This window comes from Streptomyces sp. NPDC018019 (assembly GCF_044327805.1).
GTDB lineage: Bacteria > Actinomycetota > Actinomycetes > Streptomycetales > Streptomycetaceae > Streptomyces.
In genome coordinates this window covers 57,672-114,067 of record NZ_JBIRGD010000017.1, presented here as the reverse complement: position 1 = coordinate 114,067, position 56,396 = coordinate 57,672, and the positions used below count along the sequence as shown (strand labels likewise).

51 protein-coding genes, 1 tRNA gene and 1 pseudogene (2 of these 53 cut by a window edge) are annotated in these 56,396 nt (G+C 73.9%); 25 read left to right on the top strand and 28 right to left on the bottom strand.

The features are described 5' to 3' along the window. The 5 genes from ACH4FX_RS26555 to ACH4FX_RS26535 all read right to left on the bottom strand — a co-directional run. Nucleotides 1-217, bottom strand: partial view of a hypothetical protein gene (locus ACH4FX_RS26555; RefSeq protein WP_398482975.1) — the start only. 401 nt of this gene lie to the left of the window's left edge; 217 of the gene's 618 nt are visible here — the first part of the coding sequence; its start codon is at nt 215-217; the stop codon falls past the left edge of the window. A 344-nt stretch (nt 218-561) separates the two neighbouring features. Next, nucleotides 562-1,887: a serine-threonine protein kinase gene (locus ACH4FX_RS26550; RefSeq protein WP_398482973.1), complete on the bottom strand. Its 1,326-nt coding sequence runs from the start codon at nt 1,885-1,887 to the stop codon at nt 562-564. Nucleotides 1,888-2,088: 201 nt separating this feature from the next. Beyond that, the gene (locus ACH4FX_RS26545; RefSeq protein WP_398482972.1) at nt 2,089-3,453 is read right to left on the bottom strand and encodes an MFS transporter; all 1,365 of its coding nucleotides are present in this window, start codon (nt 3,451-3,453) and stop codon (nt 2,089-2,091) included. Between the two features lie 92 nt (nt 3,454-3,545). Then, the gene (locus ACH4FX_RS26540) at nt 3,546-4,565 is read right to left on the bottom strand and encodes a methyltransferase (protein WP_398482970.1); all 1,020 of its coding nucleotides are present in this window, start codon (nt 4,563-4,565) and stop codon (nt 3,546-3,548) included. 116 nt (nt 4,566-4,681) lie between these two features. Then, on the bottom strand, nt 4,682-6,004 hold the full coding sequence (locus ACH4FX_RS26535) for an exo-beta-N-acetylmuramidase NamZ domain-containing protein (protein ID WP_398482968.1): 1,323 nt from the start codon (nt 6,002-6,004) through the stop codon (nt 4,682-4,684). Nucleotides 6,005-6,252: 248 nt separating this feature from the next. Here ACH4FX_RS26535 and ACH4FX_RS26530 point away from each other — a divergent pair, with 248 nt between their 5' ends. From ACH4FX_RS26530 to ACH4FX_RS26520, 3 genes are all read left to right on the top strand, one after another. Beyond that, a complete protein-coding gene (locus ACH4FX_RS26530; RefSeq protein WP_398482967.1) occupies nt 6,253-7,059 on the top strand; it encodes an SDR family oxidoreductase in 807 nt (268 codons plus the stop codon). Then, nucleotides 7,056-8,711, top strand: a complete 1,656-nt coding sequence (locus tag ACH4FX_RS26525) for a class I adenylate-forming enzyme family protein (RefSeq protein ID WP_398482965.1) — start codon at nt 7,056-7,058, stop codon at nt 8,709-8,711. The genes ACH4FX_RS26530 and ACH4FX_RS26525 overlap by 4 nt, the downstream gene beginning before the upstream one ends. Nucleotides 8,712-8,802: 91 nt before the next feature. Then, the gene (locus tag ACH4FX_RS26520) at nt 8,803-9,417 is read left to right on the top strand and encodes a TetR/AcrR family transcriptional regulator (protein WP_398482963.1); all 615 of its coding nucleotides are present in this window, start codon (nt 8,803-8,805) and stop codon (nt 9,415-9,417) included. A 27-nt stretch (nt 9,418-9,444) separates the two neighbouring features. Here the strand turns inward: ACH4FX_RS26520 and ACH4FX_RS26515 are convergent, their stop codons facing one another. The 10 genes and pseudogenes from ACH4FX_RS26515 to ACH4FX_RS26470 form a co-directional block, all read right to left on the bottom strand. Beyond that, nucleotides 9,445-10,335 (bottom strand): GNAT family N-acetyltransferase, encoded by an 891-nt coding sequence (locus tag ACH4FX_RS26515; protein WP_398482961.1) that lies wholly within the window; start codon nt 10,333-10,335, stop codon nt 9,445-9,447. A gap of 89 nt (nt 10,336-10,424) precedes the next feature. After that, entirely contained in the window at nt 10,425-11,639 is a 1,215-nt protein-coding gene (locus ACH4FX_RS26510; RefSeq protein ID WP_398482959.1) for an acyl-CoA dehydrogenase family protein, read from the bottom strand. A 9-nt stretch (nt 11,640-11,648) separates the two neighbouring features. After that, entirely contained in the window at nt 11,649-12,707 is a 1,059-nt protein-coding gene (locus ACH4FX_RS26505) for a phosphotransferase family protein (RefSeq protein ID WP_398482957.1), read from the bottom strand. 145 nt (nt 12,708-12,852) lie between these two features. Further along, nucleotides 12,853-13,191 carry a DUF202 domain-containing protein gene (locus ACH4FX_RS26500; RefSeq protein WP_398482956.1) on the bottom strand — a complete coding sequence of 113 codons (339 nt, stop codon included), beginning with the start codon at nt 13,189-13,191 and terminating at the stop codon, nt 12,853-12,855. Nucleotides 13,192-13,194: 3 nt separating this feature from the next. Beyond that, a complete protein-coding gene (locus ACH4FX_RS26495; RefSeq protein ID WP_398482954.1) occupies nt 13,195-13,605 on the bottom strand; it encodes a YidH family protein in 411 nt (136 codons plus the stop codon). A gap of 110 nt (nt 13,606-13,715) precedes the next feature. Continuing rightward, complete coding sequence (locus tag ACH4FX_RS26490; RefSeq protein ID WP_398483134.1) at nt 13,716-14,249, bottom strand: NUDIX hydrolase; 534 nt, start codon at nt 14,247-14,249, stop codon at nt 13,716-13,718. A gap of 64 nt (nt 14,250-14,313) precedes the next feature. Then, complete coding sequence (locus ACH4FX_RS26485) at nt 14,314-15,078, bottom strand: glucose 1-dehydrogenase (RefSeq protein ID WP_398482952.1); 765 nt, start codon at nt 15,076-15,078, stop codon at nt 14,314-14,316. A gap of 54 nt (nt 15,079-15,132) precedes the next feature. Continuing rightward, nucleotides 15,133-15,786, bottom strand: coding sequence for a TetR family transcriptional regulator (locus tag ACH4FX_RS26480; protein ID WP_398482950.1), 654 nt, complete (start codon nt 15,784-15,786; stop codon nt 15,133-15,135). Nucleotides 15,787-15,838: 52 nt separating this feature from the next. Beyond that, the gene (locus tag ACH4FX_RS26475) at nt 15,839-16,750 is read right to left on the bottom strand and encodes an MBL fold metallo-hydrolase (protein ID WP_398482948.1); all 912 of its coding nucleotides are present in this window, start codon (nt 16,748-16,750) and stop codon (nt 15,839-15,841) included. 191 nt (nt 16,751-16,941) lie between these two features. Beyond that, nucleotides 16,942-17,838: pseudogene (locus tag ACH4FX_RS26470) on the bottom strand (DMT family transporter). Nucleotides 17,839-18,058: 220 nt separating this feature from the next. On the opposite strand from ACH4FX_RS26470, the gene ACH4FX_RS26465 reads away from it, so the two are divergent. The 4 genes from ACH4FX_RS26465 (at nt 18,059) to ACH4FX_RS26450 (ending at nt 24,660) form a co-directional block, all read left to right on the top strand. Further along, nucleotides 18,059-19,714, top strand: a complete 1,656-nt coding sequence (locus ACH4FX_RS26465; RefSeq protein ID WP_398482946.1) for an FAD-binding dehydrogenase — start codon at nt 18,059-18,061, stop codon at nt 19,712-19,714. A gap of 236 nt (nt 19,715-19,950) precedes the next feature. Next, on the top strand, nt 19,951-20,910 hold the full coding sequence (locus tag ACH4FX_RS26460) for a hypothetical protein (RefSeq protein WP_398482945.1): 960 nt from the start codon (nt 19,951-19,953) through the stop codon (nt 20,908-20,910). 153 nt (nt 20,911-21,063) lie between these two features. Then, nucleotides 21,064-22,611, top strand: coding sequence for an APC family permease (locus ACH4FX_RS26455; RefSeq protein WP_398483132.1), 1,548 nt, complete (start codon nt 21,064-21,066; stop codon nt 22,609-22,611). A gap of 3 nt (nt 22,612-22,614) precedes the next feature. Beyond that, the gene (locus tag ACH4FX_RS26450) at nt 22,615-24,660 is read left to right on the top strand and encodes a primary-amine oxidase (RefSeq protein ID WP_398482943.1); all 2,046 of its coding nucleotides are present in this window, start codon (nt 22,615-22,617) and stop codon (nt 24,658-24,660) included. 5 nt (nt 24,661-24,665) lie between these two features. On the opposite strand, the gene ACH4FX_RS26445 is transcribed toward ACH4FX_RS26450, so the two are convergent. Both ACH4FX_RS26445 and ACH4FX_RS26440 read right to left on the bottom strand, forming a co-directional pair. Further along, complete coding sequence (locus tag ACH4FX_RS26445) at nt 24,666-25,562, bottom strand: phosphotransferase family protein (protein ID WP_398482941.1); 897 nt, start codon at nt 25,560-25,562, stop codon at nt 24,666-24,668. Nucleotides 25,563-25,837: 275 nt separating this feature from the next. After that, nucleotides 25,838-26,239: a (2Fe-2S) ferredoxin domain-containing protein gene (locus ACH4FX_RS26440; protein WP_398482939.1), complete on the bottom strand. Its 402-nt coding sequence runs from the start codon at nt 26,237-26,239 to the stop codon at nt 25,838-25,840. Between the two features lie 34 nt (nt 26,240-26,273). On the opposite strand from ACH4FX_RS26440, the gene ACH4FX_RS26435 reads away from it, so the two are divergent. Together ACH4FX_RS26435 and ACH4FX_RS26430 are read left to right on the top strand one after the other, a co-directional pair. Further along, a complete protein-coding gene (locus tag ACH4FX_RS26435; protein ID WP_398482937.1) occupies nt 26,274-27,647 on the top strand; it encodes a cytochrome P450 in 1,374 nt (457 codons plus the stop codon). Between the two features lie 398 nt (nt 27,648-28,045). Next, entirely contained in the window at nt 28,046-29,662 is a 1,617-nt protein-coding gene (locus tag ACH4FX_RS26430; protein WP_398482936.1) for an ABC-F family ATP-binding cassette domain-containing protein, read from the top strand. Between the two features lie 169 nt (nt 29,663-29,831). Here ACH4FX_RS26430 and ACH4FX_RS26425 read toward each other — a convergent pair whose 3' ends face one another. Continuing rightward, nucleotides 29,832-30,551, bottom strand: a complete 720-nt coding sequence (locus ACH4FX_RS26425) for an HAD family hydrolase (RefSeq protein WP_398482934.1) — start codon at nt 30,549-30,551, stop codon at nt 29,832-29,834. A gap of 144 nt (nt 30,552-30,695) precedes the next feature. Here ACH4FX_RS26425 and ACH4FX_RS26420 point away from each other — a divergent pair, with 144 nt between their 5' ends. Further along, complete coding sequence (locus tag ACH4FX_RS26420; protein WP_398482932.1) at nt 30,696-31,187, top strand: DUF6314 family protein; 492 nt, start codon at nt 30,696-30,698, stop codon at nt 31,185-31,187. Here ACH4FX_RS26420 and ACH4FX_RS26415 read toward each other — a convergent pair. Then, nucleotides 31,089-31,295, bottom strand: a complete 207-nt coding sequence (locus tag ACH4FX_RS26415; RefSeq protein ID WP_398482930.1) for a hypothetical protein — start codon at nt 31,293-31,295, stop codon at nt 31,089-31,091. The genes ACH4FX_RS26420 and ACH4FX_RS26415 overlap by 99 nt on opposite strands. A gap of 333 nt (nt 31,296-31,628) precedes the next feature. Beyond that, nucleotides 31,629-32,894 (bottom strand): DegT/DnrJ/EryC1/StrS family aminotransferase, encoded by a 1,266-nt coding sequence (locus ACH4FX_RS26410; protein ID WP_398482928.1) that lies wholly within the window; start codon nt 32,892-32,894, stop codon nt 31,629-31,631. 160 nt (nt 32,895-33,054) lie between these two features. On the opposite strand from ACH4FX_RS26410, the gene ACH4FX_RS26405 reads away from it, so the two are divergent. The 5 genes from ACH4FX_RS26405 (at nt 33,055) to ACH4FX_RS26385 (ending at nt 38,988) form a co-directional block, all read left to right on the top strand. Further along, entirely contained in the window at nt 33,055-33,879 is an 825-nt protein-coding gene (locus tag ACH4FX_RS26405; RefSeq protein WP_398483130.1) for a class I SAM-dependent methyltransferase, read from the top strand. Between the two features lie 342 nt (nt 33,880-34,221). Then, nucleotides 34,222-35,319, top strand: a complete 1,098-nt coding sequence (locus ACH4FX_RS26400) for a phenazine biosynthesis protein (RefSeq protein WP_398482926.1) — start codon at nt 34,222-34,224, stop codon at nt 35,317-35,319. 1 nt (nt 35,320) lies between these two features. Further along, nucleotides 35,321-36,802, top strand: a complete 1,482-nt coding sequence (locus tag ACH4FX_RS26395; RefSeq protein ID WP_398482924.1) for an aldehyde dehydrogenase family protein — start codon at nt 35,321-35,323, stop codon at nt 36,800-36,802. A gap of 233 nt (nt 36,803-37,035) precedes the next feature. Continuing rightward, nucleotides 37,036-38,070, top strand: a complete 1,035-nt coding sequence (locus ACH4FX_RS26390; protein WP_398482922.1) for a DUF1611 domain-containing protein — start codon at nt 37,036-37,038, stop codon at nt 38,068-38,070. Between the two features lie 66 nt (nt 38,071-38,136). Beyond that, on the top strand, nt 38,137-38,988 hold the full coding sequence (locus ACH4FX_RS26385) for an SMP-30/gluconolactonase/LRE family protein (protein WP_398482921.1): 852 nt from the start codon (nt 38,137-38,139) through the stop codon (nt 38,986-38,988). Between the two features lie 26 nt (nt 38,989-39,014). Here the strand turns inward: ACH4FX_RS26385 and ACH4FX_RS26380 are convergent, their stop codons facing one another. From ACH4FX_RS26380 to ACH4FX_RS26365, 4 genes are all read right to left on the bottom strand, one after another. After that, complete coding sequence (locus ACH4FX_RS26380) at nt 39,015-40,226, bottom strand: MAB_1171c family putative transporter (RefSeq protein WP_398482919.1); 1,212 nt, start codon at nt 40,224-40,226, stop codon at nt 39,015-39,017. After that, entirely contained in the window at nt 40,223-40,741 is a 519-nt protein-coding gene (locus ACH4FX_RS26375) for a toxin (RefSeq protein ID WP_398482917.1), read from the bottom strand. Before ACH4FX_RS26375 ends, ACH4FX_RS26380 begins: the two co-directional genes overlap by 4 nt. Before the next feature lie 53 nt (nt 40,742-40,794). Continuing rightward, nucleotides 40,795-41,235 (bottom strand): XRE family transcriptional regulator, encoded by a 441-nt coding sequence (locus ACH4FX_RS26370; RefSeq protein WP_398482915.1) that lies wholly within the window; start codon nt 41,233-41,235, stop codon nt 40,795-40,797. A gap of 462 nt (nt 41,236-41,697) precedes the next feature. Beyond that, nucleotides 41,698-41,785: transfer RNA gene (locus ACH4FX_RS26365), tRNA-Leu, on the bottom strand. 231 nt (nt 41,786-42,016) lie between these two features. Between ACH4FX_RS26365 and ACH4FX_RS26360 the strand changes: the two genes are divergently transcribed. The 3 genes from ACH4FX_RS26360 (at nt 42,017) to ACH4FX_RS26350 (ending at nt 44,788) form a co-directional block, all read left to right on the top strand. Beyond that, nucleotides 42,017-43,342 (top strand): M20/M25/M40 family metallo-hydrolase, encoded by a 1,326-nt coding sequence (locus ACH4FX_RS26360; RefSeq protein WP_398482913.1) that lies wholly within the window; start codon nt 42,017-42,019, stop codon nt 43,340-43,342. 189 nt (nt 43,343-43,531) lie between these two features. After that, nucleotides 43,532-43,765, top strand: coding sequence for a chaplin (locus ACH4FX_RS26355; protein WP_150240554.1), 234 nt, complete (start codon nt 43,532-43,534; stop codon nt 43,763-43,765). A gap of 144 nt (nt 43,766-43,909) precedes the next feature. Next, on the top strand, nt 43,910-44,788 hold the full coding sequence (locus ACH4FX_RS26350) for a chaplin (RefSeq protein ID WP_398482911.1): 879 nt from the start codon (nt 43,910-43,912) through the stop codon (nt 44,786-44,788). 212 nt (nt 44,789-45,000) lie between these two features. Here the strand turns inward: ACH4FX_RS26350 and ACH4FX_RS26345 are convergent, their stop codons facing one another. Further along, nucleotides 45,001-45,189, bottom strand: a complete 189-nt coding sequence (locus tag ACH4FX_RS26345) for a DUF5703 family protein (RefSeq protein ID WP_018537156.1) — start codon at nt 45,187-45,189, stop codon at nt 45,001-45,003. 47 nt (nt 45,190-45,236) lie between these two features. Here ACH4FX_RS26345 and ACH4FX_RS26340 point away from each other — a divergent pair, with 47 nt between their 5' ends. Then, nucleotides 45,237-45,944, top strand: a complete 708-nt coding sequence (locus ACH4FX_RS26340) for a hypothetical protein (RefSeq protein WP_398482909.1) — start codon at nt 45,237-45,239, stop codon at nt 45,942-45,944. A 202-nt stretch (nt 45,945-46,146) separates the two neighbouring features. Here ACH4FX_RS26340 and ACH4FX_RS26335 read toward each other — a convergent pair whose 3' ends face one another. Together ACH4FX_RS26335 and ACH4FX_RS26330 are read right to left on the bottom strand one after the other, a co-directional pair. Continuing rightward, a complete protein-coding gene (locus ACH4FX_RS26335) occupies nt 46,147-49,086 on the bottom strand; it encodes a helix-hairpin-helix domain-containing protein (protein WP_398482907.1) in 2,940 nt (979 codons plus the stop codon). Further along, nucleotides 49,083-50,066, bottom strand: a complete 984-nt coding sequence (locus ACH4FX_RS26330; protein WP_398482906.1) for an aldo/keto reductase — start codon at nt 50,064-50,066, stop codon at nt 49,083-49,085. Before ACH4FX_RS26330 ends, ACH4FX_RS26335 begins: the two co-directional genes overlap by 4 nt. A gap of 197 nt (nt 50,067-50,263) precedes the next feature. Here ACH4FX_RS26330 and ACH4FX_RS26325 point away from each other — a divergent pair, with 197 nt between their 5' ends. Together ACH4FX_RS26325 and ACH4FX_RS26320 are read left to right on the top strand one after the other, a co-directional pair. Beyond that, the gene (locus tag ACH4FX_RS26325) at nt 50,264-51,319 is read left to right on the top strand and encodes an LLM class F420-dependent oxidoreductase (RefSeq protein ID WP_398482904.1); all 1,056 of its coding nucleotides are present in this window, start codon (nt 50,264-50,266) and stop codon (nt 51,317-51,319) included. 295 nt (nt 51,320-51,614) lie between these two features. Continuing rightward, nucleotides 51,615-52,403 carry a ferritin-like domain-containing protein gene (locus ACH4FX_RS26320; RefSeq protein ID WP_398482903.1) on the top strand — a complete coding sequence of 263 codons (789 nt, stop codon included), beginning with the start codon at nt 51,615-51,617 and terminating at the stop codon, nt 52,401-52,403. Nucleotides 52,404-52,502: 99 nt separating this feature from the next. Here ACH4FX_RS26320 and corA read toward each other — a convergent pair whose 3' ends face one another. Next, nucleotides 52,503-53,495, bottom strand: a complete 993-nt coding sequence (corA, locus tag ACH4FX_RS26315) for a magnesium/cobalt transporter CorA (protein ID WP_398483128.1) — start codon at nt 53,493-53,495, stop codon at nt 52,503-52,505. 160 nt (nt 53,496-53,655) lie between these two features. Here corA and ACH4FX_RS26310 point away from each other — a divergent pair, with 160 nt between their 5' ends. The 4 genes from ACH4FX_RS26310 to mshC form a co-directional block, all read left to right on the top strand. Continuing rightward, nucleotides 53,656-54,354, top strand: coding sequence for a histidine phosphatase family protein (locus ACH4FX_RS26310; RefSeq protein WP_398482901.1), 699 nt, complete (start codon nt 53,656-53,658; stop codon nt 54,352-54,354). 126 nt (nt 54,355-54,480) lie between these two features. Next, nucleotides 54,481-55,071 (top strand): DUF3090 domain-containing protein, encoded by a 591-nt coding sequence (locus ACH4FX_RS26305; protein WP_398482899.1) that lies wholly within the window; start codon nt 54,481-54,483, stop codon nt 55,069-55,071. After that, nucleotides 55,071-56,027 carry an SCO1664 family protein gene (locus ACH4FX_RS26300; protein WP_398482898.1) on the top strand — a complete coding sequence of 319 codons (957 nt, stop codon included), beginning with the start codon at nt 55,071-55,073 and terminating at the stop codon, nt 56,025-56,027. The genes ACH4FX_RS26305 and ACH4FX_RS26300 overlap by 1 nt, the downstream gene beginning before the upstream one ends. Before the next feature lie 180 nt (nt 56,028-56,207). Further along, nucleotides 56,208-56,396, top strand: partial view of a cysteine--1-D-myo-inosityl 2-amino-2-deoxy-alpha-D-glucopyranoside ligase gene (gene mshC / locus ACH4FX_RS26295; RefSeq protein WP_398482896.1) — the 5' portion only. Its footprint extends 1,041 nt past the window's final position; the window shows 189 of its 1,230 coding nt (coding positions 1-189); the start codon lies at nt 56,208-56,210; the stop codon falls past the right edge of the window.

Here is a 56,396-nt window from a genome sequence, read left to right as displayed (position 1 = left end):
GGGCCTCCTCCAGTTCCTCCAGTGCGGCCACCAGCCGCGCCGGGTCGGGTTCGCGGTCCTGCGTCGCGATGCCCGCCCGGGTGCACAGATGATGCCAGGTCGCGCGATGCCCGTACGGGGCGAAGCGTTCGAGGCACTTGCGCAGTGCCGTACGCCGCTGGGTGGCGACGAGACGGGGATTGCGCACCTGTTCTGCGAGAGCTCTGAAACCGGCCAATTCATCCCACCTCCGTGGGGAGGACCCGACTGGACAGAGAATGGACGTAGCGGACCGCCCACCGGATCCATCGAACTGTCTTGCGGGTGTGTGGTGGCGGCACGTGCGCCGCACCGGTCGCGCCCCTCGCTCCCGGTGTCCCCCGCGGCGCCCGGCGCGCCTCGTGTGCATCACCCACCGTACATCTGTGGGGATTTGAGAAAGTTAAGGTTGCCCACCTTCCGACGGGGACGCGGTACCGGCGGCCTCCACGGAAGAGGCACCGGTGACTCCTGGTACCCACACCCCGGGCGGTCGATCCGCGCCGCCGCCGAACTTGGCGTCATCCGGTCCGGTACGGGGACCTACTTCCCGGTGATCCGGCCGGCCGCCAGCACCACCCGCGCCAGTTCCCGGTGGCAGACGTCGCTGTGCGCGCCGGCGGGCGGCGGCCCGTTGCGGACCACCGGGGACGCGTCGATGCTCACACAGCCCGTGCCGGGGACCGCGGCGCCCAGCTTCAGGCGCTGGGCGCCGTCCACGGCCTGGATGCCGTCGTGGCCGATCGCCCCCCAGCGGTCGAAGAGGTCCCGGAAGCCCGCCGAGTCGCCGGCGAGCTTGGAGGCCAGCGGGTAGAACATGCCCAGTGCCGTGTCGTGCCGCGAGAAGCAGGCGACCGTCGGGCCGTCCACCCGCTGCTGCACCCCCCTCAGCGCCCCGCCGCGGCCCGGGTCGTGCGGCAGCCGGGCGGCGAACGCGTAGTGCGAGAACGCCCCTTGCAGCAGGGTCACGGACTTCACCCCGGTGACGCCGGCGGGCATGCCGCGCAGTGCGTACGCCACCAGCCGGGCGCCGAAGCTGTGTCCGATCAGGTGGATCCGTACGCCCGGCGCGCTCTTCACCAGGGTGCCGAGCACCGGGCCCAGCCCCAGCTGGCCCACCACGCCCGCCCGCCGCTTCATCCCGTAGTAACCCGCCTGCCGCAGCAGCTCCTTCGCGCCGTTCCACAGCCGCTTCAGCCCGTCGCCGAACAGCTCCTGCTGCCCGCACTTCTCCAGCGCCGCCGTCAGGACCTCGCACACCCCGAGCGGGTCGTCGGTGAGCATCGCGGGCACACCGGCGCCCGCGTCCTCGGCCAGCCGCTCCGCCGGGCTGCCCGCGCGCACCGACACCAGCTCGCGCACGAGCCGGGCGTACTCGTCGAAGGCGGACCGGGCCCCGGGCCGTTCGGCGAGCAGCTCCTGGAGACGCCGCAGCGTCAGCTCGCGGCCGGGGTAGCACCGGGCCAGGGCGCCCAGCGTCGCGTCGTCCAGCAGCGGCGGGCCGCCCGGCGCGGCGGACGCGTCGGCCGCCGCCGGGTCGAAGTCCGGGATCGGCTCGTCCGTGAACCGCATCGCCGGCCAGATCACCCCGGCGTACCCGAGGCGCACCCCGGCCCCCACCAGGGCGGGGAACGGGGCGAAGAACCGTGCGTACAGCCGCGTGGCGATCGACCGGTCGTTGTTCCAGCCGTGCGCGAAGACCAGCAGGTCGGTGACGCGCTGCTGTGCCGCCCCGGCCGCCAGCCGGTCCCGCCGGGCGGGGTCCGGGTCGCCGTCGGCGTCGAACATCAGCTCCCAGTACGGCTGGACGCCGATGTCCCCGGCCGCCGCTGCGCCGGAGCTGCCCGAGGTGTCCGAGGTATCCGTCATGACGACCCCCTGAGCGGCGCGCCGGGCCCTTCACCGGGCCGGGATTCCGGGCCGCGCCGCGTTGTGCAGGGCATCGTCCTGCGGACGGGCGGATCCGGCCATACGCCGCGCACGGCCGATTCCCGCCGGGCAGGGGCCGGGCTTTCGGACCGCAAGCGGGGCTCCGGCCCGTACCCGGCTCGCGGCGCCGTGCCCGGGTTCTCAGCCCACCAGTTCCCGCTCCCGGGTCTCCGGCAGTGCCAGTACGCACGCCAGCGACACCACCGCCATCGCCGTCACGTACCACCCCACGGACACCGACCCGAAGGCCGCCTGCAACCGGGTCGCCACCAGCGGCGACACCGCCCCGCCCAGCACCCCGCCCAGGTTGTACGCCAGCGAGGCGCCCGAATACCGCACGGTGGTGCCGAACAGCTCCGGCAGGTACGCGCCCATCGGGCCGTACACGATCCCCATGCAGAACAGCGCGCCGCCGATCGCCACCGCGATCAGCACCGGCTGCCGGGTGTCCAGCAGCGGGAAGAGGATGACGCCCCAGACCAGCGAGGCCACCGTCCCGGCCAGCACCAGCCTGCGCCGCCCCATGCCGTCCGAGCGGGTGGCGGCGAGCCAGGTGCCGGCCGCCAGGAAGAGGCAGGCGACGAGCGAGAGGGCGAGCATCGTGTTGCGGGAGATGCCGAGCGTGCCGGTGGCGTAGGCCAGGCAGTACGTCGTGGCGGTGTAGAAGAGCCCGTACGCGATGATCATGCCGCCCGCGCCGAGCAGCAGCTCGCGCGGGTGCCGGCGCAGCACGTCCAACGCCGGTACCCTGCTCGCCTCCCGCGCGTCCATCACCTTCGCGAACACCGGCGTCTCGCTGATCTTCAGACGTACGAACAGCCCCACCGCCACCAGCAGGAACGACAGCAGGAACGGCACCCGCCACCCCCACGACCGGAAGGCGCCGTCGTCCAGCGCCGCCGACAGCAGCCAGAACACCCCGGTCGCCGCGAAGAACCCGACGGGCGGGCCGAGTTGGGGAAACGCCGCATACAGGCCACGCCGCTTCTTCGGTGCGTGCTCCACCGCCAGCAGCGCGGCGCCGCCCCACTCGCCGCCCAGCCCGATCCCCTGGAGGAACCGCAGCAGGATCAGCAGCAGCGGCGCCCAGACCCCGATGGTCCCGTACCCGGGGAGCAGGCCCACCAGCGCCGTCGACAGCCCCATCAACAGCAACGAGGCCACCAGCACGGACTTCCGCCCTACCCGGTCCCCGAAATGCCCGAACACCACCGACCCGATGGGCCGCGCCGCGAATGCCACCGCGTAGGTGGAGAACGAGGCGAGCGTGGCGTTGACCGGGTCGAGGGTCGGGAAGAACGCCTGGTTGAGCACCAGGGCGGCAGCCGTCCCGTAGATGTAGAAGTCGTAGAACTCGATGGCCGTCCCGATGAAGGAGGCCACGGCCACCCGGCGGAGGCTCTCCGGGGAGGCGGGCGGAGCGGTGGCCTCCCGGCCCCGGACCGGGGCCTCCGCGGCCGGGGGGCGCTCCGCCGGGGTGGCTGCTGATGTCGCGTCACTGTGCACGAGCGGCACTGTCACGCGGGACGCCGGGCCAGTCAATAGATGGGACGGAGCGTCTTGTTGAATGAGACGGCGAGGCGCGGGCGGCGCCGCTCTCACCCCGCCACCGCCTCCACGATCGACAGCGTCGAGTCCGTCGGAATCGTGCGGGCCGGTTTCAGGCCCGCTTCGGCGAGGAGACGGTGGAAGGCCGACTCGTCGCGTTCGCGGCCGTTGAGGGAGGTCATCATCAGGACGTCCATGGTCTTGCCGGGATGGGGGGCGTTGCCCGGGGGCAGGACCGCGTCGATGGCCAGGAGGCGGCTGCCGGGGCGGGTCATGGCGGCGCGGCAGGCACGCAGGATGCGCACGCAGTCGCTGTCGTTCCAGTCGTGCAGGATGCGCTTGAGGAGGTAGACGTCGGCGCCGGCCGGTACGGCGGTGAAGAAGTCGCCGGGGGCCGACCGCCAGCGGCCGGTGAGGTCGGGGACGTCCAGGGTGTGGTGGCGGAGGACGGGTTCCTGGTCGTGGAGGATGCCGGTCAGGCCCGGGTTGCGCAGCAGGACCTGGCGCAGCAGACCGCCGCGTCCGCCGCCGACGTCCACGACCGTGCCCTCCGGGGGGAAGGCGTACGCGGCGGCGACGGGGGCGTTCTCGCTCTCGGCCAGGCCGGCCATGCCGGTGTCGAAGACGGCGCCCGCTTCCGGTACGCGTTCCAGGTGGCCGAAGTAGGGCGCGCCGAAGATCTCGTCGAAGACGGTGTGACCGGCGCGGACGGTGTCCGCGAGTCGTCCGGCCGGGCGCCAGAACGGGTCGTCGGTGAGCATGACGACGGCGTCGCGCATGGAGGACGGGGCGTCGGAGCGCAGGGAGTCGGCTGCGGGGGTGAGGTGGAAGGCGCCCGCGTCGTCCTCGCGGAAGACGTCGCGCGTCGCCAGGAGGCGCAGGGCGCGGCGCAGGTGTGCGGGGTCGGCGCCGGTGGCGGCGGCGAGTTCCTCGGCGGTGCGCGGGCCGTCGGCCAGGTGGTCGGCGACGCCGAGGAGCGCCGCCGCCCGCAGCGCGGCGGAGTGGAGGTAGGCGAGGGCGTGTTCGGTGAGCTGGACGGCGGGGGAGGGTGAATGCGGCGTGGTGGTCACGGGGGCGTGGTCCTTCCGGCCGGGAGGGGCGGGGTGTCTCCGGCTCCACCATGGCCGTACGTCCCGGGCGCCACCAGGGCACATTGCGCACATCGCGTTGCGTGCCCTGCGGGGAGCTATCGGTACCGCAGGTATTCCCGGCGCATGCGGCGGAACTCCGTCAGACCGTCCTGCCACGCCTCGGCCACCTCGTCCGCACCGGCGCCCGCGTCGATCATCGTGCGGACGTGTGGCGTGCCGGTCAGCTTGTCGATCCAGTGGTCCGGGCGCCAGGCGAAACCGGGCCAGGTCCGTTTCGCGGTGATCAGAAGGGCGATGCCGGTGCGGACCGGGTCGAAGGCTCCGCGGTCGTGGACGTGGAGCTGGACGCCGCCGATGGTCTTGCCCTGGAACTTGGAGAAGGCGGGGGTGAAGTACGCCTCGCGGAAGCGGACGCCGGGGAGACCGAGGCCGGTGGCCAGTTCGGTGGCGGCAGCGGCCCAGCGGCGGTCGATGCCGTCGGCGCCCAGCAGTTCGAAGGGGCGGGTGGTGCCGCGGCCCTCGGAGAGGTTGGTGCCTTCGAAGAGGCAGGTGCCCGGGTAGACCAGGGCGGTGTCCGGGGTGGGCATGTTGGGGCTGGGCGGGACCCACGGGAGGCCGGTCGCGTCGAAGAACGCGGACCGCCGCCAGCCTTTCATCAGGACGGTCTCCAGCTCGGCCGCCCGGCCCGCCGCGCGTGGCACGAACTCGGCGTTGAAGAGGAGGGCCAGTTCGGCCACGGTCATGCCGTGCGCGAGCGCGATCGGTTCGCGGCCCACGCCGGACGCCTGCGCGCGGTCCAGTACGGGGCCGGTCGCGGCGCGGCCCGTCACCGGGTTGGGGCGGTCGAGGACGACGAAGCGCTTGCCCGCGAGGACGGACGCGACCATGCAGTCGTACAGCGTCCAGATGTAGGTGTAGAAGCGCGCCCCGACATCCTGGATGTCGAAGACGACGGTGTCCACGCCGGACCGGGTGAAGATGTCGGCCAGCGCGCGCCCGCTCTTGCCGTATGTGTCGTGGACCGGCAGGCCGGTGGCCGGGTCCTCGTAGCTGCCCTCCGAGCCGCCCGCCTGCGCCGTGCCCCGGAAGCCGTGCTCGGGGCCGAAGACGGCGGCCAGGTCCACCCGTCCGTCGGCGTGCATGACGTCCACGATGTGGCGTACGTCCGGGGTGACGCCGGTGGGGTTGGTGACGATGCCGATCCGGCGGCCGGACAGGAGCGCGTAGCCGTCGGCGGCGAGGCGGTCGAAGCCGGTGCGGGTCCGCAGGGGGCGGGCACCCGCTCCGGGGCCCGCCGCACCGGTCGTCGGGGACCCGTCCGCCGGTCCCGCCGCAGCCGCCTCGCCCGTCATCGCCGTCGCACCCAGCACGCTCGTGACCGCCGTCGCGGCCAGCAGATTCCGTCTGGACAGGGTCATGCCTCCACCTCCGCCGTCAGGCCCGTGTCGTGCGCACGCTAACGCCCGGCGGGCCCCTGGGGAACGCGGCGGACGGCGGTCGGCGCGCCGCACGCCGGACCCGGCAGGCGCTCGGTCCCGTACCCGGCCGACGGCGCTCCGGCCCCGCCCGGACGGCGGTGCCGTGCCCTTTCGTTCCGGCATACCGACTGGTTAGTCTGCCTGGCAGCCGGGTCAGGACGAGCCAGGGGCGACCGAGGGAGACCGCAGTGGAAGCCGTACGGGACAAGACAGTCGTGGTGACCGGCGCGGGCGGCGGCATCGGTGCCGCACTGGCCCGCCGCTTCGCCGCCGAAGGGGCGCGCGTGGCGGTCAACGACCTGGACGCGGCCAAGGCCGAGGCGACCGCGCGGGAGACCGGCGCCGTGGCCGTCCCCGGGGACGCCTCCACCGTCGTGCCGGCGGCCCGCGACGCCCTCGGCGGCACGGTGGACATCTTCTGCGCCAACGCCGGGGTCGGCACCGGCGGCGGTCCCGAGGCACCGGACGCCGACTGGGAACTGGCCTGGGACGTCAACGTGATGGCGCACGTACGGGCCGCCCGGGCGCTGCTGCCCGGGTGGCTGGAGCGCGGCGCGGGCCGGTTCGTGTCCACGGTGTCCGCGGCGGGCCTGCTCACCATGGTCGGCGCGGCCCCGTACAGCGTCACCAAGCACGGCGCTTACGCCTTCGCGGAGTGGCTGGCGCTGACGTACCGGCACCGGGGCATAGCCGTGCACGCCATCTGTCCGCAGGGGGTGCGTACGGACATGCTCGCGCGCACCGGGGCCGCCGGGGAACTGGTGCTGACGCCGACGGCGATCGAGCCCGCGGCCGTGGCCGACGCGCTCTTCGCGGCCATCGAGGAGGAACGTTTTCTGGTGCTGCCGCATCCGGAGGTCGGCGAGTACTACACCGCGCGGGCGGCCGACACCGAGCGCTGGCTGGGCGGGATGAACCGCCTCCAGCGCAAGCTGGAAGACGCCGGGCGGCCGGATGCCACCGCCACCCCGGCCGGCGAGGGGGCGGTCCGATGACCTCCTACGCCGACAAGCCGTGGCTGGCCCAGCTCACCGAGGCCCAGCGTGCCCCCGTGCACCCGCACCCCTCGGCCCTGCACGCCTTCCGGGAAGCGGCCCGCCGGGTCCCGGACCGCACCGCCCTCGCCTACTTCGACGGCCGCCTGTCGTACGCCGAGGCCGACGCGCTGAGCGACGGCGTGGCCGGGCACCTGGCGGCGCGCGGCTTCCGGCCCGGCGACCGCGCGGTGGTCATGCTCCAGAACACCCCGCACTTCGTCCTCGCGCTGCTCGGCGTCTGGAAAGCGGGCGGCATCGCCGTCCCCGTCAATCCCATGTACAAGTCCGCCGAGATGACGCACGTCCTCACCGACGCCGAGGTCACCGCGGTCGTCTGCGCGGACCACACCTGGGACGCCTTCCTGCGCGTCACGGCCGCCGCCGTGCCGTCCGTACGGATCGCCCTGACCGCCTGCGAGCGGGACTTCCAGACGCGCGACGACGCGCGGGTGCTGCGCGGCGAACGGCTCGGTCCGCGTGCGGGCGCCGACGACCTGCTGGCCGCGGCCCGCGCGTACGAGGGCGAGCCGCCCGGTGCGGCGCCGCCGTCCGCCGCCGGCATCGCCCTCATCAGCTACACCTCCGGCACCAGCGGCACCCCCAAGGGCGCCACCAACACCCACGGCAACATCGCGTACAACGCCGAGCGGCAGCGCACCGGTCTCGGGCTGCCCGACGGCGCGACGTACTTCGCGCTGGCGCCGCTGTTCCACATCACCGGCATGGTCTGCGAACTGGCCGCCTGCCTCACCAACGCCGGCACCCTCGCACTGGCCCACCGCTTCGAGCCGGACGTGGTCCTGGACGCCTTCCTGGAGCACCGGCCCGCCTACACGGTCGGCCCGTCCACCGCCTACCTCGCGCTGACGGCCCGGCCCGGTGCCACCCGCGACCACTTCGCGTCCTTCTCCTCGCTCTCGTCCGGCGGCGCGCCGCTGCCGCCCGCGCTGGTCGAGACGTTCCGGGCGGACTTCGGCCCGTACCTGCACAACGGCTACGGGCTGACCGAGTGCACCGCCCCCTGCGCCAGCGTCCCGCCCGGCCGCGAGGCGCCCGTCGACCCGGCCTCCGGCACGCTTGCGGTCGGTGTGCCGGGTCCGGACACGGTCGTACGGATCATCGACGGCCAGGGGCGGGACGTGCCGTTCGGGGAACAGGGCGAGATCGCGGTGCGCGGCCCGCAGGTGGTGCCCGGCTACTGGCGCCGCCCGGACGCCACCGCCGAGGCCCTGCCGGACGGTGAACTGCGCACTGGCGACATCGGCTTCATGGACCGGGACGGCTGGCTGTACGTCGTCGACCGCAAGAAGGACATGATCAACGCGTCCGGCTTCAAGGTGTGGCCGCGGGAGGTCGAGGACGTGCTCTACGGCCATCCCGCGGTGCGCGAGGCGGCCGTGGTCGGCGTACCGGACGCCTACCGGGGCGAGTCGGTGAAGGCGTACGTGAGCCTGCGGCCCGGCCGGCACGCGGAACCGGCCGAACTGGCCGGATACTGCAAGGAACGGCTGGCCGCGTACAAGTATCCGCGGCAGGTGGAGATCCTGCCCGAACTGCCGAAGACGACCAGTGGCAAGATCCTCAGGCGGGAACTGCGCGGGCGCGGCTGACCGCACCCGCCGCGGCGCGCCCGGCGGCGGCACGAGGCACCCGCACGACGCACACGCACGACGCACGACGCACGAGGGACAGGTGAGGGCGATGGCCGGCACGACGGACGGCGGGGGTACCGGAAGTACCGGGAACACCAAACCCGTGGCACAGCGGCTGCTGGCCACCGCCACCCGGCTCTTCGCGGAGCGGGGCTACGACCGCACCTCCGTGCAGGAGATCGTCGAGGCCGCGGGCGTCACCAAGGGCGCCCTGTACCACTACTTCGGCTCCAAGGACGACCTGCTGCACGAGGTGTACGGGCGGGTGCTGCGGCTCCAGCAGGAGCGGCTGGACCATTTCGCGGACGCCGACGCGCCGGTGGCGCAGCGGCTGCGCGACGCTGCGGCGGACGTCGTGGTCACCACCATCGAGAACCTCGACGACACGAAGATCTTCTTCCGCTCGATGCACCACCTGTCGCCCGAGAAGGACAAGCAGGTACGGGCCGAGCGGCGGCGCTACCACGAACGGTTCCGCGCGCTGGTCGAAGAGGGCCAGCGCACCGGGGTGTTCAGCAGCGCCACCCCGGCCGACCTGGTCGTGGACTACCACTTCGGCTCGGTCCACCACCTGGGCACCTGGTACCGGGAGGACGGGCCGCTGACGCCGCAACAGGTCGCCGGCCACCTCGCCGACCTGCTGCTGCGGGCGCTGCGGCCGTAAGGGCCCCCGGCACGGCTCCGAGGCCCTTCAGGCCCCGCCGATCCGCTTCTCGAACCAGTGGTGGGCGTACGGCTCGTCGTTGAAGGCCGGGACTTCCTCGAAGCCGCAGGAGCGGTACAGGCCGATCGCGTCGCCGAGCGCCTTGTTGGTGTCCAGGCGGAGTACGGCACGACCGTGCGCCGCGGCCCGTTCCTCCAGCTCGGCCAGCAGCCGGCGGCCGAGGCCGAGCCGGCGGGCCCGGGGAGCCACCCACATGCGCTTGACCTCGGCCGCGGCGCCGGGCGGCAGCTTCAGGCCGGCACAGCCGACGGGGGCGCCGTGCAGCCGGGCCACCAGGAACAGGCCCGTGGGCGCCCGGAGTTCGCCCGCGTCGGGCAGCAGGCTCCGGGCGGGGTCGAAACCGGCCTCGAACCGCTCCTGCATCTCGGTGGAGTAGGCCCGCAGGCAGTGCCGGGCGTCGGAGTGGTCCGGGTCGACCACGTCGAGCGTGACCGTCGTGGCGGTCAGCAGCCGCTCGACCTCGGCCATGGCGGCGACCAGCCGGGCGCGCTGGGCGGAGTTGAGGGGCGCCAGCAGGGAGCCGGCCAGCTCGTCGCTGCGGCCGTCGAGCACGGCGTGTTCCGCGCGGCCGGCCTCGGTGAGCCGGACGGTGCGCACCCGCCGGTCCCGGGGCTGCGGCCGCACCGTCACCAGGCCGTCGGCCTCCAGGGCCCGGAGCAGCCGGCTCAGGTAACCGGAGTCGAGCCCGAGGCGCTCGCGCAGCCGCCGTACGTCCTGGCCGCGCTCGCCGATCTCCCAGAGCAGCCGCGCCTCGCCGATGGGCCGGTCGAGGCCGAGGTAGTGGTCGTGGAGTACGCCCACGCGTGCGGTGACGGTGCGGTTGAACCGCCGCACCTGGTCGATCTGTGCCGCGTCCATTCTCTGACCCTAGTCAGGGAAATGGGGCGGGTCCAGTGGGCCGCCGGCCTGCGTCCGGCGGCCCGTACCGCGCCGCACAAGGCGCCGGGTCACCTGTGGCGCTTCAGTTCCCGGCGGGCCAGGGACCGCTGGTGCACCTCGTCCGGCCCGTCCGCCAGCCGCAGCGTGCGGGCCGCCGCCCACAGCTCAGCCAGCGGGAAATCCTGGCTGACGCCGCCCGCGCCGTGCAGCTGCACCGCCCGGTCGAGGATGTCCACGACCGTGCGCGGTGTAGCGATCTTGATGGCCTGGATCTCCGTGTGCGCACCCTTGTTGCCGACCGTGTCCATCAGCCACGCGGTCTTGAGCACCAGCAGCCGCAGCTGCTCCACGGCCACCCGCGCGTCCGCGATCCACTCCTGCACCACCCCCTGGCGCGCCAGCGGCTCGCCGAAGGCCGTACGGGACAGGGCCCGCCGGCACATCAGCTCGATGGCCCGCTCGGCCATCCCGATCAGCCGCATGCAGTGGTGGATACGGCCGGGACCGAGCCGGGCCTGCGCGATGCCGAAGCCGCCGCCCTCCTCGCCGATCAGGTTCGCGGCGGGCACCCGGACGTCGTGGAAGACCACCTCGGCATGGCCGCCGTGGTAGTGGTCCTCGTAGCCGTACACCCGCATGGCGCGCCGGACTTCGAGGCCGGGGGTGTCGCGCGGGACCAGCACCATCGACTGCTGGCGGCGCACGTCCGCGCCGTGCGGGTCGGTCTTGCCCATCACGATGAAGATCTCGCACCGCGGGTGCATCGCGCCGGAGATGTACCACTTGCGGCCGTTGATGACGTACGCGTCGCCGTCCCGCTCGATACGGGTCTCGATGTTCGTCGCGTCCGAGGAGGCCACCTCGGGCTCGGTCATCGCGAACGCCGACCGGATCTCGCCCGCCAGCAGCGGCCGCAGCCACCGCTCCTTCTGCTCCCCGGAGCCGAACTGCGCCAGCACCTCCATGTTCCCGGTGTCCGGCGCCGCGCAGTTCAGCGCGGTGGGCGCCAGCTGCGGACTGCGGCCGGTGATCTCGGCCAGCGGCGCGTACTGGAGGTTGGTCAGCCCGGCCCCGTACTCCTCGTCCGGCAGGAACAGGTTCCACAGCCCCCGCTTGCGCGCCTCGGCCTTCAGGTCCTCCACGACCTGCGGGGTGTCCCACGGCGAGGCGAGCGCGGCCCGCTGCTCGTCGGCGACCGCCTCGGCCGGGTACACGTGCTCGTCCATGAAGGCCAGCAGGCCGGCCCGCAGCTCTTCGGTACGGGCGTCGAATGCGAAGTCCATCGGTCCGCCTCAGCCTTCCTCGGTGGTCGTCAGGGTGGCGAGACCGGCCCGGCCGCGCTCGATGAAGACCGGCACCAGCTCGCCGATCCGGTCGAAGCCCGCGCCGACGGTCTGCCCGAGCGTGAAGCGGTAGTGGATGCCCTCCAGGATCACCGCGAGCTTGAAGTAGGCGAACGCCGTGTACCAGGCGACGCCGGACACGTCCCGGCCGGACCCGGCCGCGTACCGCTCGATCAGTTCGGCCGGCTCCGGATGGCCGGGCGCGCCGCGGGTGGTGGCGATCGGGGAGCCGGGCAGGTCCTCCTGCTCGCTGTACATCACCAGCAGGCCGAGGTCGGTCAGCGGGTCGCCGAGCGTGGACATCTCCCAGTCCAGCACCGCGGTGATCCGGTCGTCGGCGCCCACCAGCACGTTGTCCAGCCGGTAGTCGCCGTGCACGACGGCGGGCGCGGGCGAGGCGGGCAGCGTGGCGGCCAGCGCCTCGTGCAGCGCGTCGATGCCCGGCAGGTCGCGGTTCCTCGACGCCGCCAGCTGCTTGCCCCAGCGGCGCAGCTGCCGCTCCAGGAAGCCGTCCGGCCGGCCGAAATCGCCGAGGCCGACCGCCGCGGGGTCCACGGCGTGCAGTGCCACCAGCGTGTCCACGAGGGACAGCACCACACCGCGGGTCCGCTCCGGGCCCAGCGCGGCGAGCTGCTCCGCCGTACGGTACGGCGTGCCCGCCACCAGCTCCATCACGTAGAACGGGGCGCCGAGAACCGTCTCGTCCTCGCACAGCAGCAGCGTCCCGGGCACCGGCACCGCCGTCCCGTGCAACGCGCTGATCACCCGGTACTCGCGCGCCATGTCGTGCGCGGTGGCCAGCACGTGGCCGAGCGGCGGGCGGCGGACGACCCATCGGCCGGTGCCGTCGGTGATCCGGTAGGTGAGGTTGGACCGGCCGCCCTCGATCAGCTCGGCATCCAGGGGGCCCCGCACCGTGCCGGGGCGCTCCCGGTCCAAGTGGTCCCGCAGCCGCGCCAGATCGAGGCCCGGGGGCGCGGACCGCGGGGGAGGGGTGCCGTTGCTCATCGTGCTCCTCCGTACGGAAGGGACGGCCGCCCCGGTCGGGCGGCCGGTACGATCATGCCGACTAGTCGGTATGGCGTCCAGAGGGTGGGTGTGGGGTGTGGGTCACCCGGCCCCGAACGGGCCGGGCCGTCCCGGACACCGGCACTCAGAGGAGGAGCGCCGCGCCGAACACCGCCAGCGCGCAGGTGCAGGCCGCCAGGGCCAGTGCCGTACGGGCGGACAGGGCCGGCGGCCGGCGGTCGCACATCGCCCGCATCCGGACATGCGCCGCCGCCACGAACGCGATCCACACCACCAGCACCAGCGCGCCCGCCACGACCGCCACCGGCTCCGGGCCGTGCTGCCGCACCACCTGACGGCCCGCGAGGACGGCGACCAGCGTGCAGGACAGGGTGGTGCGCCGCCAGGCGAGCCGGGTGCGTTCCGGTTGCAGCCCCGGGTCCCGGGCCGGGCGCGGCCGCTCCCGCGGCGGGGTACCTGCCATCGGTCAGCGCGTCCAGCCGAGGACGACGAGCACCACCATCGCCGCCGCGAGCAGGCCCACGGCAACCGCCAGTACGGCCGGGAAGCGGGACGCGGGCAGGTCCTCGCCGCGCCGCATCGCCCGCTCGCAGCGCACCCAGTGGTTGACCGCCCGTACCGCGCACAGCGCGCCGCCCACCAGCAGGACCACCGTGCACGTCACCCGCAGCACCTCGTGCAGCCGGGGCAGGAACTGGTCCACCGCGAACCCGCCGCCCACCAGCGCCAGCCCGGTCCGCAGCCAGGCCAGGAAGGTGCGTTCGTTGGCGAGCGAGAAGCGGTAGTCGGGGGTCGGGCCCTCCTCGCGGACGCGCGCGGGCGTGAACCACAGCCGTACGCCCGCGCCGATCGACCGCAGCCTGTCGGTGAGGATCATGGCCAGAACCCTACGCGGTGCCGTCCCGCGGCCCGCCGTCCCGTGTCGCCGGCGGAAGCATGCCGTCCGGCTGCTCGCCTTCCCCTGTCGCGCGCGGGAGCTCGCCGCCGCTACCGCTCCCGCGCGGCCCGCCACTCCAGCAGCCGCTGCCAGGCGGCCATGCCGTCCGGCGTCCACTCCCACTGCGGGATGCGCCGCGCGAGTTCCTCCTCGGTGAGGAAGGCGTGCCAGGCCACCTCCGACTCCTGCGGCCGTACGGGCAGCGTGCAGCGCACCTCGTAGACCGCCGACCACCAGGTGTGCTCCGGCGTCTCGTACAGGAACCTGAACAGCGGGACCGGCTGCGGCAGGCCCGTCACGCCCAGCTCCTCCTCCGCCTCGCGCAGCGCCGTCGCGTCGTACGTCTCGCCCGCGCCGACCACGCCGCCGACGAACATGTCGTAGTGCGAGGGGAAGACCAGCTTCTGCGCGGTGCGCCGGTGCACGAAGATCCGGTCCTGGGCGTCCCGGGCGAGGACGAACGCGCACCGGGTGCGCAGCCGGTGGGCGTAGGCGTCGCCGCGCCGGGCCTGCCCCACGACCTCGTCGCTCTCGTCGACGACGTCGACGATCTCGTCCGCGTTCAGCGGTTGCTGTGGCTCCATGGCTTCCATGGCCCCATGCAACCAGCCCGCCGGTACCGCGGCGCGGCGGGCCCGGCGGCGCGCGTCACCGCCCCATCACGTAACGGACCGTCGGCCCTGCGGTCCAGCCGCCGTCCACCGCCAGCTCGGCCCCGGTGACGTAGGACGCCGCGTCGGACAGCAGGAAGACCACCGCCCCCGCGACCTCCTCGGCCTCGCCGACCCGCCCCATCGGCGTGTTCGGGTACTTGCCCGCGCCCTTCTCGATGCCCGCCTGCGCGGTCATCGGGGTGTGGGTCATACCGGGGTGTACCGAGTTCACCCGGATCCGGTCCGTGCCCAGCTCCACCGAGCCGATCTTCGTCAGGCCCCGCACGCCCCACTTCGAGGCACCGTAACCGCCGGTCAGGGCCAGGCCCATGAGGCCCGCCGCCGAGGAGATGTTCACGATCGAGCCCGCGCCGCGCTCGCGCATCGCCGGGATCACGGTCTTCATGCCGATGAAGACACCGGTCAGGTTCACGTCGAGGACCTTGCGGAAGAAGTCCACCGAGATCGAGTCCAGCGGCTGCCCGGTGGCTATGCCCGCGTTGTTCACCAGCCCGTCGATGCCGCCGAAGGTGGCCGTCGTGAAGTCGGCGGCCCGCTGCCAGCCGTCCTCCGAGGTTACGTCGTGCACGAGGAACCGGGCGCGCTCGCCGAGCCGTTCCGCCGTCGCCCGGCCCTCCTCCTCCAGCACGTCGGTGAGCACGACGTGCGCGCCGGCCGCGACCGCCTGCTCGGCGGCAGCGGCTCCCAGGCCGCGGGCCCCGCCGGTGATGATGATGGTCTTGCCGTGCAGGTCGGGCATGGTCGGCTCCTCGCCTGGGGGAAGGGGGTGGTGCGGCGTGCGGGTCCGGTCCGGCTACGGGTACGGGGCGGCGGCGGGGGCCAGCAGGAACGCCACCGTGCTGCCGGTGAGATCGGCGAGGAAGAACTCCTCGCAGGTCAGCGGCCGGACGCCGGCCAGGTGCTGCCGGGCGCGGTCGGCCAGCGCCGCGCCGATCAGCGTCAGCGCCAGCTCGATCCGCTCCAGCCGCAGTGCCTCGGGCAGGCCCGCCGCGGCGAGCGCGTCCTCCACCAGGCCGATCAGCCGCCAGGTCGCGGTGCCCGCCAGCGTCGGATGCGGGGTGCGGGTGCGGACGCCGCTCTCGTGGGTCAACTGGGCGGAGATGCGCAGGCAGCGGCGGCCCCGGTCGTCGCGCAGCTGGGTCGCCTCGGCGGTGACCAGCGCGCCGACCAGGGCCCGCGGATCGGGCCCGGCCGCGCCGGACCGGGCCTCCACCGCCGCCAGCGCGGGCGCGAGCACCGCTTCCGTACGGGCCAGCCGCCCGGCCATCACGGCGGCCAGCAGCCCGGCCCGCGAACCGAAGTGGTACTGCACGGCCGACGGGTTGCCCTGCCCGGCCAGCCGCACGATGTCCCGCGTCTGCGCCCCGTCGACGCCGTGCGCCGCGAAAAGCTCCTCCGCGGCGCGCAGCAGCTTCTCCCGGGTCGCGGCTCCCGACGCTCTCGCCATGCGCGCACTCTAATGCTGGACATTATTAGCCGTCGAGGGACGGCCACGGCCCTCACCAGCGCACGGCCGTGAAGTCGACCGGCCGCGGGCGCAGTTCCCGGGTGCGCGCGGCGAGCCGCCGTACGCGGTCGGCCATGTCGGCGGCGGGCAGGTGCATCCGGTCGCCGTGGCCGGGCAGCAGCCACTCGAAGCGCAGGCCGACGGCGGTGCGGGCCAGGGAGGCGGCCAACTCCTCGATCGAGTACCAGGTGACGCTGTCCGCCACCTCGACGTCGCCGGTCGTGCGCGACCAGTAGAAGCTGTCCCCGCTGAAGCAGTACCGCTCGTCGGCGACGTAGAGCACGCTGCCCGGGGTGTGGCCGGGCAGCGGATGGGCGAGCACGCCGTCGCCGATCTCCACGCTCCGCGTGCCGCGCAGTACGCGGTCGGCGTCCGGCGCGGCGTCCAGGTCGCCTTCGTGGATCCACAGCCGGGCCCCGAGGCGGTCGGCGTACCGGCGGCCGTGTGCCGCGTGGTCCCGGTGGGTGAGCAGGACGTCGGTGACCGGGCCGAGGGCCTCGTACCGGGCGGCCAGCGGTTCGCTCCAGCGTGGTGTGTCCACCATCATCAGCGTCCCGCCGGGGCGCCGCAGGAGGTAGGCGTTGGCCCCGGCGGTGTGCTGCGAGTTGTGCCCGCACAGCAGTACGTCGCCGTCGCCGAGCGGCATCGGGAACGGGTCCAGCTCCGGGGCCAGGCGGTGGCCGGGCCGCCGGATGGAGCGGGTCGGGCAGGCGAACGCGGCGGCGTGCAGCAGCCGTTCCTCCGTCGCGTCCCGTGGCTGCCGGACCACTTCGGAGCGTCCGTGGGTCTCGATGATCAGCCCCGGGGCGAGCTGCCGGGCGACATCGCAGTTGGTGCAGCGGTCGTCGACGTACCAGGCGTCCGCGTCCTGGGCGCTTTCGGGGGCAGGTCGGGCGTCGTTCATGGCATGCCTCACTCTTCAGGTGGCTTGTGTGGGGTTCGTAGGAAGAGGTATCGCGCCGCGTCCGTGAAGTGGAAGGGGTCCCGGGGCTTGTTTCTGCTGGTCAAGGGGTCTCTCACAACGGGCTCTTCATGTCGAGTACATGACAACCGGACCCGCGCCGGGCGCCCGCCCGACACCCCGTCCACCGCCCGTCACCTCTCACCCCACCCGCGCACCATCGGCACCCGCTCCAGCCGCCCGGTCACCCCCGCCGGCATCGCCGGACGACGGCCGATCAGCACGATGCCACCCACCACCGCGGCCAGTCCGGCCGCCTCCCAGGCGAGCGCCCCGGCGGTCAGGTTCAGCCGGTCGCCCAGGAAACCGACCCCGCACACGATGCCCGCCAGCGGCTGGGCCGCCGTCAGGGCGGGCAGCGACATGCGCGGGGGCGCCGTCTCGAAGGCGCTCTGGACCAGCACCAGCGCGAGCACGCCCAGCGCGAGCACCGCGTACGGTTCCCAGCCGGTGAGCAGCGCCGGCCAGCCGCCGCGCCCGAACCGCTCGCCGCTGATCCGGGTCAGGGCGTCCTGGAGGCCGTACAGCAGTCCGGCCGCGACGCCCAGCAGCGCCGCCTCCCGGCTCATCCGCACCCGCTTGGCGCAGGCCGCCAGCAGCAGCGCGAGGCCCAGCACCGCGCCCATGACCAGCCAGTGCCGCAGCGGACCGGGTGAGGCTCCGGCCGCCGTGCGGCTCGCCGGCCACGATGAACACTGTCACGCCGCCCGCCAGCAGCCACAGACCGCCCCCGCCCCGCCGGCCCAGCCGCTGCCGGGTGAGGCGCCGGGACAGGGCCATCGCGAACAGCAGGTTCGTGGCCAGCAGCGGTTCGACGAGGGTGACCTCGCCCAGGCCCAGCGCCGCCGCGCCCAGCGCCATGCCGGCGACCATGAAGCCGAGGCCGGCCGGCGCGGCATCCGCGCCAGGTCGAGCAGCAGCCGCAGGGAGAGGAAGTCCTGCATCGGGGCCCGCTGGGCCGCGTTCTGCTGGAGCACGAATCCGCAGCCCAGACAGCCGGCCGCGCTCACGGCCAGCAGGAACACCGTCACGTCACGCACCTCAAGTCGGGCGGGGAGACGGGGACTTGGCCGAGGATGGCGAGCCGTGCCGCCGCCCGCCGCCCGCCCGCCGACACCGGGCACGCCCGGGTACCCCGTCGGTGTGCCACCCGAACCCGCGGTTGACGCGCTGCGTGCCCGCACTGAGGATCGGTACCCACGACGGCGGCCGGGGCCTCCGGTGCCGCGGCGAGGAGGGAAACGGGCGGGCATGGCCTACGACGCTGACGTGATCGTGATCGGAGCGGGCCTGGCGGGCCTCGCGGCCACCGCGGAGCTGGCCGAGGCCGGCCGCAAGGTGATCCTCCTGGACCAGGAACCGGCCGGCGGCCTCGGCGGCCAGGCGCACTGGTCCTTCGGCGGCCTCTTCCTCGTCGACTCGCCCGAGCAGCGCCGGCTGCGCATCCGCGACAGCCACGAGCTGGCCTGGCAGGACTGGCTCGGCGCGGCCGGCTTCGACCGCCCGGAGGACCACTGGCCGCGCAAGTGGGCCGAGGCGTACGTGGACTTCGCGGCGGGGGAGAAGCGCGCCTGGCTGCACCGGCAGGGCGTACGGTTCTTCCCGGTCGTCGGCTGGGCCGAGCGCGGCGGCTACCAGGCGACCGGGCACGGCAACTCCGTACCCCGCTTCCACATCACCTGGGGCACCGGCCCTGGCCTGGTCGAGCCGTTCGCGCGGCGGGTGCGGGCCGGGGTGGCGCGCGGCCTGGTGGAGCTGCGCTTCCGGCACCGCGTCACCGGCCTGGCGCGCAGCGCGGGCACCGTCGACACCGTCACCGGCGACATCCTGGAGCCGTCGGACGCCGGGCGCGGCATGCCCAGCAGCCGGGAGACCGTCGGTGCCTTCGAACTGCGCGCCCAGGCCGTGGTCGTCACCTCGGGCGGCATCGGCGGCAACCACGACCTGGTGCGCGCCAACTGGCCCGAACGGCTGGGCCGGCCGCCGGAGCGGATGCTGTCCGGGGTGCCCGCCCACGTGGACGGTCTGATGCTTGGCGTCACCGAGGCCGCCGGCGGCCGGATCATCAACCGGGACCGGATGTGGCACTATACCGAGGGCATCGACAACTGGAACCCGGTCTGGCCCCGGCACGGCATCCGCATCCTGTCCGGGCCGTCCCCGCTGTGGCTGGACGCGCGCGGCAACCGGCTGCCGGTACCGCTCTTCCCCGGCTTCGACACCCTCGGCACCCTCGAACACATCATGCGCACCGGCCACGACCACACCTGGTTCGTGCTCACCCGGAAGATCATCGAGAAGGAGTTCACCCTTTCCGGGTCCGAGCAGAACCCGGACCTGACCGGGCGCAGCGTCCGCGACGTGCTGGGGCGGGCGCTGCCCGGCGCCCCGGCACCGGTCCAGGCGTTCATGGACCGGGGCGCGGACTTCATCGTCGAGCGCTCGCTCGGCGACCTGGTACGGCGGATGAACCAGCTGACCAAGGAACCGCTGATCGACGAGGCCGCGCTGCGCCGCGAAATCGTCGCCCGGGACCGCGAGATCAGCAACTCCTTCACCAAGGACCTCCAGGTCACCGCCGTGCGCGGCGCCCGCAAGTACCTGGGCGACCGGCTGATCCGCACCGCGCCCCCGCACCGGCTGCTGGACCCGAAGGCCGGTCCGCTGATCGCCGTACGGCTGAGCATCCTCACCCGCAAGACGCTCGGCGGTCTGGAGACGGACCTGTCCTCCCGGGTGCTGACCGAGGGCGGCGAGCCCCTGTCCGGCGTGTACGCGGCGGGTGAGGCGGCGGGCTTCGGCGGTGGCGGGGTGCACGGCTACCGGTCGCTGGAGGGCACCTTCCTGGGCGGCTGCATCTTCTCGGGCCGTACGGCGGGGCGGACGGCGGCCAAGGCGGTGGGGTGACGGCGGCGATGTGACCGGGGCGCCCGGGCGCGGCCGCCGCCGGCTTGTTGACAAGTGCGTTGACAGGCAAGGCAGTTGGTATTCCGGCCATTCTCGGTACAGCCTTGACGCGAAGCTGTGCCTGCCGGTTTGCTGTGCGTGACCGTTCGGTGTCGATCAGTCCACCGATTCTGCACACACGCGCCCGGACGCGGCGCGCGTCCGGAGGTGAAGCGCGTCGTGGAGTGTTCCTGCCTGTGACCCCGCCCCCGCCCCCACCCCCACCGCTGGGCCGGTCCCGCCGCAAGGACGCGCTGGTCCTCGACCCGGCCCTGGACGACGCCGACCTCGCCGCCTCCGTGGACGCCCTGGCGCACGGCCGCTGGGCCCGGGTACGGACCCTGCTGGCCGACACCGGAACCGACTGGGACCTGCGCGGCCACCGGCTGGTGGTGCTCGCCGAGGGCCCGGCCAGCGCCGCCTGGGCCGGGGACTGGCGGCTCGCCGAACCCGACAGCGCCGACGCCGCCGCCCTGCTCGGCTGCGCCCTCGTCTTCCAGGCGCTGCGCGGCAGGAGCAGTGCGGACGCGGCCCGCGAAGCCTGCCGCCTCGCCGCCGACATGGCGCCCCGCGACCCGACGCCGTGGCTGGGCATGCTGCTCCTCGCCCGCCGCACCGGCACCCCCGACGAACGCGAGCACGCCTTCGACCAGGTACGGGCCCGGCACCCGGACCACCACCACGCCCACCACCTGATGGCCGCCTGCCTGGCCGAGCAGCAGCAGGGCGGCGCCGCCGACCCGCTGCACCAGGTCTACGACTTCGCGTACTGGGCCGCCGAACAGGCCCCCGCCGACTCGCCGCTGGCGATCCTGCCTGTCGTCGCGCACGCGGAGCGCTACCGCGCGCTGGCCGCCGCCGGACTCGAACCCGCGGACCCGGCCGCCTCCGGCCACTGGTCCACCCGCCGCGCGCGCCAGGTCATGAAGGCGGCCTTCGACTGGTGGCTGGAATGGGAGGGCGAGGACCACCCGCGGCGCAAGGTGGACCTCAACTTCCTCGCCCACGCCAAGTACCACGAGGGAAGGATGGCCGAGGCCGCCGCGCTCTTCCACCGCATCGGCCCGCACGTCACCGCCGCACCGTGGTCCTACCCGGACCGGGACGCCCGGAAGGCGTTCAAGGCCGCCCGGGACACCGCCTTCAGCACCGCTTGACCCCGGCGCCCGGCCCGTCCGGCCCCCGGCCGCGCCCGGCGCCCGCACGACGTACGCAGCACCACGCGCCACCCCCGTCTCCGCGCTCCACGGAAAGGACACCTCCGCGCCATGCTGACGAGCAGTACGGGAAACAAGGGCAATCCGGGACGCATGGGCAGACCGGACGGCCCCGGCGAGATCAGTACGTTCAAGGGCCAGGAGCGGGCCCTGCGCGCCGGGCGCATCGGCACGCCGGGCCTGCTGCTGTCCGTGCTGGCCGCCAGCGCGCCCCTGATGGTGGTCGCCGGCGTCATGGTCACCACGTACCAGGTCATGGGCATCGTCGGGCAGCCGCTGCTCTTCGTCATCCTGGGTGTGGTGATGGCGCTGTTCAGCGTCGGCTACGCGGAGATGAGCCGGCACGTCCACAACGCCGGCGCCTTCTACGCGTACATCGCGCGCGGCCTCGGCGGCACGGCCGGCGCCGGCGCCTCCTTCGTCGCGCTCGCCGCCTACAGCGCCCTCCAGTTCGGCATCTACGGCATCTTCGGCTTCGAGGTCTCCGGGCTGCTCGGCAAGCACCTGGGCGTCACCGTCGCCTGGTGGGTGCCCGCCCTGCTCGGCGTCCTGGTCATCGGTGTGCTCGGCGCGCTGAAGATCGACCTGAACGCCAAGGTGCTGGGCGTCCTGCTCGCCATCGAGGTCGTGCTGATCGTCGTCTTCGACCTCGCCTTCGCGGCCCGGCCGGGCCCGCAGGGCCTGACGCTGCACGCCTTCGACCCGGCCACCCTCGGCGGCGCGGGCCTGGGCACCGCGCTGTGCTTCGCCGTCGCCGCGTTCGTCGGCTTCGAACAGGCCCCCGTCTACGCCGAGGAGACCAGCCGGCCGCAGACCGTGGTGGCCCGGGTGATGTTCCTCGCCGTCGGCTTCGTCGCGGTCTTCTTCGCGCTCAGCTCCTGGCTGATCGGCGTCGCCACCGGGCCGGACCACGTCGTGGCCACCGCGGGCCGGGAAGGCCCCAACCTGGTCTTCGCGCTCACCGCGCCGCGGCTCGGCGGCACCTTCACCGACCTTTTGCACGTGTTCTTCGTGACCGGCATCTTCGCCTCGATGCTCAGCTTCCACAACGTGGTGGCCCGCTACGCCTTCGCCATGGGCCGCGAGGGCCTGCTGCCCGCGGCGCTCGGCCGCACCGCCAGGTCCAGCGGCGCGCCCGCGCTCGGCTCGCTGCTCCAGTCCGTCATCTCGCTCGTCGTCGTGGCCGCCTTCGCGCTCACCGACCGGACGCCCGCCGGGGACCCCACCACCCCCGTACTGAAGCTGTTCACCTGGGGCGGCAACGTGGGCGCGCTCGGCGTGATCGTGCTGATGGCGACCGCGTCGGTGGCCGTCATCGCCTTCTTCGTACGGCGCGGCGCGGCCCGGGCGCAGGCGGGGCGGCTGCTGGCCGCCGGGCTGGCCGCGCTCGGCCTGCTGACCGTTCTGGTGTACGCGGTCAAGGACTTCGGCGTGCTGGTCAGCGCCGCGGCGGGCTCGGTGCTGAACTGGGTGCTGCCCGGCGTCATCGGCCTGGCGGCCGTGGTCGGGCTGGTCCACGGGCGCGTGCTGCGGGCCCGGCGCCCGCGGACGCACGCCCGCATCGGTCTGGGCAACGAGGCGTTCCAATTGGAGAAGGCGGCGAGCGCGCCGTCCCCGTCGACCCCGCGTGAGGAGAGCTGACCGATGGCAGACAGCGCGAGGGGCCCCCGGCCGTCCGGACCGGCGGACACGACGGCCACCACCCCGCGGCCGCCCGGACGGGAAGACGCCCCCGTACCGCGGCCGTCCGGACGGCAGAGCGCCACCGCCCCGCACCCGCTGGACCCGCTCACCGCCGCGGAGATCACCGCCGCCCGCGTGGTCCTGGACGACGCGGGGCTGGTGGGGGACACCACCCGCTTCCCGCTGATCCTGCCGGACGAACCGGACCGGCACACCGTGGCCGCCCACCGCCCCGGGGACCCGGTCGTCCGGCGGCTGCGCGTCACCCTCCTGGACACCGCGACCGGAGCCGGCTCCGAGGCGGTGGTCGACGTGACCGCCCGGGTGCTGCTCGCACACCGCGACCTGGACCCGGCGGCGGACGGCCGGCCGCCCATCCTCTTCGAGGAGTACGAGCGCTGCGACGAGATCGTCAAGGCCGACCCGGGCTGGCGCACGGCCATGGCCGAGCGCGGCATCACCGACACCACGCTCGCCGTCTGCGCCCCGCTGGCCGCCGGCAACTTCGGCCGCGCCGAGGAGACCGGGCGCCGGATGCTGCGCTCGCTGACGTTCTTGCGCTGCGACACCGCCGACAACCCGTTCGCGCACCCCGTGGGCGGCCTGGTCGCCGACGTGGACCTCACCGAACGGCGGGTCATCCGGCTCATCGACACCGGAGCGGTGCCGGTCCCGGCGGAATGCGGACGCTACGAGGCCGAGTTCAACGGGCCCGCGCGCACCGACCTCAGGCCCCTGGAGATCAGCCAGCCCGCCGGCCCCTCCTTCACCCTGGACGGACACCGCCTGACCTGGCAGAACTGGTCGCTGCGGCTGGACTTCAATGCCCGCGAGGGCCTGGTTCTGCACGAGCTGTCCGTCCGCGACGGCGACCGCGTACGCCCCGTGCTGCACCGCGCCTCGCTGGCCGAGATGGCCGTCCCGTACGCCGACCCCGGCGCGGACCGCAACTGGATCTGCTACCTGGACGTCGGCGAGTACACCCTCGGCCGCAACGCCAACGCGCTGCGGCTGGGCTGCGACTGCCTCGGCGAGATCGTGTACGTGGACGCCGTCGTCCCCGACGACCACGGTGTCCCGCAGACGCTGCCCAACGCCATCTGCATCCACGAGGAGGACCACGGCCTCCTGTGGAAACACAGCAACATGTTCGACGACTTCACCGCGGAGAGCCGCCGCTCCCGCCGCCTGGTCGTCTCCTGGATCGCCACGCTGGGCAACTACGACTACGGCTTCTACTGGTACCTCTACCAGGACGGCGGCATCGAGTTCGAGGTCAAGTCCACCGGCCTGGTGCAGACCTCGGCGTCCGCACCGGGCACCGTGTCCCCGTACGCCACCGAGGTGGCCCCCGGCCTCCAGGCTCCGTACCACCAGCATCTGTTCTGCGCCCGGCTGGACCCGGCGGTGGACGGCCACGCGAACACGGTGGAGGAGGTCGATGTCGTCCCGCTCCCCATGGGCCCGGACAACCCCAACGGCAACGCCTTCACCGTCCGCGCCACCCCCGTCACCGACTCCGGCGAGGCGGGACGGCTGGCCGACCCGGCCGCCGGGCGCCGCTGGCGGATCACCAACCCCGCCGCCCGCAACCGGACCGGACAGCCGGTCGCCTACACCCTGACCCCGCAGCCGGCCGGCCCCACGCTGCTCGCCCGGCCCGGCTCACCGGTCGCCGCCCGGGTCGCCTACGCCACCAAACACCTGTGGGTCACCCGGAGCGCCCCCGACCGCCGCTTCCCGGACGGCGACCACCCCAACCAGCACCCCGGCGGCGCGGGTGTCACCGAGTGGTCGCGCCCCGGCGAGTCCCTGGAGAACACCGCCCTGACGCTCTGGCACTGCTTCGGGCCGACGCACCTGCCGCGGCCGGAGGACTGGCCGGTCATGCCGGTCGACCGCTGCGGCTTCACGCTGCGGCCGACCGGGTTCTTCGACCGGAACCCGACGCTCGACCTGCCGCGCGAGAGCGGCGGGGGCGGGCACTGCCACGGCCAGGGGACGTAAGCGGATCAGGCGCCTTCCGGCCCGTCCAGGGCCGTCGGCTCCCACGCCCTCCGCAACTGCGTGCGCAGCAGCGGCAAGGGGCTGTCGTCCAGGCCGCGGAGCCGGTCGGAGAGGAGCGTCAGCGTGTCGCAGCGGGCCAGTTGCAGCGCGCGGGCGTACGCGCCGGGGCCGAACCCGGCGGCCGTCGCGATCCGTACGGCGGCCACGGCGCCGACCGAGATCGCGAGCCCGGCGACGTCCTCGGCGGAGTCGCCGGTCACCGCGTCCGTCCAGTCCAGCACGCCGCCGATCCGCCCGTCCTCGGTCACGAGCAGGTGCTCGCCCTTGAGGTCGTTGTGCACCAGGGTGCCGGGAGCCGTCGCGGCTTCCGCCCCTGGCACGCGCAGCCGTGGCAGCCACGCCCCGTCGAACTCGCCGCGCGCCGCCACGGCTTCCGCCGCCGCCGAGGCCCGGCGCAGCAGACCGGGCATGTTGCGCGGGGCCTCCGGCGGTACGCCCAGCGCCTCGGCGTCCGCCACGGGCACCTGCGCGAGCTGGACGAGCAGCCGTACGAGATCGGCTTCGCCCGCCGCCGGGACCGGGCGCCGCTCGGCGGAAACCCCGTCCAGCCGGGTGTCGAGGGTGAACGCGCGCCCCCGGGCCCAGTCCCCGCTCGCCACGCTCACCGGCACCGGAACGCCGGTCCGCCCGCCGATCAGCTCGCGCAGCGCGACCTCCCGGCGCAGCCGCTCCGACCCACCAAAGCCGAGCGCGCACCGCGCCACATGATCCGGTCCCACCCACCAGGACGCGTGGTCGCCGCCTTCACCGATGGGCCGGACGTCGGCGGCGCCCACGCCGGGCACGGCCTCCTGGGCCAGCCGGGCCACCTCTGCCGCCTCGGGCAGGCGTTCCTCCGTCATGATCACCATCATGCCGCAGGACGCCGGCCGGGCGCCGCCGTGTTCCACCGTGTTCCGCGATGTTCCACCGCGTCCAGGCGGTCGCTCCGGCAACGGCCGTATCCGGGGCGGAGGGAACCCCGGTCCGCGTTGCCGAGGCGGGCGGAGGTGAGCCGAGGCGGGCTGCGTGCCTACTGGGCGAATCGAACGTGATCGTCCCCCCGGCGGGGGCTTACCCAAGGGTGGCGGGGACGAAGCCCCCGGGCCAAGTCCGGCCCCGGGCCAGATGCCCGTGCTCAGCCCTCCAGCGCCTCCCGCACCCGCCGTGACACGGTGAACGTGTACAGATCCAGCACCCCCGGCGGCTCCGCCAGGCCGGGGCCGCCGGCGCGGATCCAGGCGGCCACGTCGTCCAGCGCCGCGTCGTCGTTGACCAGGCCCAGCCACACCGGGCGCCCGCCCGCCGCCCGGCCCGCGCGGGACGGCTGGACCACGACGACGTTGGCCTGGTCGCAGACGTCCAGGCACTCCGAGGCGCGGACCTCCGCCGCGCCCGCCAGCGCGGCCCGCAGCCGCGGGATCTGCGCCGCGTGGTCCACGCCCGGGACCTTGCGCGGATCACCGCAGCAGCAGCCGCGGCAGACCGTGACGCGGCAGGGGGTTTCGGCGGGCTGGCGGCCGGCACGCTTGTTGATCATTCGGCCCATGCTACGTGGGGTAGGTATCGGCCTCATGACCCTCACCATACGAACCGGCCCGGCGATACCGGGACCCAAAGGAGTCCCGTTCCTGGGCTCGATGTTCGACCTGCGGCGCAGCACGCTCGACACCTTCGCGCGCGCCCGGCGCGACCACGGCGACCTGGTGCGCTTCACGGCGGGTCCGCCCGGCCTGCGCAGCGTCTTCTACGGGGTGTTCTCGCCCGAGGGAAGCCAGCGCATCCTGGCCGCCGAGGCCGCCAACTTCCGCAAGGACCACCCGTTCTACGAAGAGGTCCGGCAGTCCTTCGGCAACGGCCTGCTCACCAGCCAGGACGCCGACTACCTGCGCCAGCGGCGGATCGTGCAGCCGCTGTTCACCAAGCGCCGGGTGGACGACTACGCGGCGGCCGTCTCGGCGGAGGCGCAGGCCGTCGCGGAGCGCTGGCGGACGCCGCCCGGCGGCACGGTGGACCTGGTGGGCGAGATGAACCGGCTCGCGCTGCGCACGGTCTCCCGCATCCTGTTCGGCACGGACGTGGAGGCCGCGGTCGCCACCGTGCACCGCTGCTTCCCGGTGATCAACACGTACGTGGTGCGGCGCGGCTTCTCGCCCCGCAACCCGCCGCGCCACTGGCCCACCCCGGCCAACCGCCGGGCCGCCGCCGCGACCGCCGAACTGCACGCGGTCTGCGACCGGATCGTGGCCGAGCGGCGGGCCGCCGGGGAGTCCGGCGACGGCACCGACCTGCTCACGCTGCTGACCCGCGCGGGCAACGCGGCGGACGGCAGCCTGGACGCCACCGAACTGCGCGACCAGGTGCTGGTCTTCCTGCTGGCCGGACACGAGACGACCGCGACGTCCCTGGCCTTCACCCTCCACCTGCTCGCCCGGCACCCGGAGGAACAGGCGCTGGTACGGGCGGAGATCGACGCCGTCCTGGGGGACCGCGCACCGGACGCCGCCGACCTGGAGCGGCTGCCGCGGCTGACGATGGCCCTCAAGGAGGCCATGCGGCTGTACCCGGCGGCGCCCGTGGTCAGCCGGCGCGGCGTCGCGGCCACCGAGATCGGCGGGCACCGGATCCCGGCCGGGGCCGACGTGATCGTCTCGCCGTGGGTGACCCACCGGCACCCCGGCCTGTGGGAGGACCCGGAGCGCTTCGACCCGCGGCGGTTCACCCCGGAGCGCGAGGCGGCGCGCCACCGCTACGCGTGGTTCCCGTTCGGCGGCGGCCCGCGGGCGTGCATCGGGCAGCATTTCTCGATGTTGGAGTCGGTCCTGGCGGCGGCCGTGCTGCTGCGCTCGTACGAGCTGACGGCGGTCGACCGGGACGTGCCGCTCACCGCCGGGATCACCCTCCAGGCGACCGGCCCGGCCCGGGTACGGCTTCACGCGCGAGACTGACGGCGGGGCAGGGCGCGGGGCGGTGGTGCTGCCCCGACCGGCTCCGGGGCCGGGCGCGGGGCGGGCTCTTGGGGGGCGACAGCAAACGCAACAGAAATAGCGTTTGCCTTTTCGCGGCGCCCGCCGTACCGTTCTTCTCGGCCCCATTGCCGTCGATTGGAGAAGGCCGTTGCTCGTCTGAGGTCATGAGACACCGCGCCCACGGCGCGAGGTGCGACAGCGCGCGAAGAGCGCGCCCGGCACCCGTCGTGCGGCCTGTCCGCGACCTCGGCGATCCGCAAACACGGCCCGCCCGCCCCCGGCCCACCGCTCCCGGTGCCGCCGCCCGGCTCTCGTGGACCTTCCCGTGGTGTCTCCCGCGCTGTCCCTGTTCTGCCACGCGCATCGAGGAGACCCGTATGACCACCTCTTCCACCACCGCCGCCGCCATCGTCTGTGCCGGCCTCGGCTTCGCCTGGCCCGACGGCACGCCCGTCCTGGAGGACTTCGACCTGACCGTCGGCCCCGGACGTACCGGCCTCATCGGTCTCAACGGCGCAGGAAAGTCGACCCTGTTGAAGCTCTTCGCCGGAGAGCTGGAGCCCGCCGAAGGGACCGTGAAGGTCGCCGGCGAGGTCGGCTACCTGCCGCAGAACGCCGCCCTGGACACCGCGCTGCGGGTGGACGCGGCCCTCGGCATCGCCGGGACCCGCGCCGCCCTGCACGCCATCGAGGACGGCGACGTCAGCGAGGCCAACTTCACCGCCGTCGGCGACGACTGGGACGTCGAGGAGCGCGCCCGCGCCACCCTCGACCAGCTCGGCCTGCACGCCATCGACCTCGACCGCACCATCGGCGAGGTCTCCGGCGGCGAGTCCGTCCTGCTGCGGCTGGCCGCGCTGCTGCTGCGCCGCCCGGACGTGCTCCTGCTGGACGAGCCGACCAACAACCTGGACCTGGCCGCCCGCCGCAGGCTCTACGCCGCGGTGGAGGGCTGGTCCGGCGTCCTGGTCGTGGTCAGCCACGACCGCGAACTGCTCGACCGGGTCGACCGCATCGCCGACCTGCGCGGCGGCGAGGTCCACTGGTACGGCGGCAACTTCACCGCCTACGAACAGGCGCTCGCCGTCGAGCAGGAGGCGGCCGAGCGCATGCTGCGGGTCGCCGAGGCCGACGTGGCGCGGCAGAAGCGTGAACTGGCCGATGCGCACGTGAAGCTGGCGCGCCGGGTCCGGTACGGCAACAAGATGTACGCCCAGAAGCGCGAGCCGAAGATCGTCATGAACGCGCGCAAGGCCGCCGCCGAGGTCTCGGCCGGCAAGCACCGCAGCCTGCACGCCGAGAAGCTCAAGGAGGCCAGGGAGCGGCTGGGCGAGGCCGCCGAGGCGGTGCGGGACGACGACGAGATCCGCGTCGACCTGCCGCTCACCGATGTGCCGCCGGGCCGCGGCGTGCTGACCGTACGGGGCCTGCGGGCCCGCTACGGCGCGTACGCCGACATCGAGCTGCGCGGCCCGGAGCGGGTCGCGCTCACCGGACGCAACGGCTCCGGCAAGACCACGCTGCTGCGGACGCTCGCGGGCGAGATCCCGCCCGAGGAGGGCGAGGCGGAGATCCACGTACCGCACCGCTTCCTGCCGCAGCGGCTGGACGTCCTCGACGACGGGCTGACCGTCGCCGAGAACGTCGCGCGGTTCGCCCCGGACGCCACCAACAACGTGGTGCGGGCCCGGCTGGCGCGGTTCCTGTTCAAGGGCGCCCGCGCCGACCAGCGGGCGGGCACGCTCTCCGGCGGCGAACGCTTCCGGGCCACCCTCGCGGCCCTGATGCTGGCCGAGCCCGCGCCCCGGCTCCTGATGCTGGACGAGCCCACGAACAACCTCGACATGGCCTCGGTACGCCAGCTCGTCACGGCCCTCGACTCCTACCGGGGCGCGCTGATCGTGGTCAGCCACGACGTGGCGTTCCTCCGCGAGATCGGCATCACCCGCTGGCTCGCGCTGGACGGTGAACTGACCGACACCGAACCGATGTGATGCCGAACGGGCCCGAAACCGAACGGATTTGATACCTAGCCGATCTGATACCGAACCGAAGTGACACCGAACCGAAGTGACACCGAACCGAAGTGACACCGAACCGAAGTGACACCGGGCGGCGCACGGCACCCGCCATGCGCCGCCCCGCAGCGGCGAGCAACCTCCGCTAGAAGTGCCGCAGCAACTCGCCGAACTTCTCCAGGTGGAGCACCTTCTCGTCGGCCGGGTCCAGCACACCGTGCTCCAGCACCCACGTGTTGTCGTTCGGGATGAACACCGCGTTCAGGCCCGCTTCCCGGGCCGGCAGGATGTCCGACTTGGGGGAGTTCCCGATCATCCAGGTGACCGACGCGGTCAGCCCGTGCGACCGCACCAGCTCCCGGTAGGTGCCGACGTTCTTCTCCGGCACGATGCGCACATCCCGGAAGTGGTGGGCCAGCCGCGAGACCTCCACCTTCCGGCGCTGCTCCGCCGCCTCGCCCTTGGTCAGCAGCAGCAACTCGTGCCGCCCGGCCAGCTCCGCCAGCGTCTCGGCGACCCCGGGGATCAGTTCCACCTCGTCCGCCTCGAAGGCCCGCGCCCAGCCGGCGATCCGGGCCAGCTCCGCCTCGCTCGCCGACCGCCGCCGAACCTGCCGTACGCACTCGCCGAGGCTGCGCAGGAACACCTTGCTGCCGTAGCCGTGCACCGCGGCGTTGGCGGCCTCGATCTCGTCCAGCAGGGCCCGTACGCCGTCCCGGCCCAGCTCCGGATGGTCCAGCCAGGTCAGGAACTCCTCGATGACCCGCTCGAAGATCACGTTGTTCTCCCACAACGTGTCGTCGGCATCGAAGACCAGCACCTGTCGCGCCCGGCGTGTCCCGGACCCGCCGCCCACTGCGCCCACACCGTCTCCTCGTGCTCCTCGTCGTCCGGACCGGCCCCGCACCCCGGCCCCGCGGCACCCTACTGACCCGGCGGACGCGCCCGCACCGCAATTGTCCGGCGGCCCGCCCACCGCTCCGGAGCCGCCACCGGGGACAATGACGCCATGTCGACAGAGCACGACGGCACGCCCGCACCCGGCGGCCGGCACCCGGTCCCGGACACCGCCGCGTACCTGGCCGGACGGTGGTCCGTCGACCGCACCGTGCTCGACGTCCGCACCGGTACGCAGGGCACCTTCCACGGCACCGCGCACTTCCGCCCCGAGGACCCCGACGAGGGCACCGCCCTCCTCCATGCCGAAGAGGGCGAACTGACCTGGAACGGCACCACCGCCCCGGCGACCCGCACCCTGCGCCTGCACCCCCACCCCGACGGCACCGCCACCGTCACCTTCGCCGACGGCCGTCCCTTCCACGACCTCGACCTCCGCACCGGCCACTGGACCACCCACCACCCCTGCGCCGCCGACCGCTACGAGGGCGACTTCACCGTCGCCTCACCGACGGAGTGGCACCTGTGCTGGAAGGTGACCGGCCCGGCCAAGGACCAACTGCTGCGCTCGGTGTACCGGAGAATGGGTGGCCTGGGGGAGTGACGGGCCCCTGGCACCGGCGACGCGGAACAGCAGGACGGGCTGTTCGTCGAGCGGCACGAGTTCCCGGGCCCGCCGGACCTGCACCTCACTCAGGTCCACACCGGTCACGGCATGCCCGGCGGCACTCAGGGCCCGCGCGACGGGGCCCGCACCCGCACCCCAGGTCGAGTACGTCGTCGGCCCGGTGGCTCCGGCCAGGCGGCAGTCTGCTCGCGATCACCGGTCACGGCGCCTGGACCGGGACCGAGGAGAACTGGCTCGGTGCCGGTGCTCCCATGTGGTGGAGCCATTCCGGCAGGCAGGCGTACCGGGAGTGGATCACGGCCGGCGGGCTCGTCGTGGAGGCGGAGGAGTTCGTGCCGGAGGGGGACGGTGGCCATGCGTCGTTCTGGGCGCGGCGGCCTGGGGGGGCGGGGCCGGTGGGGCGACGGTCTGGCGGGGTCACGGTTTCGGGCCCCAGTCCTCCGGGTCGAGGACGGCCGCCATCCGGGCCAGCGCCCGTTCCGGCATACCGGGGCGTAGCGGCAGGCAGACGGCGTGCCGTACGAGGTGGGCGGCGGTCCGCGCGCCCTGCCGGCGGCCGGGTGGTGCCGGTACGGCGCCCAGGGAGGCCGGGCGCGCGGCGTCGAAGCCCACGGAGCGCAGGCGGGCGATGGTCGCGTCGGGGTCCCGGGTGGGGACGGCGCACAGCCAGTACGTGTGCACCGGTGCGCTCGCGCCGTACACCAGCGACGGGTCCGGCAGGCGGGCCGCGAGCCGCCGGGCCACCGCCGCCCGCCCGGCCACCGTCCGCGTCGTGTCCGGAGCGCGCAGCCGCCGGTCCAGCAGGTCGAGCAGCGCGGGGCCGGGGCGCTGCCGGATCGCGGGCAGGAGCTCCGTACCGGCGAAGGCACCCACCGTGCTCTGCAAGCCGCTCGCGTGGTCGCGCCCCAGCAGCCCGGCGGCGGCCACCAGGCCGGTGTAGACCGGCCGTGCGGTGAGCAGTGCCAGCAGCGCGTACTTGGCGACCCGGCGGGCCTGCGCGTCCTGCCCCTGTACCGGCCACTCCCTGTGCAGCGCGCGCATCGCCGCCAGCAGACCCGGATTCCGTACGACGGCCACCGCGCCGCCCAGCGCCGTCGCCGTCTTGATCGGGCCGAAGCTGAACAGCGACACGTCCGCGCCCGGGCTGCCCCGGAAGTCCGGGCCGCTGTATGCCTGGGCGCAGTCCTCGACCAGCAGCCAGCCGCGCCGTGCGGCCAGCTCCGCCAGCGGCCCCAGCGGGGCCTGGGTGCCGAAGAGGTGGGCGACGACGACGGCCCGCGTCCGCTCGGTGGCGGCTGCCGCCCACTGCTCGGCGGTCGGCAGCAGCGTGCCCGCGTCGAGGTCCACCGGGACCGGCACCAGACCGTGTTCCATGACGATGCGCCACATGTCGGGGATCGTGACGGCGGACATCAGCACCTCGCTGCCGCGCGGCAGCGAGGCGGCGGCCAGCGCCAGATCCAGCGCGCTGCGCACCGACAGCGCTGCCAGACAGCGCTCGTCTCCGGCACCCCCGCCCGCGGCCCGCGCGCCGCCGTCCGCCGCCCCCCTTTCCATGCACCCGTCAGCGAACCGCCGTTCCACGGCAGCCGCCCACCGGTCGGCATCCCCGCCGCGGGCGCAGGCCGCCATCCCGTACGCGAGATCCGGCCACCCGATGTCGAAGTTCTTCGGTGGATACACCGCACACACCTCCTCGCCGGGACAGACGCACGGCAACGCCGCGTACCTGACGCGCGGCGCTCTGTATCGGGCATCCGTTCGCGGGCCGCCGGGTAGGGAGACCGGTGTGACTACTGAGGACAGCACACTTCCCGGGGGCGGCGTCCCGACGACCGAGGCCATGCTGCGCGCCAACCAGGCGAACTGGGATGCCCGTACGCCGGTGCACGTGGCCAGCGACTTCTACGGCCTGGACGGCTCGCGCACCGCCGACGACTGGTTCGCCCCCTTCGAGTGGGACGACCTCGGGCCCCTGGAAGGGCGGGATGTCCTGCACCTCCAGTGCCACCTGGGCACCGAGACGCAGGCGTTCGCCGAGCGGGGCGCCGCGCACACCGTGGGCCTGGACTTCTCCGGCGCGGCCGTGGCGCAGGCGCGCCGGCTGGCGGCGGACGCCGGACGGGACATCGAGTTCGTGCAGGCCGATGTGCACCGGGCCGCCGAGGCGCTGGACGGCCGCCGCTTCGACGTGGTCTACACGGGCAAGGGCGCGCTCTGCTACCTGCCCGACCTGTCCCGCTGGGCGCAGGTGATCGCCGGGCTGCTGCGGCCGGGCGGCACGCTGTACGTGGTCGAGTTCCACCCGCTGCTCAACTCCCTGGGCGCCGTACCGGACCCGGACCGCGCTCCGGGGGACGAACAACTGCTGCTCGCCCACGACTACTTGGCGGGCCGGGGCGCCATCCGCAGCGACACGCCGTACACGTACACCGACGGGCCGCCCGTGGAGGGCGCGACGACCAGTTACGAGTGGCGGCACGGGCTGGGGGAGACGGTCGGCGCGGTGATCGGCGCGGGGCTGACGGTGGACCTGCTGCGGGAGACGGACCTGCTGCCCTGGAAGCGCTTCGCGGCGATGGAGCAGGCGGACAACGGCTGGTGGCGGCTGCCTCCGCGGCAGCCGCATGTCCCGCTGATGTTCGCGTTGCGCGCGACCAGGCGCTGAGGCGTACGGGGCCCGGCCGTACCTGCCGCGCCCCGGAAGACGCGGAAGCGGAATCCGCGGGGCGGGTCCGGCGGGAGCCGGTCTCCACGCGGTCATCAGCGGGGACCCGGTTCAAGCCAGCCCCCGTGCGCTTCAAGCCGGAATGACCCGGGCCGCATTGCACCGACAAACATCCCATGATCGGGTGGATCTCACCGGACGGGCCCGACGGGCCGGAGACACCGGGGGCCGGACGCCGCCGCGCACCCGGACCGGGAGCCGGTGTCCCGTGGCCGTCGCCGCCCGGGCCGCCGGGACCGCCCGGCGCCCGACCGCACGCAGCCAGCAGAGAGGTGAACCAGCATGCGCGACGTGGATGCCGTACTCGGCACGCCCTGGCACGAACTGCCGTCCCCCGACGCCGTCGTGGCCGCGGCCATGGAGTGGCACTTCGACCCGGCCACCGGCTCCCGGTTCTGGGTGGAGCGCGCCGCCTCGCTGCCCTTCGACCCGCGCAAGGACATCACCACCGTCGCCGACCTGAACCGCTTCCCCAACGTCAGCGCCGAGTGGCGGGACCTGCCGGTCGAGGACCTGATGCCCGCCGGGCTGCGCGGCCTCGGCAGGCTGCCGTCCGTCTGGGAGAGCGGCGGCACCACCGGCGCCCCCAAGCGGATCGTCGACCTCGGCCAGTGGGACCGCAACACCCGCTGGTGGTCCGAGGTCCTCGACGAGCACGGCTTCCCCTCGCACGACGGCAACCTGCTCTTCCTCGGCCCCACCGGCCCGCACGTCGTCGCCGAGGCGGTGCGCGGCCTCGCCCGGCTGCGCGGCGCGGTCTTCTTCCCGGTCGACCTCGACCCGCGCTGGGTGCGCCGGTGCCTGAAGGACGGCCACACCGACATCGCCCGGCACTACGTCGACCACATCCTCGACCAGGCCGAACGGGTCCTCGCCTCGCAGCGCGTCTCCCTGCTGTACGCGACCCCGCCCCTCCTGGAGGCGATCGCCGAACGCCCGCGGCTCGCCGGCCTCGTCCGCGACCAGGTGCGCGGCATCCTGTGGGGCAGCACCTCGATCGACCCCGAGACGCTCCGGCTGCTGTCCGCCGAGGTCTTCCCCGACGCGGCCGTCAGCGGTCTGTACGGCAACACGATGATGGGCGCGGCGCCTCAGCGGCCCGCGGCGCCCGGCGACCCCCACCCGTGCGTCTTCCAGAGCTTCCAGCCGTACGTGCACCTGTCCCTGCTCGACCCGGACGACCTCTCGCGCGAGGTGGCGTACGGCGAGCGCGGCCGGGTGTGCATGCGCCAGCTCAGCCCGGAGGTGCTGCTGCCGCACGTCCTCGAACGGGACACCGCGATCCGCGTCGCGCCGGTGCCGGGCTACGCGGGCGACGGCGTGGCCGACGTGCAGCCCTTCACCGACGGCCACACGAAGATCATCGAGGGGGTGTACTGAGGTGGCCGGCGACCTGGCGGACACCCCGGACGGCACCGGCTGCGACATCGACGTCGAGCGGCCCACCGGACCGTACCGCTCCGCCCACCGCACCACCCTGACCGACGTCACCGGCCGCCCGGCCGGCGAACTCTCCCTCGCGCCGCCCCTGCTGATCCGCCAGGTGATCAACGAGATGCGCGCCGCCCCCGAACAGCCCACGGAAGACCGCCTCGCGGCCCTGGCGCGGGCCGGGGAGCTGTTCGCCACGGCGACCCTCGACGGCGAGACCCCGGACGCCTACTGCCGCCGCCAGGCGCTGGTCTCCGGGCTGCCCGCCGCCGTCGCCCGCCGCACCCTCGACGCGGTGGCACGCACCGGGCGCGCCGCGGCGGACACCCTGGCCGCGCAGCGCCCCACCGGAGCCGTACCCCTTGCCGACCTGCCCCTCGGCGGCCCGCCCGCCGCGGGCCGGACGCGTGCCGGTGCGACGGCGGTGTGGGCACGCAGGGGAGACGTGCTCGGTGTCCTGGCGCCCGGCAACCACCCGGCCACCCACCTGGAGTGGCTCGGCGCCCTCGCCCTCGGCCACCGGGTGGCCGTACGCCCCTCCCAGCGCGACCCGTTCACCCCGCGACGGCTGGTCCGGGCCCTGCGGGAGGCCGGTCTCACCCCCGGGTACACGGCGCTGCTGCCGACCACCCATGAGCACGCGGACGCCCTCGTCGAGCAGGCCGACCTCGGGCTGGTCTACGGCGGTGACGGCGTCGTCGCCCGCCACGCCGACAGCCGGCGGGTGCTCGCGCAGGGCCCCGGCCGCTCCAAGGTCCTGATCACCCGGGACGTGCCCTGGCGCGCCCATCTGGACACCGTCGCCGACTCGGTCGCCGCCGACGCCGGGGTGCAGTGCCTCAACGCCAGCGCCGTCCTGTGCGAGGACGACGCTCCGGCACTCGCGCACGCCCTGGCCGAACGGCTCGCCCGCCTGCCGCTGCTGCCGCCGGACCACGCCGACGCGGCCCTGCCCGTCCGGCCACTGGACGAGGCCCGCCGCCTCGCGCGGCAGCTGCACGATACAGCCGGGCCGCACCTGGTGTCCGGGGCGCACCCGGAGTCCGGGCCGGGCACGGATCCCGCCGAACGGTTCCTCGCCGACCTGGGGGACGGCAGCGCCGTCCTGCGGCCGGTCGTCGTCCCCCTCGACAGCGCGCGGGACCCGCGGTTCGGCGTCGAACTGCCCTTCCCGTACGCGGCCGTGGCGCCCTGGGGTCCCGAGCTGCGCCCCGCCGCGTTCGGCCGCACGCTGGCCCTCACGGTGCTGAGCGAGGACGCGGACCTCGTACGGGAATGCCTCGCGAGCCCACTGATCCGCAACGTCCACTGGGGCGCCGTCCCCACCCACTGGTCCCGCCCCGGCCTGCCGCACGACGGCGCCCTGGCCGAGTTCCTGATGGAGAGCAGGACCTTCGCCGGGGAAGCGGCGGTCAGCGGGCCGGGTATGTGACGCGCCGTCACCGAAACGCGGTGGTGGTACGGGCGGACGGCGGCGCGTGCGGGCCACCGCCGTGCCCCCGCCGTCCCGCCGCCGCCGAAGCCGCGCGGAATGCGGCCGGGAGTCTTTCCCCGGCCACCGGCCGGCTTTCGGCAAGGTCATCACCGGCATTCCGCGCGCGAGTTCCGGTGGGTAGGGTTCCGGGTATGGTCCTTTCCGGGTTTCCGCGGCTTCCACTCCGTTCCGTGCTCTTCGCCGACGGGGTTTTCGGCCTTCTCGAAGGCAAGACGGCGCAAGGGGTGCTGCGGCACAGCACCGTCCTCGAAACGGTGGCGGTCGTCGACCGCCTGCACACGTCCGGCAGTACGGCGTCCGTGGTGCCCGGCACCGACGTCCCGGTCGTCTCCTCGCTGGAGGAGGCCCTGCGTCACCAGCCGGAAGCGCTGGTGGTGGCGATGACCGAGTCCGACCACGTCGAGGTCGTGGACGGCGAGGTGCGGCACGCGCCGCGGCAGCCCGGGGACCTGCCGGATTTCTGGTGGGACCAGATCGCCACCGCCGTCCGCAACGGCCTGCACGTCATTTCCTGCCTCCACCTCCAGCTGCGGCACACGGAATTCGCCGAAAAGACGGCGGACGGCCAGCAGCTGGTCGATGTCCGCCGCCCGTACGACGAGTTGCCGAAGTATTCCGGGCGGCAGCGGCGCAATCGCGCCAAACTCGTGCACGTGGCGGGCAGCGACTGTGTCGTGGGAAAGCGGACCGTCGCCCTCCAATTGCACCGGGAGGCCCAGGCGCGCGGTATCGACTCCGGATACATCGGCACCGGCCAGACCTGCCTGCTGGCCGGCTGCACGGAAGGCGCGATCATCGACCGCACCCCCGTCTTCCAGGCGGCCGGGCTCGTCGAGCACCTGGTGCAGCGCGCCGATCCCCGGCACGACCTGCTGATCATCAAGGGCCAGGCGTCCGTGCTGCACCCCGCCTTCGGCGGCCTGGCCACCGCCATCCTCCAGGGCTCCCAGCCCGACGCGGTGGTCTTCGTGCACGACCCGCGCCGCGCGCAGCGCTACCACTGGGAGCACCTGCCCGTGCACGACCCGCGCAGCGAGATACGCATCGTCGAGGAGCTGGGCGGCGCCCCGGTCGTCGCCGTCGCCACCCGCGGCCGGGAGAACGTGGCCAGCCTGCGCTCCCTGGGCCTGCCGGTCGTCGACGTCCTCGACGGGGACGGCACGACGGTGCTGATGGACGCGCTCGGCCCCGTACTGACCGGATGAACCGGCGCCGCTCCCGGCCCGGTTCCGGGAGCGGCGCCCCGGCCCGCGAACCCCGTTCCGAGGAGAATGTGCACTGTGAGTGTTGAAGTGGCCCTGGCCGTACGGGCGCACTTTGCGGAATGCCCGACCTGGGACGCCCGGGACGGCACGCTGCTGTGGGTGGACATGAACAACGGCGGGATCCACCGCTACCGCCCCGCCGACGGCGCCGACACGGTCACCGAGGTCGACCAGCCGGTGGCGGCGGCGCTGCCCCGGGCCGACGGCGGTCTCGTCCTGAGCCTGCGCGACGGCGTCGCGGTGACCGGCCCGGACGGGACCCGGCGGTGGCTGACCGAGTGGTCGGAGCAGGGCGTGCGCGGCAACGACGCGAACACCGACGGCCGGGGCCGCCTGTGGGTGGGCACCATCGCCGGGGAGACCGCGCCCGGCTGGCTGGCGCGGATCGACGCCGACGGCACCGCGCACACCGCGGCCACCGGCATCCGGCTGAGCAACGGCATCACCTGGAGCCCGGACGGCACCCGCATGTACTACGTGGACACCCCGACCCGCCGCATCGACGTCTTCGACTACGACCCGGACACCGGCAAGGCGGCCAACCGCCGTGTGCTGACCGACGTCACCGGCACCGACGGCCTGCCGGACGGCATGTGCACCGACACCGACGGCGGTGTCTGGGTGGCGCTCTTCCGCGGCGGCGCGGTCCGCCGCTACGCCCCGGACGGCCGGCTGGACCGCGAGATCACCTTCCCCGCCTCGCTGACCAGCGCCTGCGCCTTCGGCGGACCGGACCTGACCGACCTCTACGTCACCTCGGCCCGCCGGGACCTGGGCGACGTAGAGCCGGAGGCCGGCAACCTGTTCGTGGTGCCCGGGATCGCCCAGGGGCTGCCCGTCGTGCCGTTCGCCGGATAGCGCACCCGCGGGCCCGGGCCGTACGGTCAGCGTCCGGCCCGGGCCACCGCTGGCCGCACCCGCGCGAACGCACGGGACACCTCGACCAGCCACGCCACATCGGCGGAGAAGTCCGGACCGCCCGCCGCGGCGGGGGCCGGCACCCCGTCCGGGCCCGCCGGTCCCTCCGCGGCGGCGGCATCGTCCGCCCCGGGCCCCGGCGGCCGGGGCCCGGCCGCCAGCGCCGCCGCGATGTGCGCCGCCTCCACCTCCGCGTGCCGCTCCGCGGCGGCCCCCTGACCCGGCATCAGCAACGCGCCCGGATCACCGTGGTGCGCGCGCAGCGCCAGACAGCCGTCCCGGATCTCGATCACCCGGCGGTGCAGATGGAAGCGCAGGTCGTACAGGGCGGACAGATCGCTGCCGGTGCTGGACGGCAGGGAGATCTCCGGATGAGCCTGGTGCAGCGCCTGCCACAGCGGGCGCAGCAGCCGGTAACTGCGGTAGTCGGCCAGCCAGCTGCGGGCGGCGGAGACCCGCGGCCCCCACAGCGGGGCGGTCCAGCCGACGATGTTGAGGACCATGCCGATGGTCAGCGTCGTACGGGACACATCGGACCAGCGCAGCGGGTTCCAGCCGTACTGCGTGAGGAAGACGTCGGCGTAGCGCCCGGCCGGATAGACCAGCTCGATGACCGCGCCGGCCGCCGCGATGCGCAGCCCGCGGCGCACCCAGGCGTGGTCGGTCAGCTTGGCGAAGTGCCAGCAGGCGCGGGCCACCAGGACCTTGCCGACCACGAACGCGGTCAGGTACGCGGCCTGGTAGGCGACGAAGAACGGCTGGTCGCCGGGGTGGGTGAAGACGTTGCGCGGCGGCCCCTGGAGGGTCGCCAGGAAGAACAGCACCACCATCGTCACCGGCACCGCGGCCAGGAGCAGCAGCCGCCGCCGGGCCCGGACCCGCGCCTCGGCCGCCGGGTGTATCCAGTGGATGAGCAGGACCTGCTGGCAGGCCAGTACGGCGATGATCCACAGCTGGACCGAGACGTTGTACCAGGTGATGGTGCCGAACAGGGTGCCCGTCCAGCGCGCCGGGGTGGACATGGACAGGTACATCCCCTGGCACCCGAACGAGGCGCACAGCGCGATCAGCCCCGCGTTGCGGCGGTGCCCGCGCAGCAGCGGTACGAGGGTGTAGGCGAACGCGATCCAGCAGGCGAGCGCGGCGATCGGGTACCGGATGTGGGTGATGCCCGTCATGAACCGTCCTCACGGCGCCAGTTCAGCGAACCGTGGATGCGGCCGAGCACGCTGTTGGGGTCGGGCGCGGCCGCGCCCCCGCGTGTGCCGGCCCGCAGCGCCTCCCCGAGGAGAAATGCCATGACCTCGGCTTCCTGTTCCTGGGCGTCCGAGTAGTTCTCGCGGTACAGCAGGTCCTGCACGAGGGACGGGTCGAGGTCCGGGAAGAGGTGGGTCCCGGAGTCGTCGCCGGGGAACCCGACGCCGTGGTGGCCGCAGATCATGTGGGCCAGTTCGTGGGCGATGATGTGTTCCTGGTGGTGCCGGCTGGTCTGCGCCTCGTAGACGACGTAGTCCGTGCCCGGGAAGGACAGCCACAGCCCGCACGGCCCCGAGGTGCCCATCGGCATGGCCACCAGCTGGATCTCCCGGCCCCGTACCCGGGCCAGGTGGTCGCAGAGCAGCGGGAGGTCGTAGGCGGGCGGGAGTCCGAACGACGCCAGCTTTTCCCGGCACTGCCGGCGCAGGGCCTTCATCCCGGAAGACCCTCTGCCGTGGCGGTCACGCCAGGGGAAAGGCATCCGGAGCACTACTCCTCGCTGTCGGCCGGCTGGTTCGGCTGCCGGCCGCGCGACGCGGCCGTGGTGGCGTGCAGCATGCTGACCTCGCGGATGATGCGGGCCAGCGACTTGCGGCCGGAGTCGTCCATGCTCATGGCGCGCAGCGCGATGTCACGGACCTCCGCGTTGCCCATCGCCGAGGCGAGGGCGAGCTGGGAGTCGACGCGGTCGGCGGTGTCGTCGTCGAAGAAGTAGGCCACCGGCACCCGGAAGAACGCCGCGAGGGCCTCCAGGTGGCGCTTGGTGGGGTTGGTGCGCTGGCCGGTGCGCAGCTGCCAGACGTACGTCTTGGAGAACGTACCGCCGCTCAGTTCACTGCACCCGCGCGCGACTTCCTCGTAGGTGTACTCGCGGCCGTTCGCGCGGATCGTGGTGAACAGCTTGTCGACCTTCCCGGCCAGTGACGACATCGGGGCTCCTTCTCATGCGCCGGGGTGAGCTGCCTCGGAGTGCCAACTCATCCTAGTTGACAGGACTCTGGCTTGCACTTAACGTCGGGATCGCGTTAGCAGAGATGAACAGGGTAGTTTCCATGTCCACTCACGCGGACGACGGGGGTGTCCGCATGAGGGGGAGCTCGTCGCGGCGGCGGCCGGTCGCCACGGTCGCACGCCGCCGGCGCGATGAGCCGCGGACCGCACGGATGCCCGTGTGGACGCAGTCCTTGAGCCATTTCTTCCCGCCCTCCCGCCGAATGCGGTTCACTGCCGGTCGTGCCACCGAGTCAGGGGTACGGGGTCCGCGCCGAACGCCGCGCGGGAGGCGGACGGGTCCACCACGAACAGGCCGGTCTGGTGGCGGGCCTCAGGGAGTCCGCGCGGCAGCGGCGCCCCGCCAACGCAGAAAGCCCCAGCTGAGCTGGGGCTTCTTACTGGTGTCCGAGGGGGGACTTGAACCCCCACGCCCGATAAAGGGCACTAGCACCTCAAGCTAGCGCGTCTGCCATTCCGCCACCCGGACCAGGTGTCTGCCGGTCCGGCCCTCGGCCGTTCCGACAGGGAAAACAATAGCAAACGTTCAGGGGTGGTCGATCACGGCCGGGCTCCGTCAGGTCCGCGCCTGTGACCAGCGGATGTCGGGAGTATTGCGGCCTTGGGCGCAGCGCCGCCGAGGGGGAGGATGGCGGTGGACCCCGCCGCGGCCCGGACCCCTTCGGGAGGACGGCGCGGCCGTGAACCATGAGGAGGCAGTGTGAGCGAGTCGCAGCCGGCCCGTACGGTCACCGGCGAGGACGAGGTCGTCGACCTGTGCCGGGACCTGATCAGGATCGACACCAGCAACTACGGCGACCACTCGGGACCGGGCGAGCGGGCCGCCGCCGAGTACGTGGCGGAGAAGCTCGCCGAGGTCGGCCTGGAGCCGCAGATCATCGAGTCGCACAAGGGCCGCGCCTCGACGGTGGCCCGGATCGAGGGCGCGGACCCGTCGCGGCCCGCGCTGCTCATCCACGGGCACACCGACGTGGTGCCCGCCAACGCGGAGGACTGGACCCACCACCCGTTCTCCGGGGAGATCGCGGACGGCTGTGTGTGGGGCCGCGGCGCGGTCGACATGAAGGACATGGACGCCATGACGCTCGCGGTCGTCCGCGACCGCCTGCGCTCCGGCCGCAAGCCGCCGCGCGACATCGTGCTGGCCTTCCTCGCCGACGAGGAGGCGGGCGGCGTGTACGGCGCCCGGCACCTCGTCGACAAGCACCCCGGGGTCTTCGAGGGGGTGACCGAGGCCATCGGCGAGGTCGGCGGCTTCTCCTTCACCGTCAACGAGAACCTGCGGCTGTACCTGATCGAGACGGCCCAGAAGGGCATGCACTGGATGCGGCTGACCGTGGACGGCACCGCCGGTCACGGCTCGATGACCAACAGCGACAACGCGATCACCGAGCTGTGCGAGGCGGTCGGCCGGCTCGGGCGGCACAAGTTCCCGGTACGGGTGACCAAGACCGTGCGGTCCTTCCTCGACGAGCTGTCGGACGCCCTGGGCACCGAACTCGACCCCGAGGACATGGAGGAGACCCTCGCCAAGCTGGGCGGCATCGCCAAGATCATCGGTGCCACGCTGCAGAACACCGCGGCGCCGACCCAACTGGGCGCCGGGTACAAGGTCAACGTCATCCCGGGCCAGGCGACCGCGGCCGTCGACGGCCGGTTCCTGCCCGGCCACGAGGAGGAGTTCCTGGCCGATCTGGACCGGATTCTCGGCCCGCGGGTCAAGCGCGAGGACATTCATGCCGACAAGGCACTGGAGACCAGTTTCGACGGCCCCCTGGTGGCGGCCATGCAGTCGGCACTGAAGGCCGAGGACCCGATCGCACGGGCCGTCCCGTACATGCTCTCCGGCGGTACGGACGCGAAGTCCTTCGACGACCTCGGAATCCGGTGCTTCGGTTTCGCGCCGCTGCAACTGCCGCCGGAGCTGGATTTCGCCGGGATGTTCCACGGCGTGGACGAGCGGGTACCGGTCGACGGACTGAAGTTCGGGACGCGCGTGCTCGACCGGTTCATCGAGCAGAGCTGACGCGAAGTCCCGTGCCGCGGTACGGGACTTCCCCCCGCCCGGCCTCGTACGGAGGCCGGACAATCGCCCAGGCGTGCGTATTTAGCCGGAACGAGTGAATGCCGTCATAGGCTCGTAGCTTCATCACCTTCTCCTCGTTGCAGAGGGTGCGGTCCGCGGCTGGGACCGCATTGCCAACAAGGAGGAATAATGATCAAGAAGGTCGTCGCTGCCGCGGCTGCCACCGGTGGTCTGGTGCTCGCCGGCGCGGGCATGGCCGTCGCCGACGCGGGGACGCAGGGTGCCGCCCTGAACTCCCCGGGTGTCATTTCGGGCAACGCCGTTCAGGTGCCGATCCACGTGCCGATCAACCTGTGCGGCAACACGATTGACATCATCGGGCTGCTGAACCCTGCCTTTGGCAACACCTGCGTCAACGACTGACGCGGTGCCCGAACCCGTAAGGCTGTAATTCCGGTCGGCTCCGGAGTGCGCGCCATGCACTCCGGAGCCGACGGTTGTTCCGGCACGCGGACGTGAGGTGTTCCGCGGGTCATTCGGTAGGTCAAAGGCAGGGGAGACGAACCTATGCGACAGGTCGGGAAAAAGGGCCTGATCACGATGGCGGCAGCGAGCGGCGTACTGGCCGTCGCGGGCGGCTACGCGCACGCGGATTCCGGTGCGCAGGGGAATGCGGCGCATTCCCCGGGGACATTGGCCGGCAATGCCGCCCAACTCCCCGTGGACATCCCGGTGCAAGCCTGCGGAAATTCCGTCAACGTCGTCGGGCTGCTGAACCCCGCCATGGGAAACCGGTGCGACAACGGCGGCGGTTCCCACGGCGGCCGGAACCAGGGCAGGAACGGAGCGGGTGGTTCCGGCGCCCAGGGCTCGGCACAGTCCTCGGCCGGCGTCGCCTCCGGCAACCAGGTACAGGCACCGGTCCACACGCCGGTCAACGCCTGCGGGAACTCGGTGTCGGTCGTCGGACTCGGCAACCCCGTCAACGCCAACGGCTGCGCGGACGAGGGCGGCAGCACCGGCGACGGCACCGGAACCGGTACCGACCACGGCCCGGCGCCGCACCGTCCGGGTCCGCAGGAGCCGCGGCCGTCCGGTGACGGCCCGCGGAACCCGGGCGGCCCCGGCGCCACGGGCGAGGACCGGGCGGGCGAACCGGTGGATCCGGCCACCGGGCAGGCACCGCACACGACGGACACGGCGGGCGCCGTCCAGGAGCGGGGACCGCGTGCCCAGATGGAGGAGTCGGCGCCGCGTACGCAGATCGTCACCCCGCCCAAGGGCGGCAAGGGCGAGAAGGACGCCGGGGGCGGCACGGACGGCTCGGGCGTGGAGCACCTCGCCCAGACCGGCGCGGGTGCGCTCGGCATCGCCCTGCCGGCGAGCGCGGGCCTGCTGATCGGCGGCGCGGTGCTCTACCGCCGCGCGCGTTCCGTACGGGCCTGACGGGTCCGCGGGCGCACGCCGCGGACCGGCCCGGCCGCCGGGCGCGCCGTACGGGCCCCGCGGCGGCCGGTGCCCCACCGGCCTGATCACGGTGTCAGGCCGGTATCACCGAGCGGGCCCCGCGTCGGCGGGGCCCGCTCGGTGATGTCCGGGCGAGGGCCGCGGGCGCGGCGGTCACCCGGTGCGGCGTGTGCCACGGCGGCCGTGGCCGCTCACCAGGTCGCGCGGAGCTGGCGGATGATCCGGCGGCGCAGCCGCACGCGGCGGCTTCCGTCGGGATTCAGGCGCAGGCGGTCCAACTCCCAGTGTCCGTACTCGGCATGGTCGGTCAGCAGGCGTGTGGCGGCCTTGCGGGAGACCCCTCGCGGCACGTACACATCGCAGAATTCGTATTCCGGCATCGCATCTATTGTGCGGGACCCGCCCCGGTACGGATAGCGTCTGCACTATGTCTGATGCTGCGCAGCCTTCCGCTGCCGAGGTACGTGCCGCCGCCGAGGCGGTCAAAGCCGCGCTGGACCGTCACCTCGACGCGGTCGAACACCGCTCGGGCCAGGACGACCCCGCCGTCTACGCCGCGTTCGACGAACTCGCCGCGGCGGCTGAGGCGTACGACGAGCTGCTGTACGACACCTATGACGAGGTCACCCCCTTCGAGATCCCCGGAAACGACACGCTGCCCGCCTACGCGGGGCCGGAGGAACCCAGCGCGCTGAGCGTGCTGATCCGGCGCGACTACGCGGTGGTCGAACCGCAGCGGCTGCTGTCGCAGGCCCAGCGGATCGCCGACCTCGACCCCGAATCGGCCGCCGACGCGGCGGCGGAGGCGCGGGCGGTCAACGGCGGTACGGGAACGGTGGCCGGGGTGGTCGGCAGCAGTGTGCACGCGGCGCTGGGCGTGCTCTTCGGGGAGTTCGAACCGGACGAGATCGCCACCCGGCACAAGGAATTCGGCCTGGAGGAGGGCGACTCCACGCTGTGGGTGGTCGCCGCCGACGAAACGCCGGAACCCGGGGAGTGGCTGTCCGCACCGTTCGACCAGACCGACCCGCAGCGGGTCGTGTGCCGCTTCGACGTCAGCTCCGTCTTCGACGAGGACCTGGGCGCCGACGTGGATGACGACGACGTGCTGGAGAGGCTCGACGGGGAGAGATGAGGGGCCCGGGCGGGCCGGGCGGCACGGACCCCTCGGGTGCGTACCGCCCGGCACCGTACGAGCACGCCGCACGGCTCTTCTGCGAGCGCGCTGCCCGGCACTGGACGGGCGGCGTCCGGCTCCGTGCGAGCGCGCTGCCCGGCTCCGTACGAGCGTGCGGCACGTCTCCGTGCGAGCACGCTGCCGGTCGCGCGCGGGGTGGTCAGCCGGTCAGGGCGTCCTCCGTGGACTGGGCGTCGTGCAGCTGGAGGAGGGTCCGCAGGCGGGTCGTGCGCTCCTTCGCGGGGATCTCGGCGACCGCGCGCGGCAGCGCCTGGTCCACGCCCTGCACGACCGACAGGTGGCGCTCGGCGCGGCCGAAGGCCGTGTAGACCCAGGCGCGGGTGAGGGCCTGGGCGGCGTCGCCCGGCAGGACGACCACGGCGGCCGGCCAGCGTGAGCCGACCGCCTGGTGGGCGGTGATGGCCCAGCCGTGCCGGACGGTGTCCGCGCCGACCCGTTCGCGCGGGACGACCACGGGGGCACCGGCGCATTCCAGGTGCAGCCCGGCTGCGTCCGCGCCGGTGACCGTGCCGGGGACCGTACGGCCCGGAACGGGGGTGTAGGCGACGCGGTCGCCCGGGTCGAAGCCGCCGAACCGGCCGGGGCCGGGGTTGAGCCGCTCCTTGAGGGCCGCGTTCAGCGCGCGGGTGCCCGCGGCGCCGCCGTGGCCGACGGTGATGACCTGCGTCTGCTCGGCGGGCACGCCGATCGCCCGGGGCACCGAGTCGGCGACGAGCTGCACCGTGCGGTGCACCGCCTCGCCGGGGTCGCGCGCCGGGACGATCACGACCTCCTTGCCGGGCGCCTCGACCTGGTTCAGCTCGCCGATGCCGATGCCGGAGACCAGCTCGCCGACCGGGCCGAAGTCGGGCGTACGGGAGGCGACCTGCGGGCAGCAGCGGGCGGCGAGCACGTCGGCGAAGAGCCGGCCGGGACCGGCCGACCACAGGACGCCGGGGTCGCCGCTGAGCACCAGGCGGGTGCCATCGGTCAGCGACTCGACGAGCAGCGCGGCGGTTTCCAGGTCGAGCTGGGGCGCGTCCAGGACGACCAGCAGGTCGAGCGCGAGCGCGCCGTCCGCGTCCCGGCCGGGGCCTTCGCGGCCGGCCAGCAGCCCGGAGAGCGTGACGGCGGCCTTGGCGGCGTCACCGGGGGCGGCCTGCGCGGCGGCCAGGCCGGCGTACGCGTCGGTGGCCTCGGCGACCTGCCGGGACAGCCGGGCGCGGCCGTCCGCCGTGTGGGTGGCGCCGCAGGCGCGCAGCCCGAGCGCGCGGGCCGCGGCGATCAGCGCGGCGGGCTCGGCGCGGGCGGCCTCGGCGCCGGTGTGCGCGACCAGGCCGCTGCGGGCCGCGGCGCGGATCAGCTCGGCGGCGGAGGAACTGGGCGCGGCCGCCGCGGCTGCTTCCCACTCGGCCGGACGCGGCTGCCGGACGGCCTGAACGGACTGCTCGGCCCGTACGGAGAAGGCCGCGTCCGGAACGGTGCGGGACGGTGCCGGGCGGCCGTCCGGAGCGGGACCGCCCGCTTCGGCATCGTTCGTCCCGGTGCTACCGGTCTCGGCGCCGCCCGTCTCGGCGCCGCCCGTCTCGGCGCCGCCTGCCTCGGCGCCGCCTGCCTCGGCATCGCTCGTCCCGGTGCTGTGCGTCGCGGGGGCGTCGGTCTCGGCCCTGCCCGTCCCGGCATCGTTCGTCCCGACGCCGCCTGCCTCGGTATCGCTCGTCCCGGGACTGTGCGTCGCGGGATCGTCCGTCCCGGTGCCGCTCGGCTCGCCCCCGTCCGCCGGGGCCCCGCTTTCCGGCGCGCCGCCATCGGCCTGCTTGCCGTCTTCCGGGGCTGCCGTGCCGTCCGCGTCTGCCGCGCCCTCCACAGCTTCCACGGCTTCCACGGCCGCTTCGTCTTCGCCCGCCCCCTCGGAGGCGTCGCCGTCCGTGTCGGAAGGCTCCTCGAAGGTGTTGAGCAGCCGGGCCAGGCCGTCCGCGACGCTCTCCTCGGCCATGGCGAACCGGTCGAGCCCGAGCAGGACGCGGACCGGCTGCTCCTCGTCCTCGTCGGCCGCCGCCGGACGCGCGCCGGGCGTCTCCAGGGCGTCCTGGAAGACCAGTACGGCGCCCTCGGCGATGGCCGTCTGGAGGGCCTCGTCCGGGTCCGGTACGGAGCGCTGGGCGAGCGCGGCGCGCAGCGCGGACGCCTCCAGCGCGGAGTGCCCGGCCAGCGCCGCCTGCTCCAGCAGCCAGCCGACCAGGGCCTGCGCGCGCCGCTCGTCGTCCGGCCCGCAGGCCGGACCGAGCAGCGCCCGCGCGAAACCGTCGGCCTGCTCGGGGCGGACGCCCGGTACGGAGAGGAGCTGCCACGGGTCCTCGCGCAGCGCCTCCGCCGCGCGCTCGCCGAGCGTTTCGGCGGTCTTCCCGGCCAGCGCCTCCGGGGCGCCGCCCGCGGCCAGCACCTGCCGTACGCCGTCGAGCCCGGGAGCCAGGTCGGCCGTCGTGGCCGGGTGCGCGGCGGCGTGCTCCGCGAGGGGAGGACGGCCGGGGCCGTCACCGTTCGGGACCGGACGGGGGTGGGGCTGGGCGCCGCCCTCGGCGGGCCGGGCCGCGGCCACCGGCGGGGCGCCCGCCGGCGCGCTCCGGCCATCGCGCTCCTGGGGGCCTGCCGCGGGAGCAGGGACTCCGCCGTTCTTCGGGGCGCCCGCTGCCGCTCCGGCACCGCCCGCCCGGGGAGAGCGCCCGGTGAAGAACGAATCCGCCGACCGCTCACCGCTCTCCACTGCCCGGACCGCAGCTGCCAGCGCCGCAGCGCTCGGGACGCCGCCCTGCCCGGCGGGACGACCGCCGCCGGGGGCACCCGCGCCGCCCGCGCCGGAGGCCGCGCCCGGGACGGAACCGGCCGCCCCCGCGCCCTCGCCGTCCGCACCGGCCGGACCCGCGTCCGCACCGGCCGGACCCGCGTCCGCACCGGCCGCCCCCGCGTCCGTCCCGGCGTCCGCAGCGCCTGCCCCGGCTGCCCCGGGAGCGGCCGCCGCGGCGGTCTGCTCCCCGGCGGTCTCCGGGCCGGGCGCGGTGGGCTCGGGCGCGGCCTCGTCGGAGAGGCGGTCGGTACTCACAGCGTGCTCCAGTCGTGATCGGGGTAGTGGTGCACCGGGGCCGAGATGTCGTCCAGGGCCCGGCAGATCTCGTCAGGAAGACTAAGGGTCTCCACTGACAACGCGGCTCTGAGCTGCTGCGCCGTGCGCGCGCCGACGACCGGGGCGGTGACTCCGGGCCGGTCGCGCACCCACGCCAGGGCCACCTGGAGCGCGGTGACGGCGAGGCCGTCGGCGGCCGTGGTGACCGCCTCGACGATCCGGCCCGCCGCGTCGTCCAGGTACGGGGCGACGAACGGCGCGAGCTGTTCCGAGGCGCCGCGCGAGTCGGCGGGGGTGCTGTGCCGGTACTTGCCGGTGAGCACCCCGCGCCCCAGCGGGGACGAGGGCAGCAGGCCCACGCCCAGGTCGCGTGCCGCGGGCAGCAGTTCCCTTTCGATGCCGCGCTGGAGGAGCGAGTACTCCATCTGCGTGCCGGCCAGGCGCGTCCGTATCGTCGGCGCGGCCAGCTGCCACGTCGCCGCTTTGGCCAGCTGCCAGCCGGAGAAGTTCGAGACGCCCACATAGCGCGCGCGGCCGGTGGCGACGGCGATGTCGAGCGCCTGGAGGGTCTCTTCCAGCGGGGTGTGCGGATCGAAGGCGTGCAGCTGCCACAGGTCCACGTAGTCCGTGCCGAGACGTTCCAGCGAAGCGTCCAGCGCGTCCAGCAGGTGGCGGCGGGAGCCGTCCACACGGCGGTCCGCGTCCAGGACGCTGCCCGCCTTCGTCGCGATCACCAGGTCGCGGCGCGGCACCAGCTGCTCGCAGAGCCGGCCGAGGAGGTACTCGGCGCCGCCGTCCGCGTACACGTCGGCCGTGTCCACGAGGGTGCCGCCGGCTTCCCAGAACGCCTTGAGCTGTTCGGCGGCGTCGTGCTCGTCGGTGTCCCTGGCCCAGGTCAGTGTGCCGAGGCCGAGACGGGACACGCGCAGGCCCGTACGGCCGAGGTGCCTTTGCTCCATGAGCCTTGAGATTACTGGCCCCCCGGCCGGGCCACGGGACCCTGTGGACAACCGTCCGGCCCGGTGCGCCGCCGGCCTGTGGACAACCCGGCGGACCGCCGTGTCACCGGCCGTCGGCGGCAGGCCGGTGACGGCCGGCGGTACCCCGCGCTAGAGTCCCCGGGACACCGACGTTACTGATCAGTAAGGGGAGCGCGATGAAGCTCGGGATCAACCTCGGCTACTGGGGCGCCGGGATGGACGCGGACAATCTGGCCGTGGCGCAGGAGGCGGACCGGCTCGGCTACGCGGTCTGCTGGGCCGCCGAGGCGTACGGCTCCGACGCCCCCACCGTGCTCTCCTGGGTCGCCGCCCAGACCGAGCGCATCGACGTCGGCTCGGCGATCTTCCAGATCCCGGCCCGTACGCCCGCGATGACCGCGATGACGGCCGCCACCCTCGACTCGCTGTCCGGCGGCCGCTTCCGGCTGGGCCTGGGCGTCTCCGGACCGCAGGTCTCCGAGGGCTGGTACGGCGTGAAGTTCGACAAGCCGCTGGCCCGCACCCGCGAGTACGTGGAGATCGTCCGCAAGGCGATGACCCGCGAGCGGCTGTCCTACGAGGGACAGCACTGGACGCTGCCGCTGCCCGGCGGCCCCGGCAAGCCGCTGAAGCTGACCGTGCACCCGCAGCGCACGCACATCCCGCTCTACATCGCCGCGATCGGCCCCAAGAACCTCGCCCAGACCGGCGAGATCGCCGACGGCGCCCTGCTGATCTTCCCCTCCGCCGACCACCTGGAGGAGACGGCCATCACGCACATCCGGGCCGGCCGGGAGAAGGCGGGCAAGACGCTGGAGGGCTTCGACGTCTGCCCGACGCTGCCGCTGGCTCTCGGCGCCGACAAGGACGTCAGCGCGCTGGCCGACACCTTCCGCCCGTACACAGCGCTGTACGTGGGCGGCATGGGCAGCCGCAAGCAGAACTTCTACAACCAGCTCGCGCAGCGCATGGGCTACGAGAAGGAGGCCGCCGAGATCCAGGACAAGTACCTGTCCGGCGACAAGGAGGGCGCCGCGGCGGCGATCCCGCACCGGCTGATCGACCAGACCACACTGCTGGGCTCCGTCGAGCGCATCGCGGACCGGATGCAGGCGTACGCGGCGGCCGGGGTGACCACGCTGACGCTGGCACCCGCGGGCTTCACGCTGGAGGAGCGGGTCGCCTCGCTGCGGGCGGGCGCCGAGGCCCTGGAGCACGCGGGACTGGCGTAACGCGGTACCGGCGTCACGGCGGGCGCCGGCCGGGCGTGGAGCCGGGTGCGGAACCGGGTGCGGACAAGCCTGCGGCCGTGGTGGGGGCTCGGGGGTCTTCCCCGCCACGGCCGGCACCCGGCACAACGCCGGCCCGCCCGCGTGGTTACGCCACGGCGCCCCATAGCGCCGCCGGTCCGTCTTCCGGCCGTCCGGTCCCTCACCCGAACGGGCGAGATGACCGACCCGGCGGTTGTCACCCTCACCACCCCGCTCTTTACTTTTTCTGCGGATGCGGTGTACCGGAGGTGGCCCGATGCTCTCGGCGCGAAGCCTGTTCCAGGAGATCCTCACCCACGACGAGTCCTACCGGCTCTTCTGCTCCATCGCGGCCGGCGGAGAGGCGCAGGGCGGCTGGGAGAACGGGCGGATCGCCGCACTGGTCCCCGAGTCGCTGCGCGCGCTGGCCCCCAAGATCGCCCGGCACGGCGCCGACGAGGGCAAGCACGGCCGCCTGTTCAACGCCCTGCTGCGCAAGCGGGGCCTGGATCCGGTGCCGGTCCCCGGGGCCACCGACTACACCGCCCTCCTGGAGCGCCGGGGCATCGGCCTGCCGCACGACAAGCTGCGCCGCGACGAGCCGCTCACCGAACAGGACATCATCACCTACCTCGCGCACAGCCGGGTCACCGAGCAGCGCGCCGCCGAGCAGATGGACCTGCTGAAGAAGCACTTCGGCGACCACCCCGAGGTGGGCAAGGCGATCCTGATGATCGCGCAGGACGAGGAGAACCATCTCGCCTACTGCCACGAGGAGCTGCTGCGCCTGGTGGACCAGGGCCACGGCCCGGCGGTCCGGCGCGCGCTGCGTGCCGCGGCGCGCGTCGAGGTCGAGGTCTACCGGGACGTCAGCCTGGCCGTGATGGCCCACATGGGCCGCATCCTGGGCTGGTCGCGGGCGAAGTCCGCCGTCCTCGCCGCCGGCATCCGCGCGGTGTACGTCTACGAGCGGTGCGGCGGCCGGCGCCGGATGGTCACGCTCCGGCCGCCGGAGCGGCGCGACGCGCTGGGCGGCCCGGCCGCCTCGGCGCCCGAGTTCGTTTGAGCGGCACCGGCGCGCAGAGCCCGGGGTGCGACGGGCGCGCGGCTCGCCGAACCCCGGCGCGCACGGGTCCGGGGCACACCGGCGCGCACCGCCCGGCGCTCACAGCCATCCGCGCCGCTTGAACAGGCGGTAGAGGGACAGTTCGATGACCAGCATCAGCACCAGGATGCCGTAGTAGCCCCAGGACCACTTCAGCTCGGGCATGTGCTCGAAGTTCATGCCGTACACACCGGCGATCAGCGTCGGTACGGCCGCCAGCGCCGCCCAGGCGGAGATCTTGCGCATGTCGTCGTTCTGGCGCACGCCCATCTGCGCCAGGTGGGCGCTGAGGATGTCCGACAGCAGCCGGTCCAGGCCCTCGACGGACTCGTTGGCGCGGGTCAGGTGGTCGCCGACGTCCCGGAAGAACGGGCGGGCCTCGTCGTGCACGAAGGGCACCCCGGGGTTCTGCAGGCGCAGCATCGGTTCCACCAACGGGTTGGTGGCCCGGCGGAATTCCAGCACCTCGCGCTTGAACGCGTAGATGGCGGCCGCCGTGTTGTTGCTGTCCGAGCGGGACGGAGCGAACACCTCCGCTTCCAACTCCTCCAGGTCGACCTGGAGTTCTGCCGCCACCTCGATGTAGTGGTCGACGACCGCGTCGCCGACGGCGTACAGCACCGCGGTGGGGCCGTGCCGCAGGACGTCCGGCTCGTGCTCCAGGCGGCGGCGTACGGCCGCGAGCGGGCTGGCCTCGCCGTGCCGGACGGTGACGACGAAGGAGTCCCCGAGGAAGATCATCAGCTCGCTGGGGGAGATGGTGCCCGCCGCGTCGTCGTAGGAGATCGGTTTGAGCACGACGAACAGCGAGTCGTCGTACACCTCCAGCTTCGGCCGCTGATGGGCCTTGAGCGCGTCCTCCACGGCGAGCGGGTGCAGCCCGAACTCGCTGCTGACCCGGTCGAACTCCTCCTCGGTGGGCTCGTGCAGGCCCAGCCACAGGAACGAGTGCCCTTCGGCGCGCGCCGCTTCGAGGGCGTCGGAGAAGTCCGACGGCCCTTCGGTGCGGCGGCCGTCCTGGTAGATGGCGCAGTCGATGATCACACTGGGCATTGTCACTCGCCGTTCCCGCTCGTGCCAGGAGCCCAGGGCACGGGCGGGGACGGCCCCGGGGTGCGCCGGGTGCCGCCGTCCCGCGGCGCGGGTCCGGCCCCGGGCCGGAGGACCGGGCCTGGGTCCGGGGCCGCACTCCCGGGAACGTAGGCTGGCTGCCATGCCCACGCTGATCCTGGTGCGGCACGGCCGCTCCACCGCCAACACGTCCGGCCTGCTCGCCGGACGGACGCCCGGAGTGGCCCTCGACGAGCGCGGTGCCGCCCAGGCCGCCGCGCTCCCCGGCCGCCTGGCGGACCTGCCGCTCGCCGCCGCCGTGAGCAGCCCGCTCCAGCGCTGCCGGGAGACCCTTCAGCCGCTCCTGGAAGCCCGCCCCGGTCTGCCGCTGCACATCGAGGACCGCATCAGCGAGTGCGACTACGGCGACTGGTCGGGCCGCAAGCTGGCCGAGCTGAACGACGAGCCGCTGATGGAGGTGGTCCAGCAGCACCCGTCCGCCGCGGCCTTCCCCGGCGGCGAGTCGATGCGCGGCATGCAGGCGCGCGCCGTGGACGCGGTACGCGACTGGAACGCCCGGATCGAGGCCGCGCACGGGCCCGAGGCCGTCTACGCCATGTGCTCGCACGGCGACATCATCAAGTCCCTGGTCGCCGACGCCCTGGGGCTGCATTTCGACCTGTTCCAGCGGATCTCGGTCGAACCGTGTTCGCTCACCGCGATCCGCTACACCCGGCTGCGCCCGTATCTCGTACGCCTCGGCGACACCGGCGACTTCGGCTCGCTGGCGCCGCGCGAGGACGGCGGCTCGGCGGGGGACGACCGGGACGCGGCCGTCGGCGGTGGCGCGGGCGGACCGTGATCAGCGGGCGCAGTAGGGTGGGGCGACGGCGCTGCCCGCCCCACCTCCTGGGAACCACATCCGCGAGCACCACCCACAGGAACCGCAGCGACCACCACCCCGCAGTCGAGCAAACGGAGCAGGACGTTGTCCCGTCAGGTGTTCTTCTACGACGCGCCGGACCGCTTCGTGGCCGGTACGGTCGGGCTGCCTGGCCGCCGTAGCTTCTTCCTCCAGGCGTCGGCAGCCGGCCGCACCACCAGTGTTGCCCTGGAGAAGACCCAGGTCGCCGCGCTGGCGGAGCGCATCGACGAGCTGCTGGACGAGGTGGTGCGCCGCAGCGGCGGCAACGCCCCCGTCCCCGCCGTCGCCCCCGCCGAGCTGGCCGACACCGCGCCGCTGGAGGCGCCGGTGGAGGAGGAGTTCCGGGTCGGCACCATGGCGCTGGCCTGGGACGGCGACGAACAACGCATGATCATCGAGGCCCAGGCGCTGGTCGAGCTGGAGGCCGACACGGACGAGGACCTCGCCGAGGCCGAGGAGCGGCTGCTCCAGGACGACGAGAACGGCCCGCCGATGCTGCGGGTCCGCCTCACCGGCACGATGGCCCGCTCCTTCGCCAAGCGTGCCCTGGAGGTCGTCAACGCGGGCCGCCCGCCGTGCCCGCTGTGCAGCCTGCCGCTCGATCCGGAGGGACATGTGTGCCCGCGCCAGAACGGGTACCGGCGGGACGCGTGATGCCGGGGGAGGAGACGGTGGCGGCCGGGGGCACCGGCCCGGCCGACCGGGTGGCGGACCGCCGATCGGGTGAGAGCCCGGACGGCGGCACGAACGGCGGCATCAAGGGCGCCATATCCGGCCGGGACCCGGGGCGCCCCGGAGAGCCGGCCGCCGAGCGCCCCGGACGGCTGTCCGCGGACGCGCTGGCGCACGGCGAGCTGACCGTACGCGGACAAGTGCGGGAGGCGTCCAACGCCGTCCTGTACTGCACGATCAGCTACCAGGGCACCACCGGCACCTGCGTCTACAAGCCCGTCGCCGGGGAGCGCCCGCTGTGGGACTTCCCCGACGGCACCCTCGCCCAGCGCGAGGTCGCCGCCTTCGAGCTGTCCCGGGCCACCGGCTGGGATCTGATCCCCACCACGGTGCTGCGCGACGGCCCGTACGGGCAGGGCATGGTCCAGGAGTGGATCGAGGTGGCGCCCGAGGGCGCGGAGCTGCTGGCGCTGGTCGAGGAGGACGAGCCGGGACCCGGCTGGAAACCGGTGGGTTTCGCCGAGATGGGCGAAGGGCGCACCGCGCTTCTGGTACACGCCGACGACGAGCGGCTGCGCCGGCTCGCCGTCCTGGACGCCGTGATCAACAACGGCGACCGCAAGGGCGGCCACCTGCTGCCCGCCGCCGACGGCCGGCTCTACGCCATCGACCACGGCGTGACCTTCAATGCCGAGGACAAGCTGCGCACGCTGCTGTGGGGCTGGGCGGGCGAGCCGCTGACCGAGGAGGCCCGGACGGTGCTCGGGCGGCTCGCCACGGCGCTGGCGGACGGCGCGCCGCTCGCCGCCCGGCTGGCGTCGCTGATCACCGCCACCGAGCTGGCGGCGCTGCGCGACCGCGTCGCGGACCTGCTGCGCACCGGGGTGCACCCGCGGCCGGGCGGCGACTGGCCACCGATCCCCTGGCCGCCGGTCTGAGCGCGGGCCGCGCGGGGGCCTCACGGGACACCGGTGTGCGCGGACGGCTCGCTCGCGGAGCCGTACCGCAGCCGCAGCCCGCTGTGCTGCACAGAATGCCACTCCGCGCAAGAGGGCTTATTCGGCCAAGATCCGTGGTCCGGTTCGTATACGGAACATCCGTCCGGTTACGCTCAAGGCATGCATGCATGGCCCGCTTCTGAGGTCCCCGCCCTGCCCGGTCAGGGCCGCGACCTGAGGATCCACGACACCGCGACCGGCGGACGGGTGACCCTCGCCCCCGGTCCCGTCGCCCGTATCTACGTCTGCGGCATCACGCCGTACGACGCCACCCACATGGGGCACGCGGCGACCTACAACGCGTTCGAC

Bases quoted from the DNA above. Each gene is read 5' to 3' on its own strand.
- ACH4FX_RS26495 (WP_398482954.1), bottom strand. From the start codon at position 13,605: ATGATCCTCACCGACAGGCTGCGGTCGATCGGCGCGGGCGTACGGCTG.
- ACH4FX_RS26450 (WP_398482943.1), top strand. From the start codon at position 22,615: ATGGCAGACAGCGCGAGGGGCCCCCGGCCGTCCGGACCGGCGGACACG.
- ACH4FX_RS26440 (WP_398482939.1), bottom strand. From the start codon at position 26,239: ATGATCAACAAGCGTGCCGGCCGCCAGCCCGCCGAAACCCCCTGCCGC.
- ACH4FX_RS26325 (WP_398482904.1), top strand. From the start codon at position 50,264: ATGAAGCTCGGGATCAACCTCGGCTACTGGGGCGCCGGGATGGACGCG.
- ACH4FX_RS26385 (WP_398482921.1), top strand. From the start codon at position 38,137: ATGTGCACTGTGAGTGTTGAAGTGGCCCTGGCCGTACGGGCGCACTTT.
- ACH4FX_RS26510 (WP_398482959.1), bottom strand. From the start codon at position 11,639: ATGGACTTCGCATTCGACGCCCGTACCGAAGAGCTGCGGGCCGGCCTG.
- ACH4FX_RS26515 (WP_398482961.1), bottom strand. From the start codon at position 10,335: ATGGACGCGGCACAGATCGACCAGGTGCGGCGGTTCAACCGCACCGTC.
- ACH4FX_RS26355 (WP_150240554.1), top strand. From the start codon at position 43,532: ATGATCAAGAAGGTCGTCGCTGCCGCGGCTGCCACCGGTGGTCTGGTG.
- ACH4FX_RS26445 (WP_398482941.1), bottom strand. From the start codon at position 25,562: ATGACGGAGGAACGCCTGCCCGAGGCGGCAGAGGTGGCCCGGCTGGCC.
- ACH4FX_RS26500 (WP_398482956.1), bottom strand. From the start codon at position 13,191: ATGGCAGGTACCCCGCCGCGGGAGCGGCCGCGCCCGGCCCGGGACCCG.
- ACH4FX_RS26420 (WP_398482932.1), top strand. From the start codon at position 30,696: ATGTCGACAGAGCACGACGGCACGCCCGCACCCGGCGGCCGGCACCCG.
- ACH4FX_RS26370 (WP_398482915.1), bottom strand. From the start codon at position 41,235: ATGTCGTCACTGGCCGGGAAGGTCGACAAGCTGTTCACCACGATCCGC.
- ACH4FX_RS26345 (WP_018537156.1), bottom strand. From the start codon at position 45,189: ATGCCGGAATACGAATTCTGCGATGTGTACGTGCCGCGAGGGGTCTCC.
- ACH4FX_RS26340 (WP_398482909.1), top strand. From the start codon at position 45,237: ATGTCTGATGCTGCGCAGCCTTCCGCTGCCGAGGTACGTGCCGCCGCC.
- ACH4FX_RS26430 (WP_398482936.1), top strand. From the start codon at position 28,046: ATGACCACCTCTTCCACCACCGCCGCCGCCATCGTCTGTGCCGGCCTC.
- ACH4FX_RS26485 (WP_398482952.1), bottom strand. From the start codon at position 15,078: ATGCCCGACCTGCACGGCAAGACCATCATCATCACCGGCGGGGCCCGC.
- ACH4FX_RS26405 (WP_398483130.1), top strand. From the start codon at position 33,055: ATGCTGCGCGCCAACCAGGCGAACTGGGATGCCCGTACGCCGGTGCAC.
- ACH4FX_RS26525 (WP_398482965.1), top strand. From the start codon at position 7,056: ATGACCTCCTACGCCGACAAGCCGTGGCTGGCCCAGCTCACCGAGGCC.
- ACH4FX_RS26400 (WP_398482926.1), top strand. From the start codon at position 34,222: ATGCGCGACGTGGATGCCGTACTCGGCACGCCCTGGCACGAACTGCCG.
- ACH4FX_RS26455 (WP_398483132.1), top strand. From the start codon at position 21,064: ATGGGCAGACCGGACGGCCCCGGCGAGATCAGTACGTTCAAGGGCCAG.
- ACH4FX_RS26435 (WP_398482937.1), top strand. From the start codon at position 26,274: ATGACCCTCACCATACGAACCGGCCCGGCGATACCGGGACCCAAAGGA.
- ACH4FX_RS26480 (WP_398482950.1), bottom strand. From the start codon at position 15,786: ATGGCGAGAGCGTCGGGAGCCGCGACCCGGGAGAAGCTGCTGCGCGCC.
- ACH4FX_RS26350 (WP_398482911.1), top strand. From the start codon at position 43,910: ATGCGACAGGTCGGGAAAAAGGGCCTGATCACGATGGCGGCAGCGAGC.
- ACH4FX_RS26380 (WP_398482919.1), bottom strand. From the start codon at position 40,226: ATGACGGGCATCACCCACATCCGGTACCCGATCGCCGCGCTCGCCTGC.
- ACH4FX_RS26375 (WP_398482917.1), bottom strand. From the start codon at position 40,741: ATGAAGGCCCTGCGCCGGCAGTGCCGGGAAAAGCTGGCGTCGTTCGGA.
- ACH4FX_RS26320 (WP_398482903.1), top strand. From the start codon at position 51,615: ATGCTCTCGGCGCGAAGCCTGTTCCAGGAGATCCTCACCCACGACGAG.
- ACH4FX_RS26490 (WP_398483134.1), bottom strand. From the start codon at position 14,249: ATGGAGCCACAGCAACCGCTGAACGCGGACGAGATCGTCGACGTCGTC.
- corA (WP_398483128.1), bottom strand. From the start codon at position 53,495: ATGCCCAGTGTGATCATCGACTGCGCCATCTACCAGGACGGCCGCCGC.
- ACH4FX_RS26520 (WP_398482963.1), top strand. From the start codon at position 8,803: ATGGCCGGCACGACGGACGGCGGGGGTACCGGAAGTACCGGGAACACC.
- ACH4FX_RS26465 (WP_398482946.1), top strand. From the start codon at position 18,059: ATGGCCTACGACGCTGACGTGATCGTGATCGGAGCGGGCCTGGCGGGC.
- ACH4FX_RS26535 (WP_398482968.1), bottom strand. From the start codon at position 6,004: ATGACCCTGTCCAGACGGAATCTGCTGGCCGCGACGGCGGTCACGAGC.
- ACH4FX_RS26550 (WP_398482973.1), bottom strand. From the start codon at position 1,887: ATGACGGATACCTCGGACACCTCGGGCAGCTCCGGCGCAGCGGCGGCC.
- ACH4FX_RS26310 (WP_398482901.1), top strand. From the start codon at position 53,656: ATGCCCACGCTGATCCTGGTGCGGCACGGCCGCTCCACCGCCAACACG.
- ACH4FX_RS26330 (WP_398482906.1), bottom strand. From the start codon at position 50,066: ATGGAGCAAAGGCACCTCGGCCGTACGGGCCTGCGCGTGTCCCGTCTC.
- ACH4FX_RS26475 (WP_398482948.1), bottom strand. From the start codon at position 16,750: ATGAACGACGCCCGACCTGCCCCCGAAAGCGCCCAGGACGCGGACGCC.
- ACH4FX_RS26300 (WP_398482898.1), top strand. From the start codon at position 55,071: ATGCCGGGGGAGGAGACGGTGGCGGCCGGGGGCACCGGCCCGGCCGAC.
- ACH4FX_RS26505 (WP_398482957.1), bottom strand. From the start codon at position 12,707: ATGAGCAACGGCACCCCTCCCCCGCGGTCCGCGCCCCCGGGCCTCGAT.